The sequence below is a fragment of the Mycobacterium colombiense genome, assembly GCF_003284935.1.
GTDB lineage: Bacteria > Actinomycetota > Actinomycetes > Mycobacteriales > Mycobacteriaceae > Mycobacterium > Mycobacterium arosiense_A.
The window spans coordinates 1-55,842 of the sequence record NZ_QMEV01000002.1 but is presented as its reverse complement, the minus strand read 5'-3'; the positions used below and the strand labels follow the sequence as shown (position 1 = coordinate 55,842).

58 protein-coding genes and 2 pseudogenes (1 of these 60 only partly in view) are annotated in these 55,842 nt (G+C 66.2%); 35 read left to right on the top strand and 25 right to left on the bottom strand.

The window, feature by feature from the left end:
• The 3 genes from DQP57_RS01295 to DQP57_RS01285 all read right to left on the bottom strand — a co-directional run.
• Positions 1–245, bottom strand: partial view of an amidohydrolase family protein gene (locus DQP57_RS01295; RefSeq protein WP_112630997.1) — the start only. The gene continues 847 nt to the left of window position 1, outside the view; the window shows 245 of its 1,092 coding nt (coding positions 1–245); the start codon lies at positions 243–245; its stop codon lies off the left edge, out of view.
• 248 nt (positions 246–493) lie between these two features.
• On the bottom strand, positions 494–1,387 hold the full coding sequence (locus DQP57_RS01290; RefSeq protein ID WP_112630996.1) for an NAD(P)-dependent oxidoreductase: 894 nt from the start codon (positions 1,385–1,387) through the stop codon (positions 494–496).
• Between the two features lie 37 nt (positions 1,388–1,424).
• Complete coding sequence (locus DQP57_RS01285) at positions 1,425–1,817, bottom strand: carboxymuconolactone decarboxylase family protein (RefSeq protein ID WP_112630994.1); 393 nt, start codon at positions 1,815–1,817, stop codon at positions 1,425–1,427.
• 295 nt (positions 1,818–2,112) lie between these two features.
• On the opposite strand from DQP57_RS01285, the gene DQP57_RS01280 reads away from it, so the two are divergent.
• The 3 genes from DQP57_RS01280 to DQP57_RS01270 all read left to right on the top strand — a co-directional run bounded on the left by DQP57_RS01280 (position 2,113) and on the right by DQP57_RS01270 (position 5,012).
• Positions 2,113–2,730 (top strand): nitroreductase family protein, encoded by a 618-nt coding sequence (locus tag DQP57_RS01280; protein WP_112630992.1) that lies wholly within the window; start codon positions 2,113–2,115, stop codon positions 2,728–2,730.
• Positions 2,731–2,854: 124 nt separating this feature from the next.
• Entirely contained in the window at positions 2,855–3,853 is a 999-nt protein-coding gene (locus DQP57_RS01275; protein WP_112630990.1) for an acyl-CoA dehydrogenase family protein, read from the top strand.
• Entirely contained in the window at positions 3,837–5,012 is a 1,176-nt protein-coding gene (locus DQP57_RS01270; RefSeq protein ID WP_112630988.1) for an acyl-CoA dehydrogenase family protein, read from the top strand. The genes DQP57_RS01275 and DQP57_RS01270 overlap by 17 nt, the downstream gene beginning before the upstream one ends.
• Before the next feature lie 4 nt (positions 5,013–5,016).
• On the opposite strand, the gene DQP57_RS01265 is transcribed toward DQP57_RS01270, so the two are convergent.
• The 7 genes from DQP57_RS01265 to DQP57_RS01235 all read right to left on the bottom strand — a co-directional run bounded on the left by DQP57_RS01265 (position 5,017) and on the right by DQP57_RS01235 (position 11,064).
• Positions 5,017–6,393, bottom strand: a complete 1,377-nt coding sequence (locus DQP57_RS01265; protein WP_112630986.1) for an alpha/beta hydrolase — start codon at positions 6,391–6,393, stop codon at positions 5,017–5,019.
• 301 nt (positions 6,394–6,694) lie between these two features.
• A complete protein-coding gene (locus tag DQP57_RS01260) occupies positions 6,695–7,207 on the bottom strand; it encodes a hypothetical protein (RefSeq protein ID WP_430917644.1) in 513 nt (170 codons plus the stop codon).
• A 56-nt stretch (positions 7,208–7,263) separates the two neighbouring features.
• Positions 7,264–8,118 carry a hypothetical protein gene (locus DQP57_RS01255; protein WP_112630982.1) on the bottom strand — a complete coding sequence of 285 codons (855 nt, stop codon included), beginning with the start codon at positions 8,116–8,118 and terminating at the stop codon, positions 7,264–7,266.
• A gap of 55 nt (positions 8,119–8,173) precedes the next feature.
• The gene (locus DQP57_RS01250; RefSeq protein WP_205869001.1) at positions 8,174–8,617 is read right to left on the bottom strand and encodes a hypothetical protein; all 444 of its coding nucleotides are present in this window, start codon (positions 8,615–8,617) and stop codon (positions 8,174–8,176) included.
• 75 nt (positions 8,618–8,692) lie between these two features.
• Entirely contained in the window at positions 8,693–10,057 is a 1,365-nt protein-coding gene (locus DQP57_RS01245) for a cytochrome P450 (RefSeq protein WP_112630978.1), read from the bottom strand.
• Positions 10,058–10,103: 46 nt separating this feature from the next.
• The gene (locus DQP57_RS01240) at positions 10,104–10,304 is read right to left on the bottom strand and encodes a ferredoxin (RefSeq protein ID WP_112630976.1); all 201 of its coding nucleotides are present in this window, start codon (positions 10,302–10,304) and stop codon (positions 10,104–10,106) included.
• Between the two features lie 58 nt (positions 10,305–10,362).
• Positions 10,363–11,064 (bottom strand): SDR family NAD(P)-dependent oxidoreductase, encoded by a 702-nt coding sequence (locus tag DQP57_RS01235; RefSeq protein ID WP_112630974.1) that lies wholly within the window; start codon positions 11,062–11,064, stop codon positions 10,363–10,365.
• A 281-nt stretch (positions 11,065–11,345) separates the two neighbouring features.
• Here DQP57_RS01235 and DQP57_RS01230 point away from each other — a divergent pair, with 281 nt between their 5' ends.
• The 10 genes from DQP57_RS01230 to DQP57_RS01185 all read left to right on the top strand — a co-directional run bounded on the left by DQP57_RS01230 (position 11,346) and on the right by DQP57_RS01185 (position 24,104).
• Complete coding sequence (locus tag DQP57_RS01230; protein WP_112630972.1) at positions 11,346–12,872, top strand: aldehyde dehydrogenase family protein; 1,527 nt, start codon at positions 11,346–11,348, stop codon at positions 12,870–12,872.
• Positions 12,869–14,074, top strand: coding sequence for a CaiB/BaiF CoA transferase family protein (locus tag DQP57_RS01225; RefSeq protein WP_112630970.1), 1,206 nt, complete (start codon positions 12,869–12,871; stop codon positions 14,072–14,074). The genes DQP57_RS01230 and DQP57_RS01225 overlap by 4 nt, the downstream gene beginning before the upstream one ends.
• A gap of 381 nt (positions 14,075–14,455) precedes the next feature.
• Complete coding sequence (locus DQP57_RS01220) at positions 14,456–15,274, top strand: MlaE family ABC transporter permease (RefSeq protein ID WP_112630968.1); 819 nt, start codon at positions 14,456–14,458, stop codon at positions 15,272–15,274.
• 7 nt (positions 15,275–15,281) lie between these two features.
• Positions 15,282–16,127, top strand: a complete 846-nt coding sequence (locus DQP57_RS01215; RefSeq protein ID WP_112630966.1) for an ABC transporter permease — start codon at positions 15,282–15,284, stop codon at positions 16,125–16,127.
• A 19-nt stretch (positions 16,128–16,146) separates the two neighbouring features.
• On the top strand, positions 16,147–17,406 hold the full coding sequence (locus tag DQP57_RS01210) for an MCE family protein (RefSeq protein WP_112630964.1): 1,260 nt from the start codon (positions 16,147–16,149) through the stop codon (positions 17,404–17,406).
• Complete coding sequence (locus tag DQP57_RS01205; RefSeq protein WP_112630962.1) at positions 17,403–18,425, top strand: MCE family protein; 1,023 nt, start codon at positions 17,403–17,405, stop codon at positions 18,423–18,425. Before DQP57_RS01210 ends, DQP57_RS01205 begins: the two co-directional genes overlap by 4 nt.
• Positions 18,425–19,543 carry an MCE family protein gene (locus DQP57_RS01200; RefSeq protein ID WP_112630960.1) on the top strand — a complete coding sequence of 373 codons (1,119 nt, stop codon included), beginning with the start codon at positions 18,425–18,427 and terminating at the stop codon, positions 19,541–19,543. The genes DQP57_RS01205 and DQP57_RS01200 overlap by 1 nt, the downstream gene beginning before the upstream one ends.
• Entirely contained in the window at positions 19,540–20,967 is a 1,428-nt protein-coding gene (locus DQP57_RS01195; protein WP_112630958.1) for an MCE family protein, read from the top strand. The genes DQP57_RS01200 and DQP57_RS01195 overlap by 4 nt, the downstream gene beginning before the upstream one ends.
• Positions 20,964–22,331, top strand: coding sequence for an MCE family protein (locus tag DQP57_RS01190; protein WP_430917548.1), 1,368 nt, complete (start codon positions 20,964–20,966; stop codon positions 22,329–22,331). Before DQP57_RS01195 ends, DQP57_RS01190 begins: the two co-directional genes overlap by 4 nt.
• A complete protein-coding gene (locus DQP57_RS01185; protein ID WP_112630954.1) occupies positions 22,332–24,104 on the top strand; it encodes an MCE family protein in 1,773 nt (590 codons plus the stop codon).
• Between the two features lie 53 nt (positions 24,105–24,157).
• On the opposite strand, the gene DQP57_RS01180 is transcribed toward DQP57_RS01185, so the two are convergent.
• From DQP57_RS01180 to DQP57_RS01170, 3 genes are all read right to left on the bottom strand, one after another.
• The gene (locus DQP57_RS01180) at positions 24,158–24,679 is read right to left on the bottom strand and encodes a hypothetical protein (RefSeq protein ID WP_112630952.1); all 522 of its coding nucleotides are present in this window, start codon (positions 24,677–24,679) and stop codon (positions 24,158–24,160) included.
• Positions 24,680–24,812: 133 nt separating this feature from the next.
• The gene (locus tag DQP57_RS01175; RefSeq protein ID WP_112630950.1) at positions 24,813–25,451 is read right to left on the bottom strand and encodes a hypothetical protein; all 639 of its coding nucleotides are present in this window, start codon (positions 25,449–25,451) and stop codon (positions 24,813–24,815) included.
• Positions 25,448–26,239: a hypothetical protein gene (locus DQP57_RS01170; RefSeq protein ID WP_112630948.1), complete on the bottom strand. Its 792-nt coding sequence runs from the start codon at positions 26,237–26,239 to the stop codon at positions 25,448–25,450. The genes DQP57_RS01175 and DQP57_RS01170 overlap by 4 nt, the downstream gene beginning before the upstream one ends.
• Before the next feature lie 213 nt (positions 26,240–26,452).
• On the opposite strand from DQP57_RS01170, the gene DQP57_RS01165 reads away from it, so the two are divergent.
• Positions 26,453–26,842 carry a hypothetical protein gene (locus DQP57_RS01165; protein WP_112631226.1) on the top strand — a complete coding sequence of 130 codons (390 nt, stop codon included), beginning with the start codon at positions 26,453–26,455 and terminating at the stop codon, positions 26,840–26,842.
• 9 nt (positions 26,843–26,851) lie between these two features.
• Here the strand turns inward: DQP57_RS01165 and DQP57_RS01160 are convergent, their stop codons facing one another.
• Positions 26,852–27,454, bottom strand: coding sequence for a TetR/AcrR family transcriptional regulator (locus tag DQP57_RS01160; protein ID WP_112630946.1), 603 nt, complete (start codon positions 27,452–27,454; stop codon positions 26,852–26,854).
• 100 nt (positions 27,455–27,554) lie between these two features.
• On the opposite strand from DQP57_RS01160, the gene DQP57_RS01155 reads away from it, so the two are divergent.
• From DQP57_RS01155 to DQP57_RS01140, 4 genes are read left to right on the top strand one after another with little or no spacing between them, the layout of a single operon-like run.
• Positions 27,555–28,340, top strand: coding sequence for a hypothetical protein (locus DQP57_RS01155; RefSeq protein WP_112630945.1), 786 nt, complete (start codon positions 27,555–27,557; stop codon positions 28,338–28,340).
• Positions 28,337–29,140 carry a hypothetical protein gene (locus DQP57_RS01150; RefSeq protein ID WP_112630943.1) on the top strand — a complete coding sequence of 268 codons (804 nt, stop codon included), beginning with the start codon at positions 28,337–28,339 and terminating at the stop codon, positions 29,138–29,140. Before DQP57_RS01155 ends, DQP57_RS01150 begins: the two co-directional genes overlap by 4 nt.
• Entirely contained in the window at positions 29,137–29,715 is a 579-nt protein-coding gene (locus DQP57_RS01145) for a cytochrome c oxidase subunit 3 family protein (protein WP_112630941.1), read from the top strand. The genes DQP57_RS01150 and DQP57_RS01145 overlap by 4 nt, the downstream gene beginning before the upstream one ends.
• 4 nt (positions 29,716–29,719) lie before the next feature.
• Positions 29,720–30,001 (top strand): cytochrome C oxidase subunit IV family protein, encoded by a 282-nt coding sequence (locus DQP57_RS01140; protein WP_112630939.1) that lies wholly within the window; start codon positions 29,720–29,722, stop codon positions 29,999–30,001.
• Between the two features lie 20 nt (positions 30,002–30,021).
• On the opposite strand, the gene DQP57_RS01135 is transcribed toward DQP57_RS01140, so the two are convergent.
• On the bottom strand, positions 30,022–31,317 hold the full coding sequence (locus tag DQP57_RS01135; protein WP_112630937.1) for a cytochrome P450: 1,296 nt from the start codon (positions 31,315–31,317) through the stop codon (positions 30,022–30,024).
• A 195-nt stretch (positions 31,318–31,512) separates the two neighbouring features.
• Between DQP57_RS01135 and DQP57_RS01130 the strand changes: the two genes are divergently transcribed.
• Entirely contained in the window at positions 31,513–32,214 is a 702-nt protein-coding gene (locus DQP57_RS01130; RefSeq protein ID WP_112630935.1) for a TetR/AcrR family transcriptional regulator, read from the top strand.
• Here DQP57_RS01130 and DQP57_RS01125 read toward each other — a convergent pair.
• Both DQP57_RS01125 and DQP57_RS01120 read right to left on the bottom strand, forming a co-directional pair.
• Positions 32,130–32,495 carry a hypothetical protein gene (locus DQP57_RS01125; protein ID WP_112631224.1) on the bottom strand — a complete coding sequence of 122 codons (366 nt, stop codon included), beginning with the start codon at positions 32,493–32,495 and terminating at the stop codon, positions 32,130–32,132. The genes DQP57_RS01130 and DQP57_RS01125 overlap by 85 nt on opposite strands.
• A 71-nt stretch (positions 32,496–32,566) precedes the next feature.
• Positions 32,567–33,322 carry an enoyl-CoA hydratase/isomerase family protein gene (locus tag DQP57_RS01120; protein WP_112630933.1) on the bottom strand — a complete coding sequence of 252 codons (756 nt, stop codon included), beginning with the start codon at positions 33,320–33,322 and terminating at the stop codon, positions 32,567–32,569.
• A 111-nt stretch (positions 33,323–33,433) separates the two neighbouring features.
• Here DQP57_RS01120 and DQP57_RS01115 point away from each other — a divergent pair, with 111 nt between their 5' ends.
• The 5 genes from DQP57_RS01115 to DQP57_RS01095 all read left to right on the top strand — a co-directional run bounded on the left by DQP57_RS01115 (position 33,434) and on the right by DQP57_RS01095 (position 37,390).
• Positions 33,434–33,853, top strand: a complete 420-nt coding sequence (locus DQP57_RS01115) for a lipoprotein LpqH (protein WP_112630931.1) — start codon at positions 33,434–33,436, stop codon at positions 33,851–33,853.
• Between the two features lie 88 nt (positions 33,854–33,941).
• Entirely contained in the window at positions 33,942–35,132 is a 1,191-nt protein-coding gene (locus DQP57_RS01110) for an amidohydrolase family protein (protein ID WP_112630929.1), read from the top strand.
• 35 nt (positions 35,133–35,167) lie between these two features.
• Positions 35,168–36,571 carry a FadD3 family acyl-CoA ligase gene (locus tag DQP57_RS01105; protein ID WP_240631641.1) on the top strand — a complete coding sequence of 468 codons (1,404 nt, stop codon included), beginning with the start codon at positions 35,168–35,170 and terminating at the stop codon, positions 36,569–36,571.
• Positions 36,568–37,185 carry a fatty-acid--CoA ligase gene (locus DQP57_RS01100; RefSeq protein ID WP_112630925.1) on the top strand — a complete coding sequence of 206 codons (618 nt, stop codon included), beginning with the start codon at positions 36,568–36,570 and terminating at the stop codon, positions 37,183–37,185. The genes DQP57_RS01105 and DQP57_RS01100 overlap by 4 nt, the downstream gene beginning before the upstream one ends.
• Before the next feature lie 19 nt (positions 37,186–37,204).
• Positions 37,205–37,390 carry a (2Fe-2S)-binding protein gene (locus DQP57_RS01095; protein ID WP_112630923.1) on the top strand — a complete coding sequence of 62 codons (186 nt, stop codon included), beginning with the start codon at positions 37,205–37,207 and terminating at the stop codon, positions 37,388–37,390.
• Positions 37,391–37,394: 4 nt separating this feature from the next.
• Here the strand turns inward: DQP57_RS01095 and DQP57_RS01090 are convergent, their stop codons facing one another.
• The gene (locus DQP57_RS01090) at positions 37,395–39,080 is read right to left on the bottom strand and encodes an alpha-keto acid decarboxylase family protein (protein WP_112631222.1); all 1,686 of its coding nucleotides are present in this window, start codon (positions 39,078–39,080) and stop codon (positions 37,395–37,397) included.
• A gap of 67 nt (positions 39,081–39,147) precedes the next feature.
• Between DQP57_RS01090 and DQP57_RS01085 the strand changes: the two genes are divergently transcribed.
• From DQP57_RS01085 to DQP57_RS01070, 4 genes are read left to right on the top strand one after another with little or no spacing between them, the layout of a single operon-like run.
• The gene (locus DQP57_RS01085) at positions 39,148–39,591 is read left to right on the top strand and encodes an SRPBCC family protein (protein WP_112630921.1); all 444 of its coding nucleotides are present in this window, start codon (positions 39,148–39,150) and stop codon (positions 39,589–39,591) included.
• Positions 39,592–39,596: 5 nt separating this feature from the next.
• Positions 39,597–40,673 carry a CaiB/BaiF CoA transferase family protein gene (locus DQP57_RS01080; RefSeq protein WP_112630919.1) on the top strand — a complete coding sequence of 359 codons (1,077 nt, stop codon included), beginning with the start codon at positions 39,597–39,599 and terminating at the stop codon, positions 40,671–40,673.
• A gap of 58 nt (positions 40,674–40,731) precedes the next feature.
• Positions 40,732–41,187: an SRPBCC family protein gene (locus DQP57_RS01075; protein ID WP_112630917.1), complete on the top strand. Its 456-nt coding sequence runs from the start codon at positions 40,732–40,734 to the stop codon at positions 41,185–41,187.
• A 38-nt stretch (positions 41,188–41,225) separates the two neighbouring features.
• Complete coding sequence (locus DQP57_RS01070; protein WP_112630915.1) at positions 41,226–41,666, top strand: SRPBCC family protein; 441 nt, start codon at positions 41,226–41,228, stop codon at positions 41,664–41,666.
• Here DQP57_RS01070 and DQP57_RS01065 read toward each other — a convergent pair.
• Positions 41,663–42,844 carry a pyridoxal phosphate-dependent aminotransferase gene (locus tag DQP57_RS01065; RefSeq protein ID WP_112630914.1) on the bottom strand — a complete coding sequence of 394 codons (1,182 nt, stop codon included), beginning with the start codon at positions 42,842–42,844 and terminating at the stop codon, positions 41,663–41,665. The two genes, DQP57_RS01070 and DQP57_RS01065, sit on opposite strands and share 4 nt — an antisense overlap.
• A 282-nt stretch (positions 42,845–43,126) precedes the next feature.
• On the opposite strand from DQP57_RS01065, the gene DQP57_RS01060 reads away from it, so the two are divergent.
• Both DQP57_RS01060 and DQP57_RS01055 read left to right on the top strand, forming a co-directional pair.
• Positions 43,127–44,338, top strand: a complete 1,212-nt coding sequence (locus DQP57_RS01060) for an acetyl-CoA C-acetyltransferase (protein ID WP_112630912.1) — start codon at positions 43,127–43,129, stop codon at positions 44,336–44,338.
• 4 nt (positions 44,339–44,342) lie between these two features.
• Complete coding sequence (locus tag DQP57_RS01055) at positions 44,343–46,496, top strand: 3-hydroxyacyl-CoA dehydrogenase NAD-binding domain-containing protein (protein ID WP_112630910.1); 2,154 nt, start codon at positions 44,343–44,345, stop codon at positions 46,494–46,496.
• Between the two features lie 68 nt (positions 46,497–46,564).
• On the opposite strand, the gene DQP57_RS01050 is transcribed toward DQP57_RS01055, so the two are convergent.
• From DQP57_RS01050 to DQP57_RS01040, 3 genes are read right to left on the bottom strand one after another with little or no spacing between them, the layout of a single operon-like run.
• Positions 46,565–47,170, bottom strand: a complete 606-nt coding sequence (locus tag DQP57_RS01050; protein WP_112630908.1) for a class I SAM-dependent methyltransferase — start codon at positions 47,168–47,170, stop codon at positions 46,565–46,567.
• A 31-nt stretch (positions 47,171–47,201) separates the two neighbouring features.
• A complete protein-coding gene (locus DQP57_RS01045; protein WP_112630906.1) occupies positions 47,202–48,068 on the bottom strand; it encodes an LLM class F420-dependent oxidoreductase in 867 nt (288 codons plus the stop codon).
• A 60-nt stretch (positions 48,069–48,128) separates the two neighbouring features.
• Positions 48,129–49,337: an FAD-dependent monooxygenase gene (locus DQP57_RS01040; RefSeq protein WP_112630904.1), complete on the bottom strand. Its 1,209-nt coding sequence runs from the start codon at positions 49,335–49,337 to the stop codon at positions 48,129–48,131.
• Positions 49,338–49,415: 78 nt separating this feature from the next.
• Between DQP57_RS01040 and DQP57_RS01035 the strand changes: the two genes are divergently transcribed.
• Both DQP57_RS01035 and DQP57_RS01030 read left to right on the top strand, forming a co-directional pair.
• Positions 49,416–49,952, top strand: a complete 537-nt coding sequence (locus tag DQP57_RS01035) for a TetR/AcrR family transcriptional regulator (RefSeq protein ID WP_112630902.1) — start codon at positions 49,416–49,418, stop codon at positions 49,950–49,952.
• 29 nt (positions 49,953–49,981) lie between these two features.
• Positions 49,982–50,971: an LLM class F420-dependent oxidoreductase gene (locus DQP57_RS01030; RefSeq protein ID WP_112630900.1), complete on the top strand. Its 990-nt coding sequence runs from the start codon at positions 49,982–49,984 to the stop codon at positions 50,969–50,971.
• A 4-nt stretch (positions 50,972–50,975) separates the two neighbouring features.
• Here the strand turns inward: DQP57_RS01030 and DQP57_RS01025 are convergent, their stop codons facing one another.
• On the bottom strand, positions 50,976–51,269 hold the full coding sequence (locus tag DQP57_RS01025) for a putative quinol monooxygenase (protein WP_112630898.1): 294 nt from the start codon (positions 51,267–51,269) through the stop codon (positions 50,976–50,978).
• Between the two features lie 130 nt (positions 51,270–51,399).
• On the opposite strand from DQP57_RS01025, the gene DQP57_RS01020 reads away from it, so the two are divergent.
• From DQP57_RS01020 to DQP57_RS01015, 3 genes and pseudogenes are all read left to right on the top strand, one after another.
• Positions 51,400–51,825, top strand: coding sequence for a Zn-ribbon domain-containing OB-fold protein (locus DQP57_RS01020; protein ID WP_112630896.1), 426 nt, complete (start codon positions 51,400–51,402; stop codon positions 51,823–51,825).
• Positions 51,826–51,924, top strand: a pseudogene (locus DQP57_RS27060) (hypothetical protein); the annotation flags it as partial.
• 23 nt (positions 51,925–51,947) lie between these two features.
• The gene (locus DQP57_RS01015) at positions 51,948–53,093 is read left to right on the top strand and encodes a thiolase family protein (RefSeq protein ID WP_112630894.1); all 1,146 of its coding nucleotides are present in this window, start codon (positions 51,948–51,950) and stop codon (positions 53,091–53,093) included.
• Here DQP57_RS01015 and DQP57_RS01010 read toward each other — a convergent pair.
• Both DQP57_RS01010 and DQP57_RS01005 read right to left on the bottom strand, forming a co-directional pair.
• Entirely contained in the window at positions 53,090–54,739 is a 1,650-nt protein-coding gene (locus DQP57_RS01010) for a DNA repair helicase XPB (RefSeq protein ID WP_112630892.1), read from the bottom strand. The genes DQP57_RS01015 and DQP57_RS01010 overlap by 4 nt on opposite strands.
• 41 nt (positions 54,740–54,780) lie before the next feature.
• Positions 54,781–55,803, bottom strand: a pseudogene (locus tag DQP57_RS01005) (helicase-associated domain-containing protein); the annotation flags it as partial.
• Positions 55,804–55,842 lie beyond the last annotated feature (39 nt).

The following is a 55,842-nucleotide window of genomic DNA, read 5'->3' as shown; positions in this document are numbered from 1 at the left end:
CGCTTCGAAAAGAGTTCGTTGGCAACGAAATCCGGATCCGAACCGGGGTACTGACGATCCGGGCCCTCGGTGTTGGGCGCGTACTCACCGCCGGGGGCGCCGTACCAGTCCATCTCGTAGTCGGGGAAGCCGCGGCTCTTGAACGGTTCGCGCAGCGTCTTGCGCAGGGCCTTGTTGGACGGGAAGAAGATGTGCACGCTCGCGTCGATCAACGGGGTGCTGGTTCCGTCGGCGTGTGTGATCACGAGAGCCACCCTTCGGCTGCGGCGGCAAAAGCCGGCCGCGCGAGGTCATATGATAGCCAATCTAACATTTTCGTCGGCGGTCAATCAACGGGTTTTCGGTAAGCATTTCGTTTAGTCATCGTCGCTGGTGAACGGCGTTTTGCGAGCTTCGGAGCAAGTATCGTTCTTCATTCCGGATAATACCATTCTCCGAGTTGCGGATCGACGCGGTCCGCGCGGCTCGTCGCCCCGGCGGCCGAGGCGATTGCCTAGTCCGACGGCGCGCCCACCGTCACACCCGCGGCCCGCTCGAAGGGTTTGATCACCGCGGTGAAATCGGAGTCCGGTCCCTCGTCGCGGGCGAGCGCCTCCCATAGCCGGCCGACGGTCTCGGCGACCTCGGCGGGCACGCCGAGCGCCCTCGCTTCGTCGAGATAAAGACGCACGTCCTTGAGCATCAGCCCGGTGGCGAAGCCGTAGTCGAAGGTACGGGGCAGGATCGCGCGGGGGAACTTGTCGCGGCTCGCGCTCGTCGCACCCGATCCCGCATTGAGCACGTCGATCATCACGGCCGGGTCGAGGCCGGCCTTAACGCCCATCACGACGACTTCCGCGGTGGCGGCCAACGCGTTCGCCGCCAAGATATTGTTCGCCAGCTTCATCGTCTGCGCGGCGCCGGGCTTGTCGCCGACATACACCGGGCGGCCCAGCGCTTCGAGCGCGCCTCGCACGAGGTCGAATTCGTCGCGGGGGCCGGAAACCATGAGCGCCAGCGTGCCCCTCGCGGCGCCGCCGACACCGCCGCTGACCGGGCTGTCCATCGCCACGATGTTGCGCCGCGCCAGCAGGCCGTGGATCTGCACCGCCATTTGGCTACCGACAGTGGACAAGTCGACGTAGCGCCGCACCCGCGCGCCCTCGATCACGCCCGCCGGACCGGTTGCCACCGCGAGCGACGCGCCCGGGGTGGGCAGGCTGGCCAGCACCGTCTCGGCGCGGTCGGCGACCTCCTTGACCGACGAAGCCGCGCGCGCCCCCAGCGTGACGGCGCGCTCGAGCGCCTCGCCGCGGGCGTCGAAGGCGACGACGTCGTGATTTTCCCGGATAAGCCGGGATGCCATGGGAAGCCCCATGTTTCCGAGCCCGATGAACCCGATCTCCACGTTGTGCCCCTATCCCTTATGCCGGCGATCCGCCGCGCTAGCGATCGCCACCGTCCCGGTCCAACGCCGCGAACGCCTCGCTCGCGATGCGAAAGCTGTCCACGGCGGCCGGCACGCCGGCGTAGATGGCCACCTGCAGGAAGACCTCGCGGATCTCTTCGCGGGTGACGCCGTTGGTCAGTGCCGCCTTGACGTGCGTACGCAACTCGTTGGGCCGGTTGAGCACCGAGATCATCGCCAGGTTGAGCATGCTGCGGGTCTTGCGCGGCAGTTCGTCACGGCCCCACACGGCACCCCAGCAGTATTCGGTGACCAGGTCTTGCAGGGGCCCGGTGAAGTCGTCCGCGTTGGCCAGCGCGCGATTGACGTAGTCCTCGCCCAGCACCTCGGAGCGGATTTCGAGCCCCCGCTGGTAGGTTGCGCGGTCCAATGCAGTTCTCCCTTCGGTTCGGGGCAGCGGCCCTCGAGATTGTCGTGCGGGCGGACGCCGAGGGGCCGATTGCCTGAGCGCAGTCTTGCATCGCGGGCCGCTGGGTGCGGTCTACAGTCGATGTTCGAATGGATTCGCCCGCTCGGGTTCTCGTTCGGTGGGGAGCGCGCGGAAACTCCGCGCCTGTCCAATCGTGCTGTAGCGATTGGTAATCCGAGGTGCGGCTGCGGGTCGTGGTGATCAGGGACGTTGAGGAGAAGCGGTGACCGGAGCAAGCGCTGACATCTGGGAAGTGATGTCGACGGCTCGGACAATCCGGCGTTTCACCGATGAGCCGGTGGACGATGCGACTCTGGCGCGGTGTCTCGAGGCGGCCAGGTGGGCCCCGTCGGGCGCCAACGCGCAAGGCTGGCGATTCGTGGTGCTGCGATCGCCCGAGCAACGTGCGGCGGTGGCGAAGGCCGCGGCCCACGCGCTGGAAGTGATCGAACCCGTCTACGGCATGAGCCGGCCCGCCGACGACGACAGCTCCCGCCGCGCCCGCACCTACCTCGCGACGTACGAATTGCACGACCGCGCCGGTGAATTCACGTCGGTCCTGTTCGCCCAGGCGCATTACCCGACGGCGTCGGAACTCCTGCTGGGCGGTTCGATCTTTCCCGCCATGCAGAACTTCCTGCTGGCCGCCCGGGCCCAGGGGCTGGGTGCCTGCCTGACCAGCTGGGCCTCGTACGGCGGTGAACGGCTGCTGCGGGAAGCCGTCGGGGTCCCTGAGGGCTGGATGATCGCCGGCCACATCGTGGTGGGGTGGCCGAAGGGCAACCACGGCCCGCTGCGCCGGCGGCCGCTGGCCGAATTCGTGAACCTCGACCGCTGGGACAACCCCGCCGACGGCCTCGTGACCGGCGGTTAGATCGCCGGCGAAAGTCCATCCGTCGCGGGCCGTTGGGTGATCCCATGACCGGATTCAGAGATTATTACTTCCACAACCGAGAATGGTATTCTCGCCGTGACAGTCACGACGAGAGGCGGCGCGGATGCTGTTGGAGTTCGATGCTGACCAGCGACTGTGGCAGGACACGGTGCGCGACGCCGTCGCGAAGCAGTGCCCGCCGTCGTTGGTGCGCAGCGTGGCCGAAAAGGGCGTCGACCCCAGCCCGTTGTGGAAATCGTATGTAGACCAGGGCTGGACCGAACTCAGCGATGCAGAAAGCGCCGTCGAGCTGGCCATCGTCCTCGAGCAGCTCGGCCACGCCACCGACCCGACCCCGTTCCTGGCCACGATGAGCCAGTTCGCGCCGCTCGCCGCGGACCGCTTCGACCCACACCAATCGGGCACCGCGGTCTATGGCGGGGTCGCCGCGCACCGCGACGCCGAGGGCTGGGTCCTGGAGGGCACGGCGCGCCACGTGCTCGACGGAGATCGCGCGGATCGGCTGGCGGTGGTGACCGATGCCGGGGTGTTCCTGGTCGAGTCCAGTCAGGTGTCGGCCCGGCGCGCTTCCGTGTTCGATCCGGTACTGCACGTCGCCGACCTGTCGTTCGCCCAGGTTCGGGTGCCCGACAGTGACCGGCTGACCGTCGACGCGGAACGCGCTCACCATTTCGCGCTGACCGGCATGGCGATCACGATGGTCGGCGCCTGCCAACGCATCCTCGACCTGGTGCTCGAGCACGTGAGTAGCCGCCAGCAGTTCGGCGTGCCGATCGGCTCTTTCCAGGCCGTGCAGCACAAGGCCGCCGACATGCACGTCGCCGTGCAGCGGGCGCGGGCGCTGGCCTACTTCGCCGCGCTGACGATCGCGGCCGACGATCCCCGTCGTCGACTGGCGGCCGCGATGGCCAAGGCATCGGCCGGCGAATGCCAGTCGCTGGTGTTCCGGCACGGCCTACAGCTGCACGGCGCGATGGGATTCACGTGGGAGAACGACCTGCAGTTCGCGCTGAAACGAGCCAAGGCGGGCGAGCTGATGCTCGGCGGCGCGGCGGAGCACCGGGCGCGGATCGCGGAGGAATACCGTGCGGCTGACTTTTGATTCCGACGTCGAGGAGTTCCGGGCGCAGTTCTCGGCGTTCCTCGACGAAAACCTTCCTCCCGCAAGCGAAACGCTCGAGCGTCCCCGGTCGGTGTCCCACATGCCGCAGTGGGCCCGGGACTGGCAGCGGCTGTTGTTCGACAACGGCTGGCTGCTGCCCAGCCAGCCGCCGGAATTCGGTGGGCGCAACGCGACGGTCATTCAGCAGTTCGTCTACCTCGAGGAACTGAGCCGCCGGCGGATCTATCACAGCTTCAACCCGCAGGGTGTGAATATCGTTGGGGCCTCGCTGTTGTCGTTCGGCAGCGACGAGCAGAAGCGGCGCTGGGCGGTGCCGATTCTGCGGGCCGAGATCACCGCTTCGCTCGGCATGAGCGAACCGAGCGCGGGCTCCGACCTGGCGTCGCTGCGCACGCGCGCGGTGCTCGATGGCGATCACTTCGTGGTCAATGGCCAGAAGGTGTGGACCTCCGGCGCCCACGACGCCGACGTCCTGCTGACGTTTGTCCGCACCAATCCAGATGCGCCGAAGCACAAGGGAATCAGCGCGCTCATCATCCCCACCGACAGCCCGGGGCTGGTGCGCCGGCCGTTCCCGTCGATCTGCGGTGCCGACGATCTGGATTTCAACGAGGTGTTCTTCACCGACGTGCGGGTGCCGGCCGAGAACCTGGTCGGTGAACTCGACCAGGGGTGGCGGGTGGCCAACGGGTCGCTGGGGCACGAACGCACCATGATGTGGCTGGGTTTCGCCGATCGCCTCGAGAACATGATCGACGACTTCCATCCCCGCACCGACGTCGAACGCGACCAATACGCCAGCACCATCATGGACAAGCAGGCCCTGCGGCTGTTGGGTTCGGCGGCCCTGGCGCGCGCCGCGCGCGGCGAAGATGACGTGGCCGCGATCTCGGTGCTCAAGCTGCTGGGCTCCGAAGCCGAATTGCGTGGCATGGAACTGGCGCTGACCGCCGCGGGACCCGACGGCCTCATTCAGCCCGGACAGACGGGGCCCTACATGCATATGAACCTCGACCACTATTTCGCCAGTTGGTTCGAGCGCTACGCCCGCAGCTTCTCCGGGACCATCGCCGGCGGCACCTCCGAAATCCAGCGCAACATCATCGCCCAGCGGGTGCTCGGCCTGCCGCGAGGCTAGGCCATCACAGGGATTGCTGAGAGGCGTTGCTGGGCAAGGCGATCCGGTTCACGCCCGGGGTGTGCAGCTGGCCGGCCAGCCACGGTAACGCGGTGGAAAACGCCATGCCCGCCGTCGGCCAGTCGTGCTGTCCGGTCTGGGACACCACCGCACAGTCGATGCCGTTTGCCCGGCCCAGTCCGCACAGGGACGCGGCGGCCGCGGCCTGGTTACCGGGGTCTGCGGCGGCGGCGCGACCGGCGACGGCCATCGCGGCGGTGTCCACGGTGGTGATGTCGTGGCGCGGCGAACCGCCCGACGAGATGGCGAACCAACCGGATACCCCGGTGTAGCGGCCGTGGCGGTTGATCACCGTGGTCGGGTCGAATCTTGCCCACGCGTCGGCATCGCCGTCGAAGAGGTTGGCGATGGTTTGTTCCTTGGTCCCGCTGTTGGGCGTCAGGTCGCCCTCGATGTCGACGAACGAGCCGAACATGTCGGGGTGCATGACGGTCAGGTCCACCGCGCACGTTCCGCCCATCGACCAGCCGACGACGCCCCAGCGGGACGGGTCGGGGCTGACCCCGAAGTTCGAGACCAGGTACGGCACAACGTCTTTGGTCAGGTGGTCGGCCGCGTTGCCGCGGCTTCCGTTGACGCATTCGGTGTCGTTGTCGAACGCGCCCCCCGGGTCGACGAATACCAGCACCGGGGCGTTGCCGCCGTGCGCGGCCGCGAAGGCGTCGACGGTGTCCACCGCGCCGCCGGCGCGCACCCAGTCGGCGGGCGTGTTGACCATGCCGCCGATCATCATCACCGTCGGTAGCTGCGGCGGGGGGTAGCTGGCGAACCAGGCCGGCGGCAGGTAGACGAGTTCTTCGCGGTGCTTGAATTGCGACGCGTCGTCGGGGATCACGACCGGCACCAGGCTGCCGTGCGGCGGCTTTGAGCCCTTCGCCGCCAGCGTGGTGACCGTGGCCTTGTCGACCTGGTCGGGCAGCGGAACGGAGGTGAACTGGTTCCACGCGTTCTGGACGGTCTGGAAGTAGCCGACCCATTGGTTGAGCACGAGCAGCGAGCAGAGCAGACACAGCGGCACGGCCAGGATCGATAGCCCACGCCGCCACCACCGCGCACCGCGCCAGCCCAGGATCAGCACCGCCATGGCCGCACCGACCAGCGCGATCCAGACGTACAGCGCGTCCGGCGCCGCCGCGCTGATGCAGCGGCGCGCACCGAGCGCCGTCCCGACCCCGGCGAGGGTGGCGGCGGGCAGCCACAGCAGGCGCCAACGACGCGATCGCCACCCGGCGGCGAGTCCCAGCGTGATCGGGGCGACGATCTGGGCCGTGATCGGCACCCAGCCGTGCATCAGAGATATGTGGTTGCCCAGTAGCGACATGGCGATTCCTCCTCCCGGCTGCCAGCGATTCAGCTGCGTGAGAGAAGGATCGAACGCCGGCCTCGGCGGATCCTTGGTGGATTCTTGTGGGCGAATGTCGCCGGGCCGTTGGGCGGCGGCGTGCGCCGCTGGCGGCGTGCGCCGGCTACCTTACGTCGAGTGTGAAACCACGGCGTTGAGTGTGAAGCCACGGCGGCTGCCGTCGTGTCGTCGCGAAGAGTGCACAGTCAAGGCCGTGTATTCACACGCGACGGTCCAGGAATCAGCGACCAACTGCACGCTCGGCGGGGAGCCACCGGTTCTAGACCGGGTCGAATTTGGTAATCAGCCAGGCGCCGTTGACTCGGGTCAAAGTCACCAGCACGCTGCTGGAAGCCATCGCGGGGTCGGGATTGTCCTTGCTCGTGGTGCTCTGGTCGACGAGCACCAGCACGACGGCCGAATCCGGATGTAATTCGGCAACCGCGGCCCCCAACACCCGCGCGTTGGTTTTCAGTGACTTCTGTTTGGCCGCCGGCGCCACGATCTGTTCGGTGAACTGGTTGTAGTACGACAGGAAATCACCGGACAGGTGCGTCTTGGCGGCGGCGAAGTCTTTGTCGAGCGAGTCGGGCGAGTACGACAGCAACGCGACCGTCCCGTCGGACGCCGCAGTGGTCACCGCGCTCGCGACGCTGGCGTCGGTCTGCTTGTCGGGCCGGTACTGCTTGAAGTACAGCCACGTCGCCACGCCGCCGGAGAGCAGCAGCAGCGCAATGAGAATCACGGGAACGACTTTCACGTTGCGCCGCGCACGTGCAGCGCCGCTTTCCATGAGGCCGGCCTGTTCGGCGGAGTCGTCGGCCGTGTCGATGCTGGCCTGGTCCTCGGTCACGGAATGAACTCCACGTTGGACATCTTGTATTGCCCGCCGTCGTTTTTGACGGTCACCTTGAGCCGCCAATTGCGTGGTTGGTCTTTGGCGCCCGCGGCGTTGGTGACGTGCGACGTCGCCGCGACGAGGACCAACGCGAAATCCCCGTTGATGGATTGCACGGCCGCCGCGTTCACGGTGCCTTGGGTAACAACTTTGGACTGTTCGACGACGGTCGTGAAATCTTTTGCGCGCGCCTGGAAGTCGTCGTGGAACGGGCCGGTCGAGCTGTCGATGACCCGCTGGACGTCCTCCTTGGCCTTATTGAAGTCCATGGAAGTCAAGTTGACGACACCTTGTCTGGCTCCCGAAATGAAGTTCGCGGCGCGCTCGTTGCGCTCGGTAACTTCATGGCGGTTCCACATCATGTATCCGCTGGCCGCGACGAAGGCACAGATGAGGACGATGACTGCCGCTTTCCACGCTACGGACCACGGGGGCAGCCGCAGGCGTCGCCTGCGAGCCGGCTCGGCTTCCGCTTCCGCCTCTTCGGCGGTTTCGTCGCCGGTCTCCGTCGCGTCCGTGTTGGTCGGCTCGACGGTCTCCGTGACCTCGTCGGTCTCCGGTTCGGCGGTGTCGGTTCGGCCCTCGTCGGCTCCCGGTGCCTTTTCCGCGGCAGCGGCGTCGATCTCGGTCTCGACCTCGGCCCGGGCCAGCGCTTCACGCCGGAGGCGGGCGGCACGAGCGCGCGCGCGTGCCGCGGCGGCCAGCGCTTCGGCTTCGGCGGCCTCGGCCTCGGCCTCCTCGAGCAACGCCTGCACGTCGGCTTTCGAGTTGGCCGAATCTTTCGGCGCCTTCTTCTCCTCAGCCATGGTGCGTACTGCCCGTCGCGGTCATGATCGACCGACTCCTGTACCTCTCACGCGGCTACCATCGCACGAGCGAGAACGGCCAACTGTTGCTGCCCCCCGGTCCGCCGCCGCAGCCGGTGTCGAACGTCGAGTCGACCTGACCCGCCAGCGTCACCGGATCCCACGAGTAGACGTCATGCGAGGGAAAGAACTGGACCACGCAACGTACTCCGAAGGGGTCGTCAGCGGTCATGGTGTAGCGGCCGTTGGACAGGTGGGCGTCTGCCCGCCAGGGCGCCGCCTGCCCGTTGGGCTGCGGGGTCGCGTACACCTGCAGACATCCCGGCGCTGGCTGGACGCACGGGCTAATCGACCAAACCCAGAAGTGGCCGGGATCCCGGTTCGTATTTACGCTGTAGTTGGCAAACAGCATGTCCGCGTGGGCGATCGGCGTGACGGTCAGCGCGGCCATGGCAAGCGCAAGGCTCACTGCGAAAGTCTTCACCGTTGCGTCTCCCATCTATGCTCCCGCAATTGCCCCAAATATAGGGCGTGGTCGCGCTGAACAGACCCACTCGTAGAAATTGTGATCGGCTCAGTCGATGACCGCGGCTTCCTTACGCTCGGTGATCGGTCTGGCGAGTTCTTGCTCGTCGCAGATGCGTTGCAGCTTCTCCAGCGTTTCTTCGAGGCCGGCTCCGACCTTACGGCCAGGCGTGAAGGTGGCCGGCAGTTTGCGCATGCCCTGGATGACACCGATGGTCTCGTAATGAATGGTGCCCTCCGGGTCGCACTTGTAGTCGGGCATCCGGTCAAGCACCGCGGTGAGCATAGATTTGAACACCGTGCGCGCAACGTTCGAGCCGATACAGCGGTGCACACCCAGCCCGAAGCTGAAATGCCGGTTGCCTTTGCGGTCGAGGATGATCTGGTCCGGGTCGTGGAACACCGAGGGGTCGCGATTGGCCATCGCCCACGAAATCCACAGCCGCTCACCCTCTTTGAACCGGGTGCCGTCGAGTTCGGTGTCCTCGGAGAAGGTCCGGCCGTCTCCGGGCGCCGGGGTGAAGTAGCGCAGGAACTCCTCGGTCGCCGGGTCGAGCAGGGTCTTGCGCTCGTCGCTGAGCAGCTGTCGCTGCTCCGGATGCTCCGAAAGCCATTCCAGCGAGTGGGCGGTCAGGGCGGTCGTGGTGTCGAAGCCGCCGCCGATGACCAGGCCGAGGTTGCCCAGGATTTCCAGCTCCGGGGCGGGCTCACCGTCGATGCGCATCTCGAGCAGACCGTTGACGATTCCGGGCCGCGGGTTCGCGCGGATCTCGATCATGTTGTTGACCATGTCGAGCCCCATCTCGCGATGCATCGCGGTGACCCGCTCGATGTCGGGGGAGTGCTCGGGCGTGTACACCGCGGCGTGCACCGGCTCGCTGTACATGTTCCACTTCTTCAGCGGGATGCCCAGCATCGCCAGCGTGAACACGGCGGGCACGATGTTGGCCAGGTCGTCCACGAAGTCGATGCGGCCGCTTTCGATCTTCTCGTCGAGGCAGGCGCGCGTCACGTCGTCGATGAACGGTTCCCAGCGCTTGATCGCCGCGGGTGACAGATACGGGTTGAGCACGGTGCGGTAGGTGCGGTGTTCGGGGTCGTCCATCTCCAGGATCCCGCCGCGCACCGCGCTGACCCGGCTGGCCGTGGGGATCGAAATGCCCTTGTAGCCGCGGCGTTCGCCGTGGATGTCGTGATCGTTGGAGACGGCGGGACAGCGGGCCAACTCGAACACCTCGTGACTGCCGGCCGCGACCCAGTGGCCGCCATAGGTGTCGGTCCAGGCCATCGGGCACTTGGCGTGCATCTCTTCGGTGATCGCCTTGAACTTCGACCGGTACTCCGAGGAGTGCCGGTCGAAGTGGTACCGGTTCTTCTTGCGGTCGCTGTCATTGACGACGTCGTCGACGCTCAACGCTTGTCTCCCTATGTGTTGCCGTAGCTACGAACCCGATACCGGCTCAGGCGTCGTCGGTGATCATGATGGCCTGCTCCGGGCAGGACTGCGCGGCCTCGCGCACCTGGTCCTCGCGATCGCCGGGCACCACCTCGTCGACCGCCGACGAACTGCCGTCGATGTCGCTGAGCTGAAACGATTCCGGCGCGATCATCGCGCACAGGGTATGGCCCTGGCATCGCTGCGAATCCACCCAGACCTTCACGGGTTTTCTCCTCTCACCTGACGCTGGTTACCGGGCACCGCTGGCGAATCGCCACCGCTCAGGTGTTGCGGCCGCCGTTGACGCCCAAGATCTGACCGGTGATGTAGCCGGCTTCCTCGGACACCAGAAACGCGCATGCCGCCGCGATGTCCTCGGGGGTGCCCATCCGGCGCACCGGCGTCCGCGCGATGGTCTCGTCGATATCGCCGAGGAATCCGTTCTTCTCGGCGGCGCGCAGCATCGGGGTGTCGATGAATCCCGGCGGCACCGCGTTGACCGTAATGCCCTTGGGCCCGTACTCGAGCGCCAGCGACTTCGTCAGGCCGTTGACCGCCGACTTGGCCGCCACGTAGTGACTCATGTACGGCGCACCGGAGTGCGTGCTCGACGACGAGATGTTGACGATGCGTCCCCAGCCCGCCTCGACCATGTCGGGCAGCACCGCCTGGACGGTATGGAAGACGCCGTTGAGGTTGACGTCGATCACCCGCTGCCAGTCCTCGAACGTGATGTTGTTGAACTTCTTGAACCCGTCGAGGCCGGCGGCGTTGACCAGAACCGTCACCGGCCCGAGTTGCGCGCGGATGGCCGACAGCGCCCCATCCAGTTGCGATCGATCGGTGACGTCGGCGGTAAACGCGAAATCGGCGTCCGACGGCCGCAGGTCGATGGCGGCGACGTTCAAACCGTCGGCCCGCAGGCGTTCGACGACGGCGAGGCCGATGCCGGAACCGCCGCCGGTGACTACCGCAGTCTTCATGTCGAGGCCTCTACTCTAAAGGGGGCCATTTCGGTCACAAAGAATCTCCCTTGCAATTATGAGAACCTTACTCTCCGCGCGGAGCGGCGTGCAACATGCGCCTAACACCGCGTCCGGCCTGCGGGGAAAGGCCCTGGCCGGCAGTGTACGGCCGGTTGCGGCCCTGGTCAGCACCCCGATCTCAATCCTGAGACTTTCTTGAATTATCGAAAGGCGAATGTAAGATTCGCCGGGGGAGAGAATGAAATTATCGTGATCGCCACCACACTAGGGGGTACGGAATGCCTGCCCAGGACACGGCAGAGCCCGCCGCGCAGACCGTCGCGGATGCCGCGCCCGAGTCCCACGTCGACCGCCGTCTGTTGATCGATGGCCGGCTGGTCAGCGCGGACAGCGCGTTCCCCTCGATCAACCCCGCGACGGGCGCGGTCATCGGGCATGCGCCGGACGCCGGCGGCGAGCAGGCCCAAGCCGCGATCGCGGCGGCCCGGCGGGCGTTCGACGAGACCAGCTGGCCCACCGACGTCGAGTTGCGGATCCGCTGCCTCGACCAGTTGCATCAGGCGCTCGTCGACCACGCCGACGAGTTGCGCGACCTCACGATCGCCGAAGTGGGCGCCACCCGTGTGCTGACCCAGGGCGCCCAGCTCGATGAGCCGATCGGCATCGTGCGGTTCTACGCGGACCTGCTGCGGACCTATCAGTTCACCGAGGACCTCGGCGAAAAAGAATCGCGAGGCATGCGCCACCACCGCTGGGTGGAAAAGGAAGCCGCCGGGGTGGTCGGGGCCATCATCGCCTACAACTATCCCAACCAGCTCGCGCTGGCGAAGCTCGCCCCCGCGCTGGCCGCCGGATGCACCGTGGTGCTCAAGGGCGCCCCGGACACACCCCTGGTCACGCTGGCGCTCGGTGAGCTGATCGCCAACCACACCGACATCCCCGCCGGGGTGGTGAACGTACTCAGCTCGTCGGATCCGGCTTCCGGAGTCGCCCTGACCACCAGCCCGGACGTCGACGTCATCACCTTCACCGGATCGACCGCGGTGGGGCGCAAGATCATGGCCGCCGCGAGCGACACCGTCAAGCGCGTCTTTCTGGAGTTGGGCGGCAAGTCGGCGGCCATCGTGCTCGATGACGCCGACTTCGCCAACGCGGCCCTGTTCGCGGCGTTCAGCATGGTCACCCACGCGGGCCAAGGCTGTGCGCTCACCTCCCGGCTGCTGGTGCCCAGGTCGCACCACGACGAAATCGTCGAACTGATCGCGCAGAATTTCGCCAAGGTGCGACACGGCGATCCGGCCGACCCCAAAACGTATATGGGGCCGCTGATCAACGAGCAGCAGCGGGACAAGGTCGACGGCATGGTGCAGCGCGCCGTCGCCGCGGGGGCCACCCTGGTCACCGGCGGCAAGCGACTCGATCCCGGCTTCTTCTATGCGCCGACACTGCTGACCAACGTCGATCGCGACAGCGAGATCGCGCAGGACGAGATCTTCGGCCCGGTGCTCGTGGTGATCGCGTTCGACGACGACGACGACGCCGTGCGCATCGCCAACAACTCGATCTATGGACTGGCGGGGGCGGTGTTCAGCCGCGATCAAGAGCGCGCGCTCGCCGTCGCGCGCCGGATCCGGACCGGATCCTTCTCGATCAACGGCGGCAACTACTTCAGCGCGGACACCCCGTTCGGCGGTTTCAAGCAGTCGGGCGTGGGTCGCGAGATGGGGGTCGCCGGGCTCGAGGAGTTCCTCGAGCGCAAGACCTTCGCCGTGCCCGCCGTCTCAGGGAAAGGAGCCGGCGCATGAGGCCGCTCGAAGGCATCCGCGTCCTCGAAGTCGCGATGTACGGGTTCGTCCCGTCGGCGGGCGCGGTGCTCGCCGAATGGGGCGCCGATGTGGTCAAGGTCGAGCACGCGGTGACCGGTGACCCACAACGTGGACTGCGACAGACCGGGATGCTGCGCGTCGAAGGCGACCCCAATCCGAACATCGAGCACGCGAACCGCGGCAAGCGCAGCATCGGGCTGGACATGTCGGTGCCCGAGGGCAAGGGAGTGCTCTACGAACTGGCCCGTCGCTCCGATGTGTTCCTGACCAGTTTCCTTCCCGCTCATCGGAAGAAGTTCGGCATCGACGTCGACGACATCCGTACGGTGAATCCGAACATCGTCTACGCCCGCGGCAGCGCGCTCGGCCCGCGTGGCACCGAGTCGGAAAAGGGCGGCTACGACATGACAGCCTTCTGGTGCCGGGCCGGAACCGCCGCCACCATCACTCCCGCCGGCATGCCGGGGATGATCGCGCCGCCCGGACCGGCGTACGGCGACACCATCTCGGGCACCAACCTCGCCGGTGGCATCGCGGCGGCGCTGCTCAAACGCGAGCGCACCGGCAAACCGTCCGTCGTCGATGTGTCGCTGCTGGGCAGCGGGCTGTGGTCGATGGGACACACCGTCGCGCTGACAAAGCATTTGAACCAGCGGCTGGAAGCGCCACCGCCGGGCGTGCACGGGGCGCCCAATAACCCGCTGGTGGGCCTGTACACGACGTCCGACGGCCGCTACATCTCCTTCGTGATGATGCAGCCCACCAAGTTCTGGGCGGACGTGTGCCGCCACGTCGACCTGCCCGAGTTGGCCAATGACCCGCGTTTCGACACTGTGGAGAACATCGCCGCCCACACCTCCGACGCCGTCGAACTGCTGACCAAGGCCATCGCCGGCCGCACGCTGGCCGAGTGGAGCGAGCGCTTCGCCACCCTCTCCGGGCCGTGGGCACCCGTGCAGGACACTCTGCAAGCGGCCGAGGACGCGCAGATCCGCTCCAACGAGTACCTGGTGCGGGCGGGTGAACTCGAGCTGGTGGCAAACCCGGTACAGTTCGACGTCGCAGCGCCACAGACCGGGCCGGCCCCCGGATTCGCAGCGCAGACCGACGAGATCTTGATGGAGCTCGGCCTCGACTGGGACCGGATCATCGAACTCAAGACGGCTGGCGCCGTCACCTAGGACTGGAGCAGCACAGACATGCTTGAGCCGAGCGTCGCTTCCGTTGGGACGCAGTTGCCTTGCGCCCTTACCCCGATCGCGAAATGCGCGATAACGGTTATGCATTTTTCGCTCCGCCCGGACGCGGCATGAGTCATAATCGCCGGACGCTTCAAGACGTGGACCCCCTCGTTTTGCAGCCAACTCACTCAACAAAACGGAGGACCGGCGTGCGTGGACCAGCGACTGTCACATCGAAGGTCGATGCCGGAAATTGGCTGTCCGCTGAGCATTTCGCCCTCGTCAGCGCGCGTTTACGGCTGTCAATTCTGATGAATTTACCGCAGCCGTTGCGGCAGAACAAGACTGCCGGTCTCGTAGCGTGGAAAGGGTCTGACGGCGATGGCAACTAAGGGCGCCGACCACTGGTCAGCGGGATTGCCACAGCTGAAACTCAAATGGGACTTCTCCGGGCCCATGCATGCCGTCGGCGCCTTGTTCGCGATGTCGGCCGATGCGGTCAAGTTCCTGTTCCGCCGGCCCTTCCAGTGGCGGGAGTTCTTGGAGCAGTCCTGGTTTGTCGCGCGGGTGTCGCTGGCTCCCACCTTGCTGGTAGCCATCCCGTTCACCGTTCTCGTCAGCTTCACGCTCAATATCCTGCTGCGCGAACTGGGCGCGGCGGACCTCTCCGGTGCGGGCGCCGCGTTTGGCGCGGTCACCCAGCTCGGCCCGCTGGTCACGGTTTTGATCGTTGCGGGTGCCGGCGCGACCGCAATGTGCGCGGACCTTGGCGCGCGAACGATTCGCGAAGAGATCGACGCGATGGAGGTGCTGGGCATCAACCCGGTGCAACGGTTGGTCACGCCGCGCATGCTGGCGTCGGGATTGGTCGCCTTTTTGCTCAACAGCCTGGTAGTCATCATCGGAGTTCTTGGCGGTTACGTCTTTTCGGTGTTTGTGCAAGACGTCAATCCCGGCGCGTTCGCCGCAGGTATCACGCTGCTCACCGGTGTGCCCGAGGTGATCATTTCGTGCGTCAAGGCAGCGCTTTTCGGTCTCATCGCCGGATTGGTCGCCTGCTATCGGGGCCTGTCGATCACCGGCGGTGGCGCGAAGGCCGTCGGCAACGCGGTCAACGAAACCGTCGTCTACGCCTTCATGTCGCTGTTCGTCGTTAACGTGGTCGTCACCGCAATCGGCATCAAGATGACGGCGAAGTAGGGCTGCCATGACGCTGAGAGCCGCATATCCGCGCTTTACCCGCCAACTCGAGAGGCCGGTCGCCCTGATGGGCCGGATCGGCGACCACACCGTGTTCTACGGCAAGGCACTCGCCGGGGTGCCCTTCGCCGCCACCCGCTACACGCGCGAAGTCGTGCGACTGGTCGCCGAAATCAGCATGGGCGCGGGCACTTTGGCGATGATCGGCGGGACCGTCGTGATCGTCGGCTTCCTGACGCTGGCGGCGGGTGGCACCCTGGCCATCCAGGGTTACACCTCGCTGGGCAATATCGGCATCGAGGCGCTGACGGGCTTCCTGTCCGCGTTCATCAACGTGCGCATCGCGGCCCCGGTGGTCGCAGGGATCGGCCTGGCGGCCACCTTCGGCGCCGGGGTGACCGCTCAGCTGGGTGCCATGCGGATCAACGAAGAAGTGGATGCGCTGGAGAGCATGGCCATTCGCCCGGTCGCCTATTTGGTGAGCACCAGGATCCTGGCGGGAATGATGGCTATCACGCCGCTGTACAGCATCGCGGTCATCCTGTCGTTTGTAGCCAGCCAGTTCACCACGACGTTCCTACTCGGACAATCGCAGGGCTTGTACCAGCACTACTTCAACACGTTCCTGAACCCGATCGACTTGCTGTGGTCGTTCCTGCAGGCCATCCTGATGGCGCTCACCATCCTGCTGATCCACACCTATTACGGCTATTTCGCCTCGGGGGGGCCGGCCGGGGTCGGCAACGCCACCGGCAACGCGGTGCGCACCTCGCTCATCGTCGTGGTGTCCGTGACGCTGTTGGTGTCGCTTTCAATCTACGGTACGAACGGCAACTTCAACCTGTCCGGTTAGCAGAGGAGGTGAAACGGGAGTGACTCAGAATGTGCCAGCTGGCCAAGGCAAGATCCTAGCCCCGCCTGCGCCCGCGAGTCATGTCCGGCCCGCCGGGCGAAGCTATGTGGCTCCCCTGCTCGGGCTGGCGACCGTCCTCATCATCGGCTTGATTTTCGCCGTGGCGGTGGGTCTATTTCAGGGCTCCTTCACCGAAACCGTGCCGGTGACCGTGATTTCGCAGCGCGCCGGCCTGGTGATGAACCCCGACGCCAAGGTCAAGCTGCGCGGCGTGCAGGTGGGCAAGGTCACCTCGATCGAGGCGCTGCCCGACGGCGAAGCGGCGATTCACTTGGCTATGGACCCGTCACAGATGCGCTTCATTCCCGGCAACGTGCTCGTCAACATCGCCTCATCGACGGTCTTCGGCGCGAAGTCCGTCGAATTGGTGCCGCCGGAACAACCCTCGGCGCAGCGGCTCCGTGCCGGCCAGACGCTGCAGGGCCAGCACGTCATGGTCGAAATCAACACGGTGTTCCAGCAATTGGTTTCGGTGTTGTCACACATCGACCCGCCGAAGCTCAACGAGTCATTGGGTGCATTGGCACAGGCGTTCAGTGGGCGGGGACCACAGCTTGGCCAGTCGCTGAGCGACCTGGATTCGTTCCTGGCCAGGTTGGAGCCAAGCCTTCCCGCATTCCGTCATGACCTCGCGGTCTTACCGGCTGTGTCCAACGCCTATGCCGACGCGGCACCCGACTTGATCAAAACCGCCGCCAACGCGACCCGAATCAGCAAGACGATCGTCGAAGAGCAGCACAACCTGGATGCTTTGCTGATCAGTGCGATCGGCTTGGCGGACATCGGCAACGACGTGCTGTCGACGAACCGCCAACCGCTGACGGACGTGATGCATCTGCTCGTGCCCACCACCGATTTGACCAACGAGTACGGTCCGGCACTCACCTGCGCTTTCGGCGGAATTTTACACATAGCGCACGGGGCGCCCTTGTCGGAACCCAGCATCAACATCTCGGCGAGTATCACGTGGGGCGCCGAACGTTACCGGTATCCGACGAACCTGCCCAAGGTCGCCGCGACGGGCGGCCCGCAATGCGTGGGTCTGCCGGTGCTGCCGTTCAATACGTCCCCACCGCAGCTGATTGCCGACATCGGCGCCAATCCGGTGAACTACGGCAACCCACAGCTGTTGATCAACTCCGATCTCCTCAAGCAGCTGTTGTACGGGCCGATCGCCGGCCCACCACGCAACTCCGCGCAGATCGGAGAACCTGGATGAGAACGCGCGCAACGCTGGTCAAGTTCACGATCTTCGCGGTCGTGATGGCGATGCTCACGGCCTTCTTGTTTTTCATCTTCGGCCAGTACCGCACGGGTGCGACAACCAAATATTCGGCGGTGTTCACCGACGTCTCGCGTCTGAAGCCAGGCCAGTCGGTGCGGGTCGCCGGGATCAGAGTGGGCACGGTCGATAGCGTGTCGCTGCAGTCGGACAAGAAAGTCGTGGTGAAATTCGACGCCGACCGCGCCGTCGTCCTCACTGAGGGCACTAGGGCGGCGGTCCGCTACCTCAACCTGGTCGGCGATCGCTACCTCGAACTCGTCGATGGTCCGGGCTCGACCAAGCATCTGCCTGCCGGCGGTCAGATCCCGGTCAGCCGCACCGCGCCGGCGCTGGATCTCGATCTGCTGCTCGGCGGACTCAAACCAGTTACCCAGGGCCTGAACGCGCGCGATGTCAATGCGATGACATCGGGTTTGTTGCAGGTATTCCAGGGGCAGGGCGGGACTCTCGACTCGCTGTTCGCCAAGACGACGTCGTTTTCCAATGCCTTGTCCGACAACGATCAAACCGTGCAGCAGCTGATCGACAACCTCAACATCGTGATCGGCACGATCGCCAAGGACGGCAAACAGTTCTCCGGCGCGATCGACCGCCTCGAGCAGCTTGTCAGCGGCCTGTCGGGTGACCGCGACACGATCGGGACCGCCATCGACGCCCTGGACAAGGGAACCGCCTCGTTGGCGGACCTGCTGGCCGAGGCGCGGCCGCCGCTGTCCGGCACCATAGCCCAGTTGAATAGGCTGGCGCCGATACTCGACGGCGACAAGGACCGCATCGACGCCGCACTCGGCAAAGCGCCACAGAACTACCGCAAACTGGTCCGACTCGGCGTGAACGGCGCCACCGTCCCGTACTACCTCTGCCAGTTCGGGCTTCGTGGTACCGACCTCTCGGGTAAGACCGTGCGCGCCAATATTTATCGGTCAGATGCAGGAAGGTGCACGGAACCCTAATGCTCAAGTATCGCGGAGCAGGGCTCGTCAAGCCCGGACTCATCGGCGTCGTAATGGCGGTGATGGTCATCCTGGTGGGCCTGTCACCCGACCGGTTCATCGCCTGGGCGACGATGGTCCGCTACCAGGCGCTGTTCACCGAAGCCGGCGGCCTTGTGACAGGCAACCCCGTGATCGTGTCGGGGATAAAGGTCGGCACGGTGTCGGACGTGAAGCTGCGCCACGGTGATGCCCTGGTGACGTTCGCGATGAAGGCCAACATTCTGCTCGGCTCCGAGACTTCCGCGCACATCCGCACCGGCACACTGCTGGGCGAGCGGATGCTGACGGTGGAATCTGCCGGCAGCGGCGCGATGCATCCAATGACTCTGATACCCGTCTCGCGCACGTCTTCGCCTTACTCGCTGACCGAAGCGGTCAGCGACCTGACGTCGGACACGGCCGGAACCAACACCACGGCGCTGAATCAGTCGTTAGACACGCTGGCAGCGACACTCGACCAGATTGCCCCCCAAATGGGGCCGGCCTTCGATGCACTCACCCGGTTATCGCGAACCCTCAACAGTCGCAACAAAAGCCTGGGTGAGTTATTCAAGAGCGCCGGCGATGTCACGGGGATACTTTCAGAGCGCAGCATGCAGGTCAACAAGCTCATCCTCAACTCCGATTCTTTGCTCCAAGTGCTGGTCGCGCGCCGGCAAGAGATTGTGGATCTGCTGGCCAGCACCTCGGTGGTGGCCAAACAGCTGACAGCGTTGGTGCACGAGAACGAAAGCGCCTTGGCGCCGACGCTGGAGCGGCTGAACCGGGTGACCGGAGTGTTGGAGAAGAACCGCGACAACATCGGCAAAGCGCTGCCAGGTCTCGCCAAATTCGAAATCACGGTCGGTGAGGCCATCTCCGGTATGTACGCCTACCAGGCGTTCGCCCCGAACTTCCTTGTCCCGCAACTCTTCCAGGAGTTGATCGACTATCTCTGGGGATTCCGAACTTTCGATACAACGAAGGGCCCCGGCTTCCCATCGCCGGTACCTCGGGCGCTGACGCCTTGGCCGTACAACTCCATTCCGCAGTGCCCTGGCTGCACGTTGGGCGGACGGATCGGAGGATCACAGTGACCTCCCGGATATCCCGGATCCCGCGCAGCCGACTGGCGGTCGTGACGGCGGTCGCCTTTCTCGCGCTGATCGTTGCCGGCGCCGCCGTGGTCGTCCGCAACACGTTCTTCGGACCACGGACGGTCACCGCCTACTTCACCACCGCCACCGCCATTTATCCGCATGACGAGGTGCGGGTTTCGGGTGTCAAAGTAGGCAGCATCAAATCCATCCAGCCCCAAGGCACACAGACCAAAATGGTCTTCAAGATCGACCGCGGCGTGCCCATTCCGGCGGACGCGAAGGCGGTGATCGTCGCCCCGAATCTGGTGGCGGCCCGCTACGTCCAGCTTTCACCGGCCTACCGCGACAGCGGGCCGGTCATGCGCGACGGGGCGGTTATCCCGGTGGAACGGACCGCGGTGCCGGTCGAGTGGGACGAGGTCAAAACCCAGTTGATGCGGCTGGCAACGGATTTGGGACCCAAGAGCGGAGTCTCGAGCACATCTGTGGGCCGGTTCATCGACAGCGCCGCCAACGCGCTCGACGGCAACGGCGACAAGCTGCGCCAAACACTCGCTCAGCTGTCGGGGACGGGCAGGATCCTCGCCAACGGCAGCGGCAATATCGTCGACATCATCAAGAACCTGCAGACCTTCGTCGGCGCGCTGCGCGACAGCAACGTGCAGATCGAGCATTTCAACGGCCGCCTGGCTACGCTCACCAGCGTGGTCAATGACAGCAAATCCGACCTCGATGCGGCGCTGACCGATCTGTCGACCGCAGTCGGCGAGGTGCGGCGATTCGTCGCCGGGACCCGCAACCAGACCAGCGAGCAGATCGCCCGGTTGGCCGATGTCACCCAGAACTTGGTCGATCACCACATGGCTCTGGAGAACATTCTGCACACTTCGCCGAACGCATTCGGCAACTTCTTCAACGACTACAACGCCGACACCGGAACCATCGTGGGCGGGTTCGGGCTCATGAACATGGCGAATCCCACCTGGGGCGGTCAGGTTCTGCTTTCCGTACCGGGCTGCACGCAAATCGGCGCCATCGAGAACATCACCGCGGTCGAATCGGGCAAGTTGTGCTCGCTGTTCCTCGGTCCCGGATTGCGGCAGACCAGTTGGAACAACTCGCCGATTCCGCTGAACCCGTTCATACAAAAGTCGGTTGACCCGGGCAGGGTTCTCTATACCGAACCGCGTCTGGCGCCCGGCGGCGAGGGCCCGAAGCCCGCAGCACCCGAGATCCCGCCCGAGGTGTCGGCCTACACCGGCCTGCCGGGTGATCCGGTGGGACCGCCCGGGGCGGTGCCACCGGAGCGCATACCGGGCGCGGCGATGCCGCTGCCGCCGCCTCCCTCGACGCCGGTGCCACCACCGCCGGCGCCGAACGTGTCGGGCATGCTGCTGCCAGACGAAGGGCCAGAGCGATGATCGCGCGGGTAGCGGCCCTGCGACGATGCGGGCCCTCGGCCCGAGGAGGAGCCGGGCCATCAGGATTCGCTCGTCGGGTGTTTGCCATCGGCTGTTGCGTGGTGGTGACGTCGACAGGATGCGCATTCCACGGCCTGAATTCACTACCGCTGCCCGGTGCGGTCGGGCGCGGGCCGGGGGCCAACATCTACCATGTCGAACTCCCGAATGTCGGTACGATGGAGTCAAATTCGCCGGTGATGATCGACGACGTCGTCGTCGGCAGCGTGGGTGCGATGAGGGTGCAAGGCTGGCACGCCGACATCGAGATCTCGGTCAAGCGCGACGTGGTGGTCCCCGCCAACGTGGTAGCCACCGTCGGTCAGACCAGCTTGCTGGGCTCGATGCATGTGGAGCTCAATACGCCGCTGGGTCAGTCCGGAAGCGGACGGCTTCAGCCGGGCGCCACCATCCCGCTCAGCCGGGCATCGGCCTACCCTTCAACAGAGCAGACGCTGTCGTCGTTGGGCGCGGTCGTCAACGGCGGTGGGCTGGGACAGATCGGGGAGGTCATTCATAACTTCTCGGCCGCGCTTTCCGGGCACGAGGGTGCGCTGCGCGATCTGATCACTCGGCTCGACACGTTTGTGGGAACACTGGACGACCAGCGGGACGACATCGTCGCCTCCATACAGGCACTGAATCGGCTGTCGGCAACCTTCGCCGACCAACGCGACGTCGTGAGCGATGCGCTGCGCAAGATACCGCCGGCGCTCGAGGTGTTGATCAAGGAGCGGCCGCGTCTGACGTCCGCCCTAGATCATCTTCGCATTTTCAGCCGCACCGCCACCCGGCTGGTCAACGACGCCCAGGGCGACCTGGTCAAGAACCTCAAAAACTTGGAGCCGACCATCAAAGCGCTCGCCGATGTCGGACCGGAATTCGGCGCGGCCGTCGCGGCGTCGTTCGTGTTCCCTTTCACCCAGAACTTCGTCGACCGAGCGGTTCGAGGTGACTACTTCAACCTGCATTTCGATTTCGATCTGACGATTCCACGGCTCAAGAAGGGATTGATGCTGGGAACCCACTGGGGGCAGCTGGATATGCCCGTGCCGCCGGTGCCCGGGGACCCGTATCGCTTGAATTACACGCTTGATCCGCTGCATAACCCGCTGAGGCCACCGTGGGTCGATCCCAATGCACTACCGCTGCCGCCGCCGCCGGGTGCGCCACCGGGACCGGGAAATTATGGGCCACTGCCCGGGCCGCCGCCTGCCGCGGCTCCGTTGCCCGGTCCGCCGCCTGCCGAGGCGCCGCTGCCCGACGCGGGCCTCAATCAAACACCGCAGCCCGCAGTGACGCCGCCGACGGGATCGGGTGGATAGATGCTGACTCGCTTCGTTCGAATTCAGCTGGGGGTCTTCGCGATCGCGGGAACCATCGGCGTGATCTCGATGGTCCTGTTCTACATCCAAGCGCCGACGCTGCTGGGCATCGGCCGGATGACGGTGACGCTGGAGCTGCCGGCAACCGGCGGCCTGTACCGGTTTTCCAACGTGACCTACCGGGGGGTTCAGCTCGGCAAGGTCACCTCGGTCGGTTTGACGCCGACCGGCGCGAAAGCGACGCTGTCGCTGAGCACTTCACCCAAGGTCCCCGCGGACCTGACGGCGCACGTGCTCAGTGTCTCCGCGGTGGGTGAACAATACGTGGACCTGCGGCCCAAAACCGATAAGCCGCCCTACCTGCGCGACGGCTCCGTTATCGCCTTGCGCGACACGACAATTCCGCAGCCGGTCGCCCCAATGCTCGAGCAGGTCAACGCCTTGGTCCAAAGCATCCCGAAGACCAAACTTGGCCAATTGCTCGACGAGTCCTTCGAGGGCTTCAACGGTTCCGGTTACGACCTGGGATCACTGATCGATTCCTCGAAGACGCTGTCCCGCGACGCCAACGGCGTCGTCGATCGTACCAAGGCCCTCACCGAAGACACCGGCCCGCTCCTGGACACCCAGGCGCGGACCACCGATTCGATCAGAACGTGGGCGCGCAGCTTCGCTGGCATCTCGGATACGCTGGTGAACAACGATTCTCACTTCCGCACCATCCTGCAGAAGGGCCCTGACACCGCGAACGAAGCATCTCGGCTTCTGGAACAAATCAAACCGACGCTGCCTGTGTTGCTGGCCAACCTGACCACCATCGGACAGATCGGCGTCACCTACCACCCTTCGATCGAGCAGCTGTTGGTGTTGTTGCCGTCGGGCGTCGCCGCCGAGCAGGCCGCTCAGGGTGAAAACCATCCCGATGGCAGGGCTTACGGCGACTTCGCGGCCACGGTCGATGATCCGCCCATTTGCACGGTCGGCTTCATGCCACCCAACACCTGGCGATCCCCGGACGACCTGTCCGACATCGACACACCCGACGGGTTGTATTGCAAACTCCCGCAGGATTCACCGATCGGGGTGCGCGGTGCCCGCAACTACCCCTGCATGGGCCACCCGGGCAAGCGCGCGCCGACCGTCGAAATCTGCAACAGTGACAAGCCGTACATGCCGTTGGCGATGCGTCAGCACACCCTTGGTCCCTATCCGCTGGATCCGAATCTGATAGCCCAGGGCGTCCCGCCCGATGACCGGATCACCGCCAACGACAGGATTTTCGGCCCGGTCGAGGGAACGCCGCTGCCACCGGGGGCTGTGCCGCGCGGCGCCCCCGCGGGACCGCGGGGAGAAAATCCGCCACCGGGCACCGTGGGAGCGGCTGTGCCCCCCGTGCCGTCGTCGGGACCGCCGGCGCTGGCGCCGATGTCGAGAATGTCGGCGGACCTTCCGGCCTTTGCGCCACTCGATGTCCCTGCGGCCGGAGAGCTTCCCCCGCCGCCCGCCGCGCCGGCGCCGCCTCCAGCCCCTCCCGTATCACCCGATGCCGCACCGGCCGACCCCGCGCCGGCCGACACACCCGGCGGCGGAGGACCCCAGGCCGCGCCAAGCTCGTTCGAGGCCAACGCATCTAAGCGTGCGCCGTCGGTCGTGGTGGCCAAGTACGATCCGCGCACCGGTCGCTATGTCGGTCCGGACGGGAAGTTGTACCAGCAGTCAGATCTCGTCGCTCCGAAGACGCCCAGGACGTGGAAGGATATGCTGCCCATCTGAATCCGCGCTACGGCGAAGGGGCCGAGGGGGGCGATGAGGCTACGAGGGCTTGGTCAGGAGAGCTGATCGAGGCGCAACGGCATGGTGATGTCAAGCCAGTTGTTTTGCCCGCACGCGCCGCTGGGGCCGACCGTCTTGTCCTTGCCCGACAGGACCGGCGACCCGATTTGGAACCCGCCGTTGTCGTTCACCGGGTAGAAGAAGAAGGTCTGTATTCCGGGAAACGCGGTACCGTCCTCGCACCGCTCCCAGTTCGGCACTTCGCGCCTGACCTTCCACATCTCTCCATCCTTCATATAGAGGGGCGCGCTCCATCCCTGGTCGCTCGTCACCGTGCCATGGCATTCCAGGGTCGAGTCGCACGTGGAGCTGATGGTCCATGCCTGGTAGACCGTCGGTTCGCCGAAATACTGATCATTTCGCTGAGCCCAATCGCCAATGGACGTGACGCGGTAGGTCCCGTTGATGGCCACGTCTTCCTTGGTTATGGCCCGGGCCGCGGGTGCAGTGCTCACACCGCCGAAAGCAGTGGCAGCAACCAGCGTTGCGGTGGTGAGTGCTTTTGCTGAACGCATCAGGTGCTCCTCGAAGCGCGTAATCCGAGAGTGCCTATGGGGCGCCTTTTCGCCGTCGGTTGCGGCGTTCTCGAGCGATGACGTTACACCGCTTCGGCCTGCCGGGTAACGGTTGGGACAAGATCTCCCACGCTCATCCGGATGGATCGAATTTCGAAATCAGCCAGGAACCATCGACTTTTCTCAGCGTGACCGAGACGCTGCTCTGCGTGTTCTCGGGATCCTTCTTTTGCGCGCTTTTTGTGGTCTGGTCGACGAAAACCAGCACGACGGCCGAGTCGGCATGCAATTCCGAGACTGCGGCCCGAATCACCTTGGCGGACGCCGTCAATTGGCCCTTCTCCGCGGTTGGCGCGACGACATCGTCGCTGAATTTACTGTAATAGGTCAGAATATCGCCGGTGAGATGTGATTTCGCGTTGGCGAAATCGCGGTTCAAATGGTCGTAGGAATACGACAAGACCGCCACAGCGCCATCTGACGCCGCCTGGACTGCCCGGCGCGCCGCGGCATCGCCGACTTGCTGATCCGGCCGGTACAGGGTGAAGTACACGCCCGCAGAGACTCCCACGGCCGCGGTGAGCAACGTTGTCGCGACGATCAAACGCCACCTCGCCAAGTACCGGCTGCCGCGGCGGCGAATCGCGGCCAGCCGGCGCGAGCCTGCCGGGCTCTCACCAGCGGGTGTGAGGGCGTTGTCGTCGGCGGGTGAAGCCTGGACTCCGTCAATCGTTTCGGTGCCGTCGGGCGGCGAGCCGTCTTCGGCAGTCATCGCAGGAAATCAACCTTCGACATCTTGAGCTGTCCGTCGTCACGATCCATGTTGACGGCGAGCCGAAACAAGGCCGGCGGCGGTTTCGCGTTATCCGGCCCGATGGGATCGGTTTTCGCCGCCACAAGCACGACTCCCGAGTTGTCGCTCAACGACTGGACGGCGACACCTTCGATGGTGACCTTGGTGCCGACCTTCGTCTCCTGGGCCTTATTCACTATCAGAGTCGACAGCACGGCTAGCTGATTCTTCTGGTCGCCCGTGGAGGCATCGATCGAGCGTTGGACGTCCTCCTTGGCATGAGCGGGGTCGATCGACATGAAAGCCGTGATCCCTTGCCGGGCGGCGGCGCTGAATTCCGCGGCCAACTTGCGATTGTGCACCGCAATGTGGTGCTGCCACAACATGTAACCGCTCGCGGCGAGAGAGGCCGCGAAGAGCAGCGAGCCGCCGACGGCCGCCACTGCTTTCCTCTTTGGGCGCCGCAACCAGCGTGGCCGCGACGGCCGCGAGAGCCGTAGCCGTTTCCGAGTCTTCGCGGGGGGCTGCTCGATATCCGGGGAAGCGCCGTCCTCGTCGTCCACGCCCCCGTTTTCGGCGGCCCGGCGCAGTTTTGCGAGGCGTTCTCGAGCCGCCGCCGCGCGCGCTTCCGCCGCGGCGACTTCGTCGTCTGCGTCCGCTTTCGGCACGGGCGCTGCGATGTCCGCCTCAACCCCACGTTGGGCGGGATCGATCGCTTCCGCCGCGTCATCACGTGGGCCGGCGGCTGGCCCCTCCGGATCGTGCACGGAGAAGCAGCTTATCACTGGGGTCCGGGCTCAAAGCCGTCGTCGGTCGGCTGCCTTCCCGGCCCTTACATGCGGAAATAGTCGCCCGCAGGGGATCGGGCCGGGGTGACGTTCGGGAAGGCGTCCCGCCGGCCGCGGTCCGGCCCCGCTGATCGTCTCCAACCAGGAGAATTTTCTTTCCAGGTGTGGCAGAGTGATCGGGTGCGATCAATCGTGGCTCTGGTTGCCGCGTTGCTCGGCGCCGGGGTCCTGGCGGCGCCGCCAGCCTCGGCGGGGCCGACCGTCTGCGACTACCCAGCTTGCACCCCGGGCATCATGCCCCATCAGGTTCTGGGTGCGCCGTGTGACAACACCACCTATTACGCCTTCGGTGTCGCCGACGGATACGTGTCCTTCGCCTCGGAGCCCGGCCGGCTGATGTTCTGCGGCTCGCCGAGGCGATACCAGCCTCGCTGGTTCCGCTCGCCGCCGATGGCGGGGGTCAAGGACGAAAACTCCGACTGCACGAACTATTTGAACTACGTCGCGCAGGCCCCCGATGGTCTGTTCCTGATCTGTATCGCCCACGACGGCATCTCGAGCTGGGTCCGCGCCGACACGTAGCCGCCGCGCTCAGTCGCGCAATGTGCGGGGCAGACCGAGCAGGCGGCGGCTCAAATCGGTAACCCGATCGAGCAGGGTCTCGTCGTCGATGTCGGCCACCAGCGGATGCATGACCGCGGTGCTGAGCGCGCCGGAGAACATGGCGGCCTCCACCCGCCCGTCGAGGCCCGCGTCGCTCAGCAGCACCTGGTACAGACGGTCCATGAAACGCTGAAACGGCTTGTGCTCGGCCAGCAACCGGACGACGACGGGATCGAATTGCAGCGTTCGCACCAGCCGGCGGTCGCGAACCGCCATCTCAATCACGCCCACCAACAACGCATCTCGCGCCTGCGGGCCGTTGTCGTATGCTTCGGCCGCCTCGAGGGCGGGCTCAAGGCGGCCCAGTTCGCGTTCGGTCACGGCGATGACGATCTGCTCTTTGGTCCGAAATTGATGGTAGACAGCAGCTTTCGTGATGCCGACGGCGTCGGCGATCATCTGCAGCGACGTACCGCTGACGCCGTGGGTGGCGAACAGATCCAGCGCGGCATCGAGTACCCGCGTGCGGGCCGGACTGTGCTCGATGAGCCAGAATTGCTCACCGATGTCCGGCTGCCGTGCTGTTCCCACGCACCGAGAGTAGACGACGCTATTGACCCTGGCTAGCCGATCGGCTAGCTTCGCTCACTAGCCGGGTTGCGGCGGCGATTTCGTGCGGGAAGGAGTGCCGATGTCCGACGTCGGCGGAAACGATGCGAGCGGTAGCCAATCGGCGCGAACCGCCCGGCGGCGGACCGATGGCGAGCTGATTCTGCTCTGGACGTTGCCGGCGGCGCTGATCCTGTGGATCGCGTCCTTCTTCCTGTTTCCCGGGTTCAACCCGCCGATGTCACCCACCATGCCGGCCGAACAGGTGGCCGCGTTCTACCGCGATCCGGCGCATATCCCGCAAATCCGTTCCAGCATGATCCTGTTCAACTGGTTCGGCGTGTGCCTCGTGCCGATCCTGGCCCTGATTGTGCTGCAGATCCGCCGCATGGCGCATCAGACGCCGATCTTCTCCTACGCGATGCTCGGGTGTGCGGCCGGCGGTCCGACGCTGTTTCTCGTCGCCAACGTCTGCTGGCTGCTGGCCGCGTTTCGACCCGAGCGCAGCCCCGAGCTGACTCAATTGCTCAACGACCTCGGCTGGATCACCTTCACCATCCTGGTGCCGTTTCTCATCGGGCAGTGTGTAATCCTGGCGTTGGCAATCTATTTCGATGATCCGTACCGCCCCGTGTTCGCCCGTTGGGTGGCGCACTTCAATCTTGTGGTGGCGGCCGCGCTGGTGCCGGCATCGTTCGTCGGTGTGTCGTTGACCGGCCCGCTCGCCTGGGACGGCGTGCTGTCGTTCTGGGTGAAAAACGCCGCCATCGCCTTCTGGATCATCGTGATGGGCGTTGTCCTGGGCCGCGCCGTCTATCGTGAGCGGATCGAAAGCCGCGGCTGCTCAGGCGAATCGGCTCCCGCATGAGCGCGGTGATCACGCCGTCGACGTCCCCGGCGGGCCCCCTGCATCGCCGAATCGGCTGGCACCTGCGGCGCGACCGCAAGCGAGAACTGTGGCTGGCGTGGGGGGTGCTCATGGTGTTCTATGGCCTCTTCTTCCCCATGTTCTTCATCGTGGCCCAGGTCCAGCCGCCACCGGAACCGACCTGGGACCTTGCGACGCAGGTCCACTGGTTCGCCGAACGCCGCCTCGGCATTCCCGTCGGCTTCGGCATTATCTTCGCCATCAGCGGCATGATCGCGGTCAACAACGCCCTCATCGCGTATTCGATGCGGCGCATGTCGGTCAGCCGTGCGTTCGCTTACTCGTATCTGCTCATCTACTCGCTCAGCGCGGTTCCCGGCATGCTGCTGCTCAACATCGCGCTGATCGTCGGCACGCTGCGACCGGACCGCGACCCCCGGGCGATCGGTTGGCTGTATGACTTCGCGTTCCTGTCATTCGACGGGACGATGGGGGTGTTTCTGATCGGCTCGCTGATCTGGATGGTGGCGATCCTGCTCGACCGGAACAGGGTGTTCCCCAAGTGGTTCGGGTATCTCAACCTGTGCAACGCGCTGACCGAGGTCGTCGTGGCACCCTGCTGGATCTTCCGACGCGGCGTGTTCGCCTGGGATGGCGAGATCGCGTGGTGGCTGGACATGGTCGTGTTCGGCATCTACCAAGTCACCTTCATCGTCATGCTGTTTCAGATGATCCGCCGCGAAGACTTCGGGACCGGGGTACTGCCGGACCTGCCGCCCAAGAGGGCGGCGGCGCGGTGACCGGCCTGGCCGGCAGGCCCGCCCGTGCGAGGGCCGTGCCGGGACAACCCGACATGTGGGCCTTTGTCTTGTTCGAGACCCTGGTCTTCACAGCGTATTTCGGCTTCTACCTGTTCTCGCGAGGCCGCAATCCCGAGCTATTCCTGCAGTCGCAGGCCGCACTCGATCTGCGCGTCGGTGTCTTCAACACGTTGGTCTTGTTGCTCAGCTCATGGTCGGTGGCGCGCTGTGTCCAGTCGGCCCGCGCCGGCGCGTACCGGGCAGCCCTCCGCGACGTCTTCATCACGGCGGCGTTCGCCGCAGCGTTTTTGTCTTTCAAGGTGTTTGAGTGGGCGCGACTGGTCCACGGCGGACACGGCGTCGACAGCAACGACTTCTTCATGTTCTATTTCTTCCTCACCGGCATCCACTTCGTGCACCTGTTGATCGGCTTCGTCGTCCTTGGCGTCATCGTCTATCAACTTCGGAGCCCGGCGCGTCGTTCGCAGGAACTTGTCGAAACCTGCGCAACGTATTGGCACACCGTCGATTTCCTCTGGGTGCTCATTTTCGCGCTGCTCTACGTGGTGAGGTGAGCCAGTGAAATTCAACAAAAGACTGCTGTTCGTCTGGGTGATCCTGGCCGCGCTGACGCTGGCTTATCTGTGGATAGATCACACCGCCGGCGGGCTGCTGAAGTCCAGCGCCGTGGTCACGTCGAGCGTCATCGTCATCGCACTGGTCAAGGTGCGCATCATCTTTCGCGAATTCATGGAGGTGCGAGACGCCCCGGCACTGCTGCGCCGACTCACCGACGCGTGGGTGGTGCTGATCGCCGTCGTCCTGCTCGGCAGTTACTTCGTCGGGCTGCAGGCCCGGTAGCGCTCGCGCGCGACGAGTTCCTAGGCGACCGGCGCTATCGCGTCGGCGGTGGTGAACGTCAGGTGCAGTTCGCTCAGGCCCCGCAGAATGTACGTCGGCTCGTAGGTGTAACGACGCTCGGTGGCCGGCCCGTGATGGGCCTCGTCGATCTCGATGTGCGGCATGCGGTCCAGGATCCGCTCGATCGAGACACGGCCCTCGACGCGGGCGAGCGGGCCCCCTGGGCAGGAGTGCACACCGCGCGCGAACGCCATGTGCTCGCGGACGTTCTTGCGGCGCAGGTCGAACTCGTGCGGGTTGTCGAACCGGCGCGGGTCGCGGTTGGCGGCGCCCGGCAGGATCATGACCACGGTGCCGGCGGGGATGTCGACACCACCGATGCTGGTGGCCTTGCGGGCCAGGCGTGAGTCGCTCTTCACCGGGCTGTCCATCCGCAGCGACTCCTCGATGAAGCCGGGAATCAGGCTGCGGTCGTCACGCAACTGTTGCTGGATGTCCGGCCGGTCACCGAGCACCTGCAGGGCGGCGCTGAGCAGCTTGGCCGTGGTTTCCTGGCCGGCGGCAAAGAGGAACGTCGCCGAGCGCACCACCTCGATCACCGGGGGTGTCGACCCGTCCGGATACTTCGCTTCCGCCAGGAAGGTCAGCACGTCACCGCGGGGCTCGCGGCGACGATCCTCGATGTAGTTACAGAACTTGTCGTCGAGCCACTCGAGGGGGTTGATGCCCACCGACTCGTGGTCCAGGGCGCCCACGCGTGCCTCGGGGCGGTCGGCCCCCAAAACCTTGCGGAACTCCTTATGGTCTTCTTCAGGCACGCCGAGCAGGTCGGCGATCACCAGGGTGGCGAACGGCTTGGAATATTCGGCGATGAACTCGCACTCACCGAGGCTCAGGAACTCGTCGAGCTGACGGTCGGCGAGGCGCCACATGAACTCCTCATTCTGCTTCAGCCGGCTCGGGGTCAGCAGCTTGGCCAGCACGGACCGGGCCTTGGTGTGGTCCGGTGGATCCATGGTGACCATGTGCTCGTACATCGGGAAGGAACTGCGGTGCGCGTCGATCTGCGCGCTGATGTCGTCGCCTTCGGGCGTGAACGGGAGCGGCGGGAACGGCCCGCCGAGCGCGACGATGTTCGAGAACGTGTCGGGGTCCTTGTAGATCTCGCAGGCTTCGTCGTACCCGGTAACCGCGACGACGCCGTAGTGCGGCAGGCGCAGCACCGGGTTTTGGCTCCGCAGGTAGTCAAAGTACGGATGCGGATCCGGGACCAAAGTCGGATCGGTGAAGAAATCAATCGTCTCGAAGTTGGTCATCTTCAGTGCGTCCCCCTGGGCTGGGTCTACCGGTGGTGTTCGGCGGCAAGCGGTACCGCCGCCCGATCGCGAGAACGAAAATATGCTGAGCACCTGCTTAGCATGGCGGTAATGTCAGGGTCAAGATCGAGGGCGCCGGGCCACGATACGATCCGTATGGCCCGCACGGGATGGCACACAGTACGGAGCAGCGACATGACATCGGCCCGCAGGATCGGGGCGCCGGACGCGAAAAACCGTGGTCTGTTGCTCGATGCCGCGGAGCAGCTGATGCTCGAGGAGGGCTACGCCGCGGTGACGTCGCGGCGCCTCGCGAACAAGGCCGGGCTGAAGCCTCAGCTGGTGCACTACTACTTCCGCACCATGGAGGAGCTGTTCCTCGCGGTCTTTCGCCGCCGGGCGGAAGAGGCGCTCGAAGCGCACGCGCGACTGCTGCAATCGCCCCAGCCGCTGTGGGCGCTGTGGCGGTTCGGCACCGACCCCGCGTTCACCCGGATTTCCCTGGAATTCATGGCGCTGGCCAACCACCGCAAGGAGATGCGCGCCGAGATCGCGTACTACGCCGAGCGCCTGCGCGAGGACCAGCGCCAGGCGGTGACCGCCGCGCTCGAGCGTTATGGGGCGGTCAGGGACGACATGCCGCCCGTGGTGTGGACGGTCCTGATGAGCAGCCTGTCGTGGTTCCTGGTGCTCGAGCAGGCAGTCGGCATTTACGGTGGCCACGCCGAAACCGTGGAGCTGGTCGAAACCTACCTGCGTCGCCTGGAGGGCGAACCGCGACCCCTCGAAGGTATACCGCCGGCCTGGGTGGTTCACCAGTTCCGCAACGAGCAGAGCACACCTTTGGGCCCATCCTTGGATACAACGACGGCTCCGTCGACCGCCAAGTCGCAGTGAAGCCCCGGCGTGCCCGGTTCGGTACCCGTGCTCGCCACGACCATCGCGTAATGATCGGGGTCCGACATGTCCAGATCGAATCCCCACGGCTTGCCCGGGGCGAGGTCGACGTTGACGTGTGGGGTGAACGAGTAGGGGTTGTGGCTGTAGTCAGAGAATTTGTCGGGCTGGTGGTCCAGATAATAGATGCTGGTGTAGATCGGATGCTGCGTGGTGACGGTGTACTTCACGTGATGCATGACGGGGTCATCGGCGTGTGCCCGTCCGCTTCCCACCAGCACGCCTGCCGCCGCCAGTAGACAGGCCAGCCAGATGGCGGGGCCGACGGCGATCACCGTCTTGCACTTGATGGTCATGACGCTCCTTCGGCTGCCGTGCGCGATCTTGTGTTGCGGCTCATGACCCGATCTGCGGCCTGCCAGTGTGGGTCGGCAACCCATAGTCGCGCAAAGGATGCTATCGCCTCATCAGGAGAAACTCCGCGGATTACGCGCTTTATCTCCGTCGCCGGGCGGCGGGCCAGCGACCTCGCGACCGCTCGCCATCCCTCGTCGGGTGAGTCGAAGACACCGCGGGGCAGCACTCGGTCGACCAGGCCGATCCGCTCGGCCTCGAGCGCGCCAATGGCGGTTCCGGAACCGGCCAGTAGCAGCGCCTTGCTCTTTCCGACCAGCGCGGCCAGCCGCTCGGCTCCACCCCAGGCCGGCATGATCTCCAGCTGCACCTGGTTGAAGGCGACCTTGATGTCGTCGGCGGCCACGCGGATGTCGGCGGCCACCGCGACTTCGGCGCCACCGCCGAACGCGTGACCGTTGAGCGCCGCGATGACGGGGGCGGGGAAGTCCGCCAACCGATCGCAGATGGACCGCATTCGTCGGGCCATCGCAGCGGCATCCTCCTCGGTCCGCAGCGCGCTTAATTCCTTGAGGTCACCGCCGGAGACGAAGGCTTTGTCCCCGGCACCCTTGATCACCAGCGCCTGCGCACCCGCAGCCGCGTCGAGCGCCTTCTCCAGCTGGTCCATGGTGTCCAGGCCAATGGCGTTGCGCGCGTGCGGACGGTCGATGGTGACCACGGCTAACCCGTCGCCGATCTCCAGGTCCACCATGTTCTTATTTACGCTCCTCGGCAAGAACCCGATATTGGCATTCTCTTCTGGCGAGAATAACATCATCACTGCAGGCTCAAGAACTTCGCCGGCGAGGATGGAGGTGACTCGATGCGGAACCAAATCGTCGTCGCTGCTGCGGTCCTGACCGTCACTTTGGTCGGGGCGTGCGCGTCGAAACCGCCGACCCAGCTCGCCAGCACGGCATCGGTCACCGTGAACGGTAACGACCGGACGTTCCACCTTGTCAAGTGCGGCCAACGCGAATGGACTCGCACGATCGACATCGGTAGCGATTTCGCCGGCGCCAAGCTCATCGTCGACGAAAGCGCGCAGCCGGCGATCGTGGAGTCGCTGCGCATTCAGAACCTGGGTGGCTTCAGCGGGATGTTCTCCCGGGGCGGCGATGGCATGGCCGACATGAGCATGACCGGCGACAACTTCACCGTCAGTGGCACCGCCAACGGCTACAAGACCGATAAGCCCAGTGAACCGGCCACCGCCACCTACAAGATCCACGTGTCGTGCTGACCGCGTCGAACCGCGGTTCGGCGGGGCCCACGTTGCGGTTCGGCGCCTGTAGAGAATAGTATTCTCACAAATCAAGAAGGAGGATTCCATGGGTCAGTTGTCCCACAAGGTGGACGTTCCGTTCCCGATCTTTGACGCCGATAACCATCTCTACGAGCCGCCGGAGGCGCTGACCAAGTTCCTGCCCAAGGAGTACAAGGACTACGTCCAGTACGTGCAGATCAACGGTCGCACCAAGATCGCCATCCGCGGCCAGATCAGCAACTACATTCCGAACCCGACCTTCGAGGTCGTCGCCCGGCCGGGCGCCTGGGAGGAGTACTTCAAGTACGGCAACCCGGACGGCAAGAGCAAGCGCGAGCTGTTCGGCGAGCCGATGCGCGCGATCCCGGCGTTCTTCGAGCCCGGCCCACGCTTGGAGACGATGAACGAGCTGGGCCTGGACAAGACGTTGATGTTCCCGACCTTGGCCAGCCTCCTCGAGGAGCGGCTGCGCGACGACCCGGTCGCCATCCACGTCCTGGTGCACGCGCTGAACGAGTGGCTGGACGAGGTCTGGGGCTTCAACTACCAGAACCGCATCTTCACCACGCCCGTCATCACCCTGCCGATCGTGGAGAAGGCAATCGAGGAGCTGGAATGGGCGGTCAAGCGTGGCGCCCGCGCCATCCTGGTCCGCCCGGCTCCGGTCCCCGGCTTCCGCGGTCCGCGGTCGTTCGCGGTGCCCGAGTTCGACCCGTTCTGGGAACGGGTCGTCGAGCACGACGTGCTGGTCGGCATGCACTCTTCGGACAGCGGCTACTCCCGGTACACCTCCGAGTGGGACGGCGCGGACCAGGAGATGCTGCCGTTCCAGACCAACGCGATGGGCATCCTCAACGAGTGGCGGCCGATCCAGGATTCGGTGGGGTCGTGGGTGATTCACGGCGCGCTCTACCGTCACCCGAAGCTGAAGGTTGCGATCGTCGAGGCCGGTTCGAAGTGGATGACGCCGCTGCTCGACGGCCTGGCCGAGGTGTTCCGCAAAGCCCCGGAGGCGTTCCCGAGCGACCCGGTCGAGATGGTCAAGAGCCGGATTCACGTCAGCCCGTTCTTCGAGGACGGCATCGACGATCTGGTCAACCTGGTCGGTGTGGATCAGGTGCTCTACGGCTCGGACTGGCCGCACCCCGAGGGGCTGGCGGAGCCGACCTACTACATCGAGGCGCTGTCGCACCTGTCGGTGGACGATCAGGCAAAGATCATGGGTGGCAACCTCGGTCGGCTCGTCACGGTGTGACGCCGGCCAACCAACCTTGGCAGACCATCCCCGAGATGGTCTTGAGCGCAGCGGACCGCTTCGGCGATGCGGAAGCCGTCGTCGACGGTCCGCTGCGTTTGACCTTCAAACAGGTCGTCGACCGAATCCGGTGCGCCGCTGGGGCTTTCGCCGACCTCGGCATCGAAAAGGGTGACCGCGTCGCGATCTGGGCACCGAATTCGGCCGAATGGATCATCGCGGCGTTCGGGCTGCTCACCGCGGGCGGTGTGCTGGTCCCGGTCAACACGCGGTTCAAGACCGACGAGGCCGGCGACATCATCGGGCGCGCCAAGGTGAAGGCCGTCCTGGTCCAGAAGGGTTTTCTGGACCAGGACTACACCGCTCCCGCGGGGGTGCCGGTCATCGACCTGAAGTCCGACTTCCTGTCCAGCGGTTCGCCGTTCGAGCGGCCGGTGGACGGCACCGATACCTCGGACATCATCTTCACCTCGGGCACGACCGGGCGTCCCAAGGGCGCGATGCTCAATCACGGTCAGACGCTGCGCATGTACGAGGAGTGGGCGACGCTCGCCGACCTGCGCGAGGGCGACCGCTATTTGCAGATCAACCCGTACTTCCACACGTTCGGGCTCAAGGCCGGCCTGGTCACGTCGTTCCTGCGCGGTGCGACCATGCTGCCGGTCGCGGTGTTCGACGTCGACACCGTGGTGAATCTCATTGAACGCGAACGCATCACGATGCTTCCCGGGCCGCCGACGCTGTATCACTCGCTGTTGACGGTGAGCGACAAGTCCAAGCTGTCGACGTTGCGTGCGGGGGTGACCGGCGCCGCCGACATCCCCGTCGAGCTGGTGCGGCGCATCCACGACGAGCTGCCGTTCCAGACGCTGATGACCGGTTACGGGCTCACCGAGGCCGGCAACGTCACGCTGTCGCTGCCCGGCGATTCCTTCGAGGATGTGGCCACCACCGCGGGCGTGCCGTGCGACGGGGTCGAGGTGCGTATCGCCGACGACGGCGAGGTGCTGGTCCGCGGCTACGGGGTCATGCAGGGGTATCTCGACGAACCGGAGGCCACCGCCCAGGCGATCGACGGCGAGCGATGGCTGCACACCGGCGATCTGGGCGAATTCACCCCCGCCGGTCGGCTGCGCATCGTCGGCCGGAAAAAGGACATGTTCATCGTCGGTGGATTCAATGCCTACCCGGCCGAGATCGAGGGCTTCCTGCTCAACCACCCGGCCGTCGTGCAGGCGGCCGTCATCGGTGTCCCCGATGAGCGGATGGGCCAGGTGGGCAAGGCTTTCGTGGTCCGTAACGCCGACGTCAGCGCCGAAGAGTTGATCGGCTGGTGCCGGGACCGGATGGCCGGGTTCAAAGTGCCGCGCGCGGTACAGTTCCTTGATTCACTTCCACTCAACGCCACGGGGAAAGTGATGAAGGACCAACTGCGATGAACAACGGCGACATTCATTCGATGGTGATCGCGTCGGACTATCGCGTCCCCGATCCGACCCGGGTGTGGCCGCTGCTGGAACGCAATAAGGCCGCCCTGGCCGACATCGGCGCGCACCACGTGCTGGTCTACACCTCGACCCATGACCACGGCCGGGTGTTGGTGATGATCGGCGTCCACAGCCGTGAGCCGATCGTGGAGCTGTTGCGCTCCCGGGTCTTCTTCGACTGGTTCGACGAGGCCGGCGTCGAAGACATCCCCGCGGTCTTCGCCGGCGAGATCGTCGACCGGTTCATCGCGCAGCCACCGAAAACCCCCGCGGCGCCGGGCGTCGTGGTGGCCGCCATCGCGTCGGTCAACGACGTGTCCCTGCTGACCTCCGAGGTCGGCACCGCGATCGACAGGTTCACCACCGCAGGAATCCGAAAGACGTGGGTATTCCAGGCTTTTGACGACGATCACGAGGTGCTGATCCTGCAGGAGTTTCCCGACGAGGACAGCGCGCGGCGCTGGATCGACCACCCCGATGCCGCGGCGCAATGGATGTCCGGGGCGGGCATCGGCGCGTACCCGCCGCTGTTCGTCGGCCGATTCTTCGACATGATGCGCATCTAGGCGGACTGAGGATCCGCCGGTGTTCGTATGCCTGTGTAACGGTGTCACCAGTCAAACCGTGTGCGAAGCGGTGGAAAGCGGCGCGTCGACCACCAAGGAGGTCGCCCAGGCCTGCGGGGCGGGCGCCGACTGTGGTCGGTGCCGCCGCACGGTGCAGGCCATCCTGCGATCATCCAGCCCGCAGCGATCACCCAACTCGCGCTAGATCCTCAACGGCGCGGGCTGCCGTCCGGTGACGTCGGTTGGACGAGTTCGACCAGCAGATTGGGGATTTCGAGCCGCGGCAACACCACCTCGATGAACACCATGCGGTCCTGGTGGTCCGCGGCGGCGGTCAGGGCGTCGTCGAGCTCGCCGTAGGTCTGGACCCGGAACGCCAGATGGTCGATGACGCCCAGCGCTCGGGGAACGTCCGTCCACTTCCAGCTCACGATGTCGTTGTACGGCGCGGTCTCGCCGTGGATCGCCCGCTCGACGGTGTAGCCGTCGTTGTTGACCACCACGATGACGGGGGACAGGCCCTCACGCGAGAAGGTGCCGAGCTCCTGGACCGTCAGCTGCGCGGCGCCGTCCCCAATGAGCAGCACCGTCCTGCGGTCCGGATGCGCCACGGCCGCCCCAACCGCGGCGGGCAACGTGTAACCGATTGAGCCCCATAGCGGTTGACCGATGAAGGTCACTCCCTGCGGCAGCCGGTGGTCGGCCATGCCGTAGAAGGAGGTGCCCTGGTCGGCAAGCACCACGTTGCCCGGGGTGAGGGCCACACACAGGCGGTCCCACAGCATCTTCTGGGTCAGCGGCTGCTCGGGCGGTGGCGGCGGCGGCAGCGGTTCGGCCGGCGGCGCTTCCACCGGTGGCGACGAGGCGCCGCGCCGGACCAGGATGGTGGCCAGCGCCTCCAACGCCGCGCCCATCTCCAAGGGCGCGAAGACTTCCCCGGCGACACTGCTCTGATACTGGCCGACATCGATGGTCCGGGCCGGGTCGATGCGCTGGCTGAAAAAGCCGCTGACCATGTCGGTGAACACCACGCCCGCGGTGACCAACACGGGCGCCTCTTCGATCGCGGTGCGCACCGCCGGAGCGCTGGCGGACCCGGCGTAGATGCCCAGGTAGTGGGGTGAGCTCTCGTCGAGCAGGCTCTTTCCCCACATCAACGTGGCGTGCGGCACCACGTCGGCGTCCAGCAGCGCCTCGAGTTCCTTGATCGCCTGCAGCCGGTGCACCAGCAAGTCGGCGAGCACGGTGAGCTGGTGGTCGCCGATGAGTTCGGTCGCGGCCTCGACGAACATCGTCAGCGCGCGGGGACTGGTGCCACCGGTGTAGCGGGGCAACGGCGCCTCGGGCGGCTCGGTGGGGAAGCGGGCCACGTCGGTGGACAACAGGATGTATCCGGGGCGCTTCTGTTCGCGCACCTCGGACAGCACCCGGTCGATCTCGCGGCGGGCGGTCGCGGGCATGAGATTCGCTTGTGCGCAGGTGATTTCGCGGCTGATGCGGAAGAAGTGCTCGAAGTCCCCGTCGCCGAGCGAATGGTGCAGTGCGCGGCGAGTGCCCTGGGCGTCCTTGGACGGGCCGCCGACGATGTGCACGACGGGCACCTGCTCGGCGTAGCTGCCCGCGACCGCGTTGGCCGCGGAGAGCTCGCCGACGCCGAATGTCGTTACCAAAGCCGACATTCCGCGCAACCGGCCATATCCGTCGGCGGCATAGCCGGCGTTCAGCTCGTTGGCGTTGCCGACCCAGCGGATACTGGGGTGGGCGATGATGTGGTCGAGGAATTCGAGGTTGTAATCGCCGGGAACGCCGAAGATCTCCGAGACGCCGAGTTCGGCGAGACGGTCCAACAGGTAGTCACCGACGGTGTAGGCGGTATCGGTCGCGGCATCAATCACAGGCACGACGGTACGCCCGAAGTCCAATCCGTTCCGGGTGAGACGCCAGGCCAGTATCGTGCGGGCCATGGCACTCAAAGAATCCCGCGACATCGTCATCGAAGCCTCGCCCGACGAGATTCTGGACGTCATCGCCGACTTCGAAGCGATGCCCGAATGGTCGGAGCCTCATCAGAGTGCGGAGATCCTCGACACCGGCGACGACGGGCGCCCCCGCCAAGTGAAGATGAAGGTCAAGGTCGCCGGGATCACCGACGAGCAGGTGATCGCGTACACGTGGGGCGACAACGTGGTGAGCTGGAAGCTGGTCAGCTCCTCGCAGCAGAAGGCGCAGGACGGGAAGTACACCCTGGTGCCGCAAGGTGACGGGACCCTGGTCAAGTTCGAGCTGCTGGCCGACCCGAACGTGCCGCTGCCCGGTTTCGTGCTCAAGCGCGCCGTGAAGGGGACCATCGATTCGGCGACCAAGGCGCTGCGCGACCGGGTGCTTCAGGTGAAGAAGGGTAAGTAGCCGCCGTGAGCGGTGGTCCGCTGGCGGGGGTGAAAGTCATCGAACTCGGCGGCATCGGACCGGGTCCGCACGCGGGCATGCTGCTCGCCGATCTGGGTGCCGACGTGGTGCGGGTGCGCCGGCCCGGCGGGCTCACCATGCCGGCCGAGGATCGCGACCTGCTGCACCGCGGCAAGCGAACCGTCGACCTGAACGTCAAGACGCAGCCGCAGGCGCTGCTTGGCCTGGCCGCCAAGGCCGACGTGCTGCTGGACTGCTTTCGGCCCGGGACCTGCGAGCGACTGGGCATCGGGCCCGACGACTGCGCGGCGGTCAACCCGCGGCTGATCTACGCGCGGATGACCGGCTGGGGACAGGACGGGCCGCTGGCGCCGACCGCCGGTCATGACATCAACTATCTGGCGCAGACCGGTGCGCTGTCGGCGCTGGGCCACGCCGACCGGCCACCGATGCCGCCGCTGAACCTGGTCGCCGATTTCGGCGGCGGCTCGATGCTGGTGGTGATCGGCATCGCGGTCGCCCTCTACGAACGCGAACGCTCGGGGGCGGGGCAGGTGATCGACGCGGCGATGGTCGACGGTGTCAGCCTGCTGGCCCAGATGATGTGGACGATGAAGTCCACTGGGGCACTGCGCGACCGGCGCGAGTCGTTTCTGCTCGACGGGGGCGCCCCGTTCTACGGCTGCTACGAGACCGCCGACGGTAAGTATGTCGCCGTCGGCGCCATCGAGCCGCAATTCTTCGCCGCGTTGCTCGACGGGCTCGGCCTGTCGCCCGACGACGTGCCCGCCCAACACGACAGAGCTTCCTACTCGCGGATGCGCGACATCTTCGCCCAGCGGTTCGCCGGTCGCACCCGCGACGAATGGGCACAGACGTTCGCCGGCACCGACGCGTGCGTCACCGCGGTGCTGACGTGGAGCGAGGCCGCCACCGACGAGCACCTGCGGGCGCGGTCCACGGTGATCACCGCCCACGGCGCCGACCAGGCCGCACCCGCCCCGCGCTTTTCGCGGACCCCGGCCGGACCGGTCGGGAGGCCGCCGGTTTCGGCCACGCCGCTCAACGAAATCAACTGGTAGGAAACTCTTTACGCCGAATCCGTCCGTGTCGGGGTCGGCGTTGCTAAGTTGATCTTCAGTGGCCGTAAAAGCATCACGGGAATTCGTTGTCAACGCGCCGCCAGAAGTGGTGATGGAGGCGCTGACAGATGTTGGCGTCCTCTCATCGTGGTCGCCGCTGCACAAACACATCGAAGTGATCGACCGCTATCCCGACGGCCGGCCCCACCACGTCAAGACCACCATCAAGATTCTCGGGCTGGTCGACAAAGAGATCCTGGAATATCACTGGGGCCCCGATTGGGTTGTCTATGACGCCAAGGGGACCTCCCAGCAGCACGGGCAGCACGTCGAGTACACCCTCAAACCCGAAGGGATCGACCAGACCCTGGTGCGCTTCGACGTCACCGTCGAACCCGGCCGTCCCATGCCCTCGTTCATCGTGCGGCGGGCCGCCGAGAGCGTTCTCGACGCCTCGATGAAGGGGTTGCGCGACCTGGTGGCACGCCACACGGGTTCCCCCGGGTCGGAATAGCCTTCGCGGGTGGCCGCGCTGGCGTTAACTTAGTAGTAGTGGCCGTTCAAGCATCGTCGGAGATCGTCATCGACGCGCCTCCGGAAGTCATCATGGAGGCGCTCGCCGATATGGATGCGGTGCCCTCCTGGTCGTCGGTCCACAAGCGGGTCGAGGTCGTCGACAAGCATCCCGACGGGCGCCCCCATCACGTGAAGGTCACGATCGCGGTGACCGGCATCCACGACACGGAATTGCTCGAATACCATTGGGGCCCAGACTGGATGGTGTGGGACGCCAAGAAGACGGCGCAGCAGCACGGTCAGCACGGCGAGTACAACCTGAGCCGGTTGGGCGTCGACAAGACCAGGGTGCGCTTCACCATCACCGTCGAACCGTGGGCGCCGCTCCCGGAGTTCTGGATCGCCCGGGCCCGCAAGAAAATCCTTCACTCCGCGCTGGAGGGCCTGCGCAAGCGGGTGATGGGGATGGCGGGCTAGCCGGTTTCTTCCAGGGCGCCCAGCCGCTTGATCGCCTCGTCGAGGGTGTCGTCGCGTTTGCAGAAGGTGAAGCGCACCAGGTGATTCCACACGTCGGCCGGACCGCTCGTGGTGGCCGGGTCGCAGAACGCCGACATCGGGATCGCGGCAACGCCAACCTTCTCCGGTAGCACCGCACAGAACTCACCGCTGTCGTCGTATCCGAGCGGACGCGGATCGGCGCACAGGAAGTACGTGCCGGCGCTGGCGTGCACCTCGAACCCGACGTCGATCAGCCCGGCGGCCAGACGATCGCGTCTGGCCTGCAGCGTGGCACGCAGGTCGTCCACCCACGCGTCCTGTGTTTCCAGGGCCAGAGCCACCGCAGGCTGGAAGGGCGCACCGCCGACATAGCTCAGATACTGTTTGGCCGCGCGCATCCCGGCGATGAGAGGTGCTGGGCCGCAAGCCCATCCGATCTTCCAGCCGGTGCAGTTGAACATCTTGGCCGCGCTGGAGATGGTGATCGTGCGCTCGGCCATGCCGTCGAATCCAGCCAGCGGCACGTGCCGGCGGCCGTCGAACACCAGGTGCTCGTAGACCTCATCGGTGATCACCAGCAGGTCGGCCGCGACCGCCACCTCGGCAATGGCGGCCAACTCGTCGGCGCTCAGCACCGTGCCGGTCGGGTTGTGCGGGGAGTTGACGATCAGTGCGCGGGTCCGTGGGGTGACCGCCCGGCGCAGCGCGTCGGCGTCCAGGGCGAAGCCCCGACCGTGGGGGACCAGGGGCACCGCCACCCGTTGCGCGGAGGCCATCGCCACCACCGGCGAGTAGGAGTCGTAGAACGGCTCGATCAGCAGCACCTCGGAGCCCGGTTCGACCAGGCCGATCACCGCCGAGGCGATGGCCTCTGTCGCCCCGACCGTCACCAGCACCTCGGTGTCGGGGTCGTAGTCGATGCCGTAGCGGCGCCGACGCTGCGCGGCGATGGCGTGGCGCAGCGGCGCGATGCCGATGCCCGGGGGGTACTGGTTGACGCCGTCGGCGATGGCCTCCTGCGCGGCCTTGAGCATGGCCGGGGGCCCGTCCTCGTCGGGGAACCCCTGACCCAGGTTCACCGCTCCGATCCGCGCGGCCAGCGCCGACATCTCGGCGAACACCGTGGTCGCGTAGGGCCGCAGCCGCTCCACCGTCATGGTGGTCGAGCTTAGGCGTGGCATGCCACGGCGAGCGCCGCGACGTCTTGCCGGCCCGGTGTGAAGTTAGGCGCACACTCGCCGCCGAGCGTGAAGGTAATTTCTCGCTCGCCCACGGGCGGGCGGCGATCCGCCAACCGAACGCGTGGCGTCCGTCACAAGGCACCCCTGAGCTGGGCGGATCTGCTCAACCAACAGGTTGGCCGGGGGGCCTGTTAGGGTGGGGCGGAATCTAGTCTCGGAGACGGATTCGAACCCTATTCGTCAGAACAGGAAGTCGTCATGTCCGAAGAAGCTTTTATCTATGAGGCCATCCGCACCCCGCGGGGCAAGCAGCGCAACGGTTCGCTGAACGAGGTCAAGCCGCTCAACCTGGTCGTGGGCCTGGTGGACGAGCTGCGCCGGCGTTTCCCCGACCTGGACGAGAACCTGATCAGCGACATGATCCTGGGTGTGGTGTCCCCGGTCGGTGACCAGGGCGGCGACATCGCCCGCACCGCCGTGCTGGCCGCCGGGCTGCCCGAGACCACCGGCGGCGTGCAGCTCAACCGGTTCTGCGCCTCCGGCCTCGAGGCCGTCAACACCGCCGCCCAGAAGGTGCGGTCCGGCTGGGACGACCTGGTGCTGGCCGGCGGTGTCGAGTCAATGAGCCGGGTCCCGATGGGCTCCGACGGCGGCGCCTGGGCGACCGACCCCGAGACCAACTACCAGATCGGCTTCGTGCCGCAGGGCATCGGCGCCGACCTGATCGCCACCATCGAGGGCTTCTCCCGTGACGACGTCGACGCCTACGCGCTGCGCTCGCAGGAGAAGGCCGCCGCGGCCTGGTCGGGCGGCTACTTCGCCAAGTCGGTCGTGCCGGTGCGCGACCAGAACGGGCTGGTCATCCTCGACCACGACGAGCACATGCGGCCCGACACCACGCTCGAGGGCCTGGGCAAGCTCAAGACCGCGTTCGACGGCATCGGCGAGATGGGCGGCTTCGACGACGTCGCGCTCACCAAGTACCACCGGGTCGAGAAGATCAACCACGTCCACACCGGCGGCAACAGCTCGGGCATCGTGGACGGCGCCGCGCTGGTGCTGGTCGGTTCGGAGGCCGCGGGCAAGTCGCAGGGCCTGACGCCGCGGGCCCGCATCGTGGCCACCGCCACCAGCGGCTCGGACCCGGTCATCATGCTGACCGGCCCGACCCCGGCCACGCGCAAGGTGCTCGACCGCGCGGGCCTGACGATCGACGACATCGATCTCTTCGAGCTGAACGAGGCGTTCGCGTCGGTGGTGCTGAAGTTCCAGAAGGACCTCAACATCCCGGACGAGAAGCTGAACGTCAACGGTGGCGCCATCGCGATGGGCCACCCGCTGGGCGCCACCGGCGCCATGATCACCGGCACCATGGTCGACGAGCTCGAGCGCCGCAACGCGCGTCGCGCGCTGATCACGCTGTGCATCGGCGGCGGCATGGGCGTCGCCACCATCATCGAGAGGGTTTAAGACCATGGCAGAGAACACCATTCAGTGGGACAAGGACGACGACGGCATCGTCACCCTGACCCTGGACGACCCCACCGGGTCGGCCAACGTGATGAACGAGCACTACAGCGAGTCGATGCACAACGCTGTGGAACGCCTTGTCGCCGAGAAGGATTCGATCACCGGCGTGGTGATCACCAGCGCGAAGAAGACCTTCTTCGCCGGCGGTGACCTGAAGGGCATGATCAACCTCGGCCCGGAGAACGCCGGGGAGGCGTTCGACACCGTCGAGTCGGTCAAGCGTGACCTGCGTGCGCTCGAGACGCTGGGCAAGCCGGTGGTGGCCGCCATCAACGGCGCGGCGCTGGGCGGAGGCCTCGAAATCGCGCTGGCCTGTCACCACCGCATCGCGGCCGACGTCAAGGGCAGCGTCCTGGGCCTGCCCGAGGTGACGCTGGGCCTGCTGCCCGGCGGCGGCGGGGTGACCCGCACCGTGCGGATGTTCGGCATCCAGAACGCCTTTATGAACATCCTGTCGCAGGGCACCCGCTTCAAGCCGGCCAAGGCCAAGGAAATCGGCCTGGTCGACGAGCTCGTCGGCTCGGTGGACGAACTGGTGCCGAGCGCGAAGGCCTGGATAAAAGAGGTCAAGGACAACCCGGACTCTTTTACACAGCCCTGGGACAAAAAGGGTTACAAGATGCCCGGCGGCACCCCGTCCAGCCCCGCGCTGGCCGGCATCCTGCCGTCGTTCCCGGCGTTGCTCAAGAAGCAGCTCAAGGGCGCACCGATGCCGGCGCCGCGCGCCATCCTGGACGCGGCCGTCGAGGGCGCGCAGGTGGACTTCGACACCGCCAGCCGCATCGAGAGCCGGTACTTCACGCAGCTGGTCACCGGCCAGGTCGCCAAGAACATGATCCAGGCGTTCTTCTTCGACCTGCAGCACATCAACGGCGGCGGGTCGCGGCCGGACGGCATCGAGCCGGTCAAGATCAACAAGATCGGTGTGCTGGGTGCGGGCATGATGGGCGCCGGTATCGCCTACGTGTCGGCCAAGGCCGGCTTCGAGGTGGTGCTCAAGGACGTCAGCCTCGAGGCCGCCGAAAAGGGCAAGGGCTACTCGGAAAAGCTTGAGGCCAAGGCACTTCAGCGTGGCAAGACCACCGAGGAGAAGAGCAAGGCGCTGCTGGACCGAATCACGCCTGCCGCCGACCCGGAGGCCTTCAAGGGCGTCGACTTCGTGATCGAGGCGGTGTTCGAGAACCAGGAACTCAAGCACAAGGTGTTTCAGGAGATCGAGGACATCGTCGAGCCCAACGCGCTGCTGGGATCGAACACCTCGACGCTGCCCATCACCGGTCTGGCGACCGGCGTCAAGCGCCAAGAGGACTTCATCGGGATTCACTTCTTCTCGCCGGTCGACAAGATGCCGTTGGTCGAAATCATCAGGGGCGAAAAGACTTCCGACGAGGCGCTGGCCCGGGTGTTCGACTACACGCTGGCCATCGGCAAGACCCCGATCGTCGTCAACGACAGCCGCGGCTTCTTCACCAGCCGCGTCATCGGCACGTTCGTCAACGAGGCGCTCGCGATGCTCGGTGAGGGCGTGGAGCCGGCCAGCGTCGAGCACGCCGGCAGCCAGGCCGGCTACCCGGCACCGCCGCTGCAGCTGTCCGACGAGCTCAACCTCGAGCTGATGCACAAGATCGCCACGGCCACCCGCAAGGGCGTCGAGGACGCCGGCGGCACCTACGAGCCGCACCCGGCCGAGGCCGTCGTCGAGAAGATGATCGAGCTGGGCCGCCCGTCGCGGTTGAAGGGCGCGGGCTTCTACGAGTACGCCGACGGCAAGCGCACCCGGCTGTGGCCGGGCCTGCGCGAGACGTTCAAGTCCGGCAGCGCCGATATCCCGTTGCAGGACATGATCGATCGGATGCTGTTCGCCGAGGCGCTGGAAACCCAGAAATGCCTCGACGAGGGCGTGCTGACGTCGACCGCCGACGCCAACATCGGGTCGATCATGGGCATCGGGTTCCCGCCGTACACCGGTGGTAGCGCCCAGTTCATCGTCGGCTACTCCGGTGCGCACGGCATCGGCAAGGAAGCGTTCGTGGCCCGGGCCAAGGAACTGGCCGAGCGGTACGGCGACCGATTCCTGCCGCCTGCATCGCTCACCTAACTACCGCGAGCAGACATAAAAACCCCCGCACGCACGGCGTGTCGGGGGTTTTTACGTCTGCTCACCGGTCAGGGGCGCCGTTGGAACAGGTAGTACCACGCCGGCGTCTTCTCGGCGCGGTCCAGCTCGCGTTCCGCGCCGGCGGACAACAGCGTCCAGCCTTGCGCGAAGCGGCGTTCCATCTCGGCGCGGTCGACCCCGCGCACCCCGACCCGGCCGCCGGGCACGAACGCGACGATCAGCAGCCGCGCGCCGGGCGCCGCCAGGGCGGTGATCTCGCGGACGTAGGCGTCGCGATCCGCGTCGCTCATGTTGTGCAGGCACCCGTTGTCGACGATCAACTCGAAGTTCGCGCCGATGCCGGTCCGGCTCAGCTGCGTGACGTCGGCCTGGACGAAGTCGACGGCGGCGCCCGCCGCGTGTGCCTTGGCGCGGGCACGCTCGAGCGGCTTGGCCACGAAGTCGACCGCGGTGACCTTCCAGCCGTGTTGGGCGAGATAGATCGAGCAGTCACCGGTGCCGCAGCCGACCTCCAGGGCCGACCCCGCGGGAAGGGCGGCGGCGTTCGGGGTTCCCTCGACGAGATCGCGCACGCTCTGTGCGAGCGGATGGCCATCCCACGGGGTGAAACCGACGCGGTAAAAGATCCGAAACAACGTCTGTTTGGAGGCCATAGCTCACCCTAGGCCGCGTCGCGGCGGCCGGTCACCCCTCCCGGGAGGCGGCGGCGATTCGGCGCCATTCCTCACGCGGGAACGCGCGAGGATCGGCCCGCAGCACTTGGACGCAGACGTGGTCGGCGCCCGCGGAACGATGCTCGGCGACGCGGCGCATGACGGCCTCTTCATCGCCCCACGCGATGATCGCGTCGAAGAGCCGATCGCTCACCTGCGATAGGTCCTCCTCGGAGAAGCCGCTGCGCAGCAGGTTGTTGGCGTAGTTGGGCAACGCCAAATACGATCGCAGCCAATCGGTTCCGATCTGGCGGGCCTCCTCGGCGCTGTCGGTCAGGATCACCGTCTGTTCGGGCAGCAGCAGCGGCCCGCCCCCCAGCGTCGCGCGGGCGGACGCGGTGTGCTCGGGCGTGACCAGGTATGGGTGGGCGCCGCCGGCCCGGGTCGCGGCCAGCGTCAGCATCTTGGGGCCGAGCGCGGCAAGAACCCGGCGTTCGATGGGAACCGGCCGCAGCGCGGCATCCAGGCCGTCCAGGAACGACGCCGTCGCCGCCAGCGGTTTGCGGTAGCGACCGGGTTGGCCGGCGTCGATCAGCGGCGCGTGGCTGACGCCGATTCCCAGCAGGAACCGGTCACCGTGTTCGGCGGTCAGGGTCGCGTAGGACTCGGCGACCTCGGACGGCGAATGCATCCACAGGTTCAGGATTCCGGTGGCGATCACGGTCCGCTTGGTCGCGCCGAGCAGATGACCCACCGCGTCGAACACCGGGCCGCCGACGTCGGGTATCCACAGCGCCGGGAAGCCCAGTTCGTCGAGTTCCGCTGCGGCGTCGGAGGATTCGGCGGGGTCGCCGTAGCGCAGTTGACTGCTCCAGATTCCCACCCCGGTCAGTTTCATGTGCAGCCTTCCCGTCGTGGCGCGCGGTGGCTCGCGCCCGCCGCTCTACGCAACATGCTGTCAGACGTCACCGAAGGCGTACTCGGGGACCGGCATCGAGTCGTGCATCCGCACGCCCTTGGTGTTCAGCTTCGCCAAGGACCGCGACAGCGATCCCGGCATCGCCGAGACCAGTTGGGCCCCACGGGTCAACGCCCACAGGCCGATTCGCGAACCGGGGATGACGCCCTTGGCCGCCCCGCGGGCAAAGGACCGGCTGCGGTGCACCGGTTCACGCATGCGGAGTTCGTAAGCGGCGAAGGCGCGCAGGTGGTCGCCCTCCGCCTCGGCGAGCTCGCCGGCCAGCACGTAGGCCCCGAGCACGGCGAGGCTGGTGCTGCCGCCCACCGCGGGGCCCGGGCAGTATCCGGCGTCCCCGACCAGGGTGACCCGGCGGCGCGACCACCGGTCGGTGCGCAGCTGGGTGATGGAGTCGAAGTAGAAGGTGGGCGTGCGCTCCAGCTCACCCAGCCAGCCGTCCACCTGGTCGTGCATCCCGGTGAACGCGTCCCGCAGTAATCGCTTCTGGCGCAACGCATCGTGATGGTCGTAGTCCAATTCCGCCTTGCTGCGGAACATGAACACCGCGCGGGCGTCGTCCAGGTGGTCGGCGGTGTAGATGCCGGCGAAGCGGCTGACCCCCACGTGGGCGACCATTTCGCCGGGCGCCACCAGCGACTTGGGCGCCGAGACCACCGACAGGTAGCCGCCGAGGAAGCGGGTCAGGTCCGCGTCGTCGCCGAAGGTCAGGCGCCGCACATTGGAGTGCAGGCCGTCGGCGCCCACGATCACGTCGAACGTGCGCGCCGGGCCGTGCTCGAAGGTCACGGTGCCGTCGTGCTCGATCCCGGTGATCGAATCACCGAACAGATACTCGACGTCGTCGCGCGCGGCGTCGTAGTAGATCTCGCTGAGGTCGTCGCGCATGATTTCCACGTGCCGGTCGGAGGTGGCCGCGTAGATCTTGGTGAGGTCGATCCGGCTGGGCTTCGACCGGCCTTCCCGGTGCAGCGTCAGTCGGTCCGTTCCGGTGGCGCGCGCCTCGATGCGCGGCAGGACACGCATCTTCGCCGAGATCTCCATTGCGGGACGGAACAAGTCCACGGCGTGGCCACCGGTTTTGCGCAGCGTCGGTGCGCGCTCGACCACGGTGACGTCGAAGCCGTACCGGGTCAGCCAGTACGCCAGGACCGGGCCGGCGATGCTGGCACCGGAGATGAGTATCCGCATGGCGCCTCCCACACTTACTTAACGTTCGGTAAGCGTAGCATCCCACTTACCTATCGGTAAGTCAGATAAGCTCGTGGGGTGAGCAGGCCCCGGTCGGACACCCGCGAGCGCATCCAAGAGGTCGCCCGCGAGCTGTTTTTGCAGCGCGGCGTGCAGCGCACCAGCCTGCAGGACATCGCGAATCAGCTGGGCATCACCAAACCCGCGCTGTATTACCACTTTCCGTCCCGCGAGGATCTGGTGCGCAGCATCCTGGTGCCGCTGATCGACGAGGGTGAGCGGTTCGTCGCCGACCACGAGGGCCGCGGTGACAACGACGTTCGCGAATTGCTCGAGGGCTATTTCGACCTCCACTACCGGCACCGCCGGGACCTGGTGCTGTTGTTGACCGAGCTGTCGACGCTGATCGACCTCGACCTCATCGACACCGTGCTGGCCTGGCGTGAGCGGCTGGCCAGGCTGGTGTTCGGGAATAAGCCGACGCTCGCGCAATCCACGCGGGCGGTGGTCGCGTTCGGCGGCCTGCAGGACTGTTGCGTGCAGTTCCCCGATGCCCCGCACAAGGAGCTGCGCGAGAAGTCGGTCGCGGCCGCGCTCGACGCGCTGGGCGGGTGAGGCGGGAGGGCTGCGGCTACAGTCCGGGTATGCGCTTTGGTCTCTTCATCCCGCAGGGCTGGCGAATGGATCTGGTCGGCATCGAACCCGAAAATCATTGGGCGGTGATGCGCGACCTGGCCGACCACGCGGACAGGGGCAGGTGGGACTCGCTGTGGGTCTACGACCATTTCCACACCGTGCCCGTGCCGACCGGGGAAGCCACACACGAGGCCTGGTCACTGATGGCCGCCTATGCGGCCACCACGTCGCGGATCAAACTGGGCCAGATGTGTACGGCGATGAGCTATCGCAACCCCGTCTATCTCGCCAAGGTCGCCGCGACGGCCGACATCATCTCGGGTGGGCGCATTCAGATGGGCATCGGTGGCGGCTGGTACGAGCACGAATGGCGCGCCTACGGATACGGATTCCCCTCGGCGGGTGTGCGATTGGGCCGCCTGGACGAGGGCGTGCAGATCATGCGCGGTGCCTGGCGCGACGGCAAGGTCAGCTTCGACGGCAGGCACTACCAGGTCGAGGGCGCGATTGTTGCGCCTAAGCCCTTGCAGGGCAACGGGATTCCGCTGTGGATCGCCGGCGGTGGCGAAAAGGTGACGCTGCGGATCGCCGCCCGGTACGCGCAGTACACCAACTTCACTCCCGAGCCGGAGGCGTTCGCGCACAAGTCGGGCGTGCTGGCCGAGCACTGCCGCGACGTGGGCACCGACTTCGGCGCCATCGTGCGTTCGGTCAACGTCAACGCCATCGTGGGCGCGTCGGAGGCCGACGTCGAAGACCGGCTGCGGCGGGTCCGCGACCGCCTGGCCGGCTACGTCGGTGAGGCTTCGGCGGACGCGATGATCGCCGGGACCAGCGGCCCCGATTCGGCAACGGGCACACCGGAACAGGTCATCGAGCGGCTCACCAAGATCCGCGACCTCGGCTGCGAGTACGCGATCTGCTACTTCCCCGAGGCCGCCTATGACCGCTCGGGCATCGAGTTGTTCGAGCGTGAGGTCATGCCCGCGCTGAGTTAGCGCGTTACACGTCGCTGGTGAGGTACCTCGTCTTGGCCGGTGGCGCGGCGAGCAGCGGGGGAAGCTGCGTCAGCTTGCCCTCGCCGGCGCGGAAGGCGCGGTAGGCCTCGTCGTGCTCGACCGACTCCCAGATTTCGTAGATGAGCCAGTGCGCTTCGTCGTCCTCGTCGACGAGCACGTCGGTGCGCACGTTCCCGTCGAACGCCCGGGTGTCCTGTAGCGCCCGGCCCATCAGCTCGCGCCCCGCGGCGACCTCGTCGGGCTTGAATCGGAGCTCGAGTATCACCGTGACCGTCATGCGCCCAACATATCGCTGCGCTTCAGCCCATCGACGTCCTCCCGAAGATGAGAATGCGGTTTCCACTTTTCGGAAAGCTGTTATACGGTTCAGTGAGCAATGTTCTGTGGCGGATTGTGGAGGATCCTCGATGCAGAAGGCACTCGACCCTGAGATCTCTACCTGGCCCGATGAGAGCCCGCAGCTGATCGGCAGCCGATGTGGCAGCTGCGAGGCGACCACCTTCCCGGTGCAGCAGTGGTGCCCGCGGTGCAGCGCCGGTGAGATGTCCGAGGTGCTGTTGCCCCGCCGCGGAACGCTGGTGGCGTGGACCACCCAGGGCTTCCCGCCCGGCGCCCCCTATGCCGGTCCGACCGGTAAGGACTTCGTGCCGTTCGGCGTGGGGTTGGTTCAGCTCGGCTTGGGAGAAGAAGCAGTCATCCGCGTCGAAGGCCGGCTGACCGAGAACGACCCGGCCAAGCTGCAGTTCGGCCAGGAAGTCGAGCTGACCATGGTGCCGTTCGCCACCGACGACGAGGGCGCCGAAATCATCACCTTCGCATTCCAGCCGGTCTGAGTGGCGATCGTGAGCGCGGCGCAGCCGGGCGAAGCGGGTCGCCACCATCAACCAGTGGCGATCGTGAGCGCGGCGCAGCCGGGCGAAGCGGGTCGCCACCATCGAACTCTGAGGAGCCTGAGATGACCAACGATGTCGCCATCATCGGCGTGGGCCTGCACCCTTTCGGCAGGTTCGACAAGACCGCGATGCAGATGGGCGCCGAGGCCGTCCAACTCGCCCTCAAAGACGCCGGCGTGGACTGGAAGGACATCCAATTCGGCTTCGGCGGCAGCTACGAAGTCTCCAATCCCGACGCGGTGACCCGGCTGGTCGGGCTGACCGGCATCACGTTCACCAACGTGTTCAACGCCTGCGCCACCGCGGCCAGCGCCATCCAGCAGACCGCCGACACCATCCGGCTGGGCAAGTACGACATCGGCATCGCCATCGGCCTCGACAAACACCCGCGCGGCGCCTTCACCGATGACCCCGCCAAGCTGGCGCTGCCGCAGTGGTACGCCAACAACGGCCAGTTCGTCACCACCAAGTTCTTCGGGATGAAGGCCAACAAGTACATCCACGACCACAACATCTCCCAGGAGACGCTGGCTCGGGTGGCCAACAAGAACTTCCGCAACGGCGCGCTGAACCCGAATGCGTTCCGGCGCAAGGAGATTTCCGTCGAGGAGATCCTCGCCTCGCCCGCGCTGAACTACCCGTTGACGCAGTACATGTTCTGCGCGCCCGACGAGGGCGCGGCCGCGGTCATCATGTGTCGCGCCGACATGGCCGAGAAGTTCACCGACAAGCCAGTCTATGTGCGCGCCTGCGAGATTCGGACCCGGCGCTTCGGCGCCTACGAGGTGCACGCCACGTCGGCGCCGCTGGACGAGGACGCCTCACCGACGGTCTACGCCGCCAAGGCCGCCTACGAGGCGGCGGGCATCGGTCCGGAGGACGTCGACATCGCCCAGTTGCAGGACACCGATGCCGGCGCCGAGGTGATTCACATGGCCGAGACGGGTCTGTGCGCGGACGGCGAGCAAGAAAAGCTGCTGGCCGACGGCGCCACCGAGATCCACGGCTCGATGCCGGTCAACACCGACGGCGGCCTGATCGCCAACGGCGAGCCGATCGGTGCGTCGGGCCTGCGGCAGATGCACGAGCTGGTGCGGCAGTTGCGTGGCGAGGCGGGGGAGCGCCAGGTACCGGGCAATCCGCGCGTCGGCCTGGCCCAGGTGTACGGCGCGCCCGGCACCGCGTCGGCGACCATCCTGTCGCGTTAAATCGCCGGACCCAGCAGGTCATCCGCGTCGCGGATGATGTAGCCGTAACCCTGCTCGGCCAGGAAGCGCTGCCGATGCGCGGCGTACTCGGCGTCCAGGCTGTCGCGCGCCACCACGGAATAGAAGATGGCACCCCCGCCGTCGGACTTGGGCCGCAACAGCCGCCCGAGCCGCTGCGCCTCCTCTTGGCGTGAGCCGAATGTCCCCGAGACCTGCACTGCCACAGAGGCTTCCGGTAAGTCGATGGAGAAGTTGGCGACTTTGGACACCACCAAGGTGGACAACTCGCCGCGGCGGAAGGCGTCGAACAGCTCTTCGCGTTCCTTGGTGCGGGTGGAACCCTGGATCACCGGGGCGTTGAGCTCCGCGCCGAGTTCGTCGAGCTGATCGAGGTAGGCGCCGATCACCAGCGTCTGCTCGCCGGGATGCTTGGCCAGGATCGACTTGACCACAGCGATTTTGGTGTGCACCGTCGAGCACAGCTTGTAGCGCTCTTCGGGTTCGGCGGTGGCGTAGAGCATCCGCTCGTTGTCGGTCATGGTGACCCGCACCTCGACGCACTCGGCCGGCGCGATCCACCCCTGCGCCTCGATGTCCTTCCATGGCGCGTCATAGCGTTTCGGGCCGATCAGGGAGAACACGTCCCCCTCGCGGCCGTCCTCGCGGACTAGCGTGGCGGTCAGCCCGAGGCGTCGCTTGGACTGCAGATCGGCGGTCATCCGGAACACTGGCGCCGGCAACAGGTGAACCTCGTCGTAGATGATCAGGCCCCAGTCGCGGCTGTCGAAGAGCTCGAGGTGCCGGTATTCGCCCTTGGTGCGGCGAGTGATCATCTGATAGGTCGAAATGGTGACCGGTCGGATCTCCTTGCGTTCGCCGGAGTATTCGCCGATCTCGTCCTCGGTGAGCGACGTGCGGGCGATCAGCTCGCGCTTCCATTGGCGCGCCGCGACGATGTTGGTGACCAGAATCAGTGTCGTCGCGCCGGCTTTCGCCATGGCGGCCGCGCCCACCAGCGTCTTGCCGGCGCCGCAGGGCAGCACCACCACGCCCGATCCGCCGGACCAGAACGAGTCGGTGGCCATCTGCTGATAGTCGCGCAGGTGCCAGCCGTCCTGGGCCAGGCTGATCGGGTGCGCTTCGCCGTCGACGTAGCCCGCGAGATCCTCGGCGGGCCAACCGATCTTGAGCAGCATCTGCTTGACCCGGCCGCGCTCGCTGGGGTGGACGATGACGGTGTCGTCGTCGATCCGGGCGCCGAGCATGGGGGCAATCTTCTTGTTGCGCAGCACCTCTTCGAGCACCGCGCGATCCAGGCTCACCAGCGTCAGACCGTGCGCGGGATTCTTCACCAGCTGCAGGCGGCCGTAGCGGGCCATGGTGTCGACGATGTCGACCAGCAGCGGCTGCGGCACCGCGTAGCGCGAGAAGCTGACCAGCGCGTCGACCACCTGCTCGGCGTCGTGGCCGGCCGCGCGGGCGTTCCACAGCGCCAGCGGCGTGATGCGGTAGGTGTGCACGTGTTCGGGCGCGCGTTCGAGCTCGGCGAACGGCGCGATGGCGGCGCGCGCCGCGCCTGCCAGCTCGTGGTCCACCTCGAGCAGCACCGTCTTGTCGGACTGCACGATCAACGGTCCGTCAGTCATCTAAGCGCCACTCCTCCTCCTCTGCGTGGGCATGCCACCCATTATCGAGCGGTGGCCGACACGACCGACGTGATGCGGTGGATGGCGAAGTCACGCAACCGGCCGGACGCGGAATCGAACGCCACCAACTGGCCGCCCTTGATGGTGATGGGCGACACCACGCGCTGGGTGGCCACCCCCGCCGCATCCAGATAACCGATGACCAGGGTCTCTTGTTCCCTGGCCGCGCGCTGCAGCTGCGTCATGGTGACCGCCGGGTCGACGCGGACGTTGCCGAACGGTGCGGCGGTCACCTTACGCAGCACCGCCACCACCGCGTGGAGGCTGTCGGTATTGGGGCGCCGGGCCGGGCGGTACGGCCGGCGTTGCTGCGGGGTGGCCACCCTGGCGCCACGCGGACGGACGTCGACGATGGCTCCAGAGGAGTCCTCGGCGGCCGGGGCGAACCCCGCGGCGCGCAACGCGGTGAGCACCTCGCCGATGGGCGCGGGCGACACCGCGACCGTCGGCGCCAGGGCCCGCAGCTGCACCTCTTCGGTCGCCGGAGCGGCCACTGCCTGGGCCAGCAGCGCTGGGTCCTCGCAGCGCACGAACGACGAGGCCATGCCGATCCGCAGCTGCCCGTGCCGTCGCGCGACGTCGTCGATCAAATAGGTGAGGCCTTGGGGCACCGGCGTTGTGGAATGGTTGGCGAACAGCGAATGCATCCAGTCGCGCGTCTTGCCGACATCGAGCGCGTGCCGGATCGACTGCTCGCTGACGCGGTACACCATTGCGGTGCCCGCGGATTCGACGGTGGCCACGACGGCGAGTTCCTCGGCCAGGTCGCGTTCCAGCGGCCCGGGCACGACCACCGTCAAATCCGCCTGCACCAGGAAGTGATCGACCGGTTTGGGCAGCGCCCGGTTCATCGCCTCAATGGCAAGCTGCGGATCGCCGTCGTCGTCGAGCAGCGCGCGGCCGGGCGTGCTGATCGCGCCGCGGCCCACCAGGCCCAGGGCGTTGCTCTCGGCGAGCAGATCCCCGACGGGCCCCGGCTGCAACCGCTTGGCCCAGCGCGGCCTGTTCGGCGGTCAGCTTGTGGTCCAGGTGCAGGCGGACGA

Bases quoted from the DNA above. Each gene is read 5' to 3' on its own strand.
- DQP57_RS01010 (WP_112630892.1), bottom strand. From the start codon at position 54,739: ATGACTGACGGACCGTTGATCGTGCAGTCCGACAAGACGGTGCTGCTC.
- DQP57_RS01135 (WP_112630937.1), bottom strand. From the start codon at position 31,317: ATGACCAACTTCGAGACGATTGATTTCTTCACCGATCCGACTTTGGTC.
- DQP57_RS01060 (WP_112630912.1), top strand. From the start codon at position 43,127: ATGTCCGAAGAAGCTTTTATCTATGAGGCCATCCGCACCCCGCGGGGC.
- DQP57_RS01275 (WP_112630990.1), top strand. From the start codon at position 2,855: ATGCTGTTGGAGTTCGATGCTGACCAGCGACTGTGGCAGGACACGGTG.
- DQP57_RS01150 (WP_112630943.1), top strand. From the start codon at position 28,337: ATGAGCGCGGTGATCACGCCGTCGACGTCCCCGGCGGGCCCCCTGCAT.
- DQP57_RS01250 (WP_205869001.1), bottom strand. From the start codon at position 8,617: ATGGGAGACGCAACGGTGAAGACTTTCGCAGTGAGCCTTGCGCTTGCC.
- DQP57_RS01115 (WP_112630931.1), top strand. From the start codon at position 33,434: ATGCGGAACCAAATCGTCGTCGCTGCTGCGGTCCTGACCGTCACTTTG.
- DQP57_RS01110 (WP_112630929.1), top strand. From the start codon at position 33,942: ATGGGTCAGTTGTCCCACAAGGTGGACGTTCCGTTCCCGATCTTTGAC.
- DQP57_RS01065 (WP_112630914.1), bottom strand. From the start codon at position 42,844: ATGACGGTGGAGCGGCTGCGGCCCTACGCGACCACGGTGTTCGCCGAG.
- DQP57_RS01205 (WP_112630962.1), top strand. From the start codon at position 17,403: ATGAGAACGCGCGCAACGCTGGTCAAGTTCACGATCTTCGCGGTCGTG.
- DQP57_RS01265 (WP_112630986.1), bottom strand. From the start codon at position 6,393: ATGTCGCTACTGGGCAACCACATATCTCTGATGCACGGCTGGGTGCCG.
- DQP57_RS01015 (WP_112630894.1), top strand. From the start codon at position 51,948: ATGACCAACGATGTCGCCATCATCGGCGTGGGCCTGCACCCTTTCGGC.
- DQP57_RS01185 (WP_112630954.1), top strand. From the start codon at position 22,332: ATGCTGACTCGCTTCGTTCGAATTCAGCTGGGGGTCTTCGCGATCGCG.
- DQP57_RS01200 (WP_112630960.1), top strand. From the start codon at position 18,425: ATGCTCAAGTATCGCGGAGCAGGGCTCGTCAAGCCCGGACTCATCGGC.
- DQP57_RS01050 (WP_112630908.1), bottom strand. From the start codon at position 47,170: ATGGCCTCCAAACAGACGTTGTTTCGGATCTTTTACCGCGTCGGTTTC.
- DQP57_RS01220 (WP_112630968.1), top strand. From the start codon at position 14,456: ATGGCAACTAAGGGCGCCGACCACTGGTCAGCGGGATTGCCACAGCTG.
- DQP57_RS01130 (WP_112630935.1), top strand. From the start codon at position 31,513: ATGACATCGGCCCGCAGGATCGGGGCGCCGGACGCGAAAAACCGTGGT.
- DQP57_RS01190 (WP_430917548.1), top strand. From the start codon at position 20,964: ATGATCGCGCGGGTAGCGGCCCTGCGACGATGCGGGCCCTCGGCCCGA.
- DQP57_RS01225 (WP_112630970.1), top strand. From the start codon at position 12,869: ATGAGGCCGCTCGAAGGCATCCGCGTCCTCGAAGTCGCGATGTACGGG.
- DQP57_RS01175 (WP_112630950.1), bottom strand. From the start codon at position 25,451: ATGACTGCCGAAGACGGCTCGCCGCCCGACGGCACCGAAACGATTGAC.
- DQP57_RS01180 (WP_112630952.1), bottom strand. From the start codon at position 24,679: ATGCGTTCAGCAAAAGCACTCACCACCGCAACGCTGGTTGCTGCCACT.
- DQP57_RS01105 (WP_240631641.1), top strand. From the start codon at position 35,168: ATGGTCTTGAGCGCAGCGGACCGCTTCGGCGATGCGGAAGCCGTCGTC.
- DQP57_RS01045 (WP_112630906.1), bottom strand. From the start codon at position 48,068: ATGAAACTGACCGGGGTGGGAATCTGGAGCAGTCAACTGCGCTACGGC.
- DQP57_RS01025 (WP_112630898.1), bottom strand. From the start codon at position 51,269: ATGACGGTCACGGTGATACTCGAGCTCCGATTCAAGCCCGACGAGGTC.
- DQP57_RS01040 (WP_112630904.1), bottom strand. From the start codon at position 49,337: ATGCGGATACTCATCTCCGGTGCCAGCATCGCCGGCCCGGTCCTGGCG.
- DQP57_RS01255 (WP_112630982.1), bottom strand. From the start codon at position 8,118: ATGGCTGAGGAGAAGAAGGCGCCGAAAGATTCGGCCAACTCGAAAGCC.
- DQP57_RS01055 (WP_112630910.1), top strand. From the start codon at position 44,343: ATGGCAGAGAACACCATTCAGTGGGACAAGGACGACGACGGCATCGTC.
- DQP57_RS01230 (WP_112630972.1), top strand. From the start codon at position 11,346: ATGCCTGCCCAGGACACGGCAGAGCCCGCCGCGCAGACCGTCGCGGAT.
- DQP57_RS01215 (WP_112630966.1), top strand. From the start codon at position 15,282: ATGACGCTGAGAGCCGCATATCCGCGCTTTACCCGCCAACTCGAGAGG.
- DQP57_RS01120 (WP_112630933.1), bottom strand. From the start codon at position 33,322: ATGGTGGACCTGGAGATCGGCGACGGGTTAGCCGTGGTCACCATCGAC.
- DQP57_RS01085 (WP_112630921.1), top strand. From the start codon at position 39,148: ATGGCACTCAAAGAATCCCGCGACATCGTCATCGAAGCCTCGCCCGAC.
- DQP57_RS01280 (WP_112630992.1), top strand. From the start codon at position 2,113: ATGTCGACGGCTCGGACAATCCGGCGTTTCACCGATGAGCCGGTGGAC.
- DQP57_RS01030 (WP_112630900.1), top strand. From the start codon at position 49,982: ATGCGCTTTGGTCTCTTCATCCCGCAGGGCTGGCGAATGGATCTGGTC.
- DQP57_RS01235 (WP_112630974.1), bottom strand. From the start codon at position 11,064: ATGAAGACTGCGGTAGTCACCGGCGGCGGTTCCGGCATCGGCCTCGCC.
- DQP57_RS01155 (WP_112630945.1), top strand. From the start codon at position 27,555: ATGTCCGACGTCGGCGGAAACGATGCGAGCGGTAGCCAATCGGCGCGA.
- DQP57_RS01260 (WP_430917644.1), bottom strand. From the start codon at position 7,207: ATGGAAAGCGGCGCTGCACGTGCGCGGCGCAACGTGAAAGTCGTTCCC.
- DQP57_RS01100 (WP_112630925.1), top strand. From the start codon at position 36,568: ATGAACAACGGCGACATTCATTCGATGGTGATCGCGTCGGACTATCGC.
- DQP57_RS01020 (WP_112630896.1), top strand. From the start codon at position 51,400: ATGCAGAAGGCACTCGACCCTGAGATCTCTACCTGGCCCGATGAGAGC.